General features: G+C 60.2%; 46 protein-coding genes and 1 riboswitch (1 of these 47 running past the window's edge). Of the genes, 13 read left to right on the top strand and 33 right to left on the bottom strand.

Going from position 1 to position 57,671, the window contains the following annotated elements:
• On the top strand, positions 1–50 hold the final stretch of the coding sequence (locus GTU76_RS04750; protein ID WP_175553003.1) for an AhpA/YtjB family protein. The gene continues 1,456 nt to the left of window position 1, outside the view; 50 of the gene's 1,506 nt are visible here — the last part of the coding sequence; its start codon lies beyond the left edge, outside the window; its stop codon occupies positions 48–50.
• A 319-nt stretch (positions 51–369) separates the two neighbouring features.
• Here the strand turns inward: GTU76_RS04750 and GTU76_RS04745 are convergent, their stop codons facing one another.
• The 9 genes from GTU76_RS04745 to GTU76_RS04705 all read right to left on the bottom strand — a co-directional run bounded on the left by GTU76_RS04745 (position 370) and on the right by GTU76_RS04705 (position 9,880).
• Complete coding sequence (locus GTU76_RS04745) at positions 370–1,080, bottom strand: PqiC family protein (protein ID WP_007915780.1); 711 nt, start codon at positions 1,078–1,080, stop codon at positions 370–372.
• A gap of 177 nt (positions 1,081–1,257) precedes the next feature.
• A complete protein-coding gene (parC, locus tag GTU76_RS04740; RefSeq protein ID WP_122842973.1) occupies positions 1,258–3,522 on the bottom strand; it encodes a DNA topoisomerase IV subunit A in 2,265 nt (754 codons plus the stop codon).
• 7 nt (positions 3,523–3,529) lie between these two features.
• Entirely contained in the window at positions 3,530–4,054 is a 525-nt protein-coding gene (locus GTU76_RS04735) for a retropepsin-like aspartic protease family protein (protein ID WP_016985690.1), read from the bottom strand.
• A complete protein-coding gene (locus tag GTU76_RS04730) occupies positions 4,051–5,040 on the bottom strand; it encodes an esterase-like activity of phytase family protein (protein ID WP_175553002.1) in 990 nt (329 codons plus the stop codon). Before GTU76_RS04730 ends, GTU76_RS04735 begins: the two co-directional genes overlap by 4 nt.
• The gene (gene parE / locus GTU76_RS04725; RefSeq protein ID WP_016985688.1) at positions 5,040–6,947 is read right to left on the bottom strand and encodes a DNA topoisomerase IV subunit B; all 1,908 of its coding nucleotides are present in this window, start codon (positions 6,945–6,947) and stop codon (positions 5,040–5,042) included. The genes GTU76_RS04730 and parE overlap by 1 nt, the downstream gene beginning before the upstream one ends.
• Positions 6,948–6,988: 41 nt before the next feature.
• Positions 6,989–7,597, bottom strand: a complete 609-nt coding sequence (locus tag GTU76_RS04720; protein WP_175553001.1) for a YqiA/YcfP family alpha/beta fold hydrolase — start codon at positions 7,595–7,597, stop codon at positions 6,989–6,991.
• Positions 7,598–7,900: 303 nt separating this feature from the next.
• Entirely contained in the window at positions 7,901–8,719 is an 819-nt protein-coding gene (gene cpdA, locus GTU76_RS04715) for a 3',5'-cyclic-AMP phosphodiesterase (protein WP_016985686.1), read from the bottom strand.
• A gap of 100 nt (positions 8,720–8,819) precedes the next feature.
• Positions 8,820–9,272, bottom strand: coding sequence for a DUF1249 domain-containing protein (locus tag GTU76_RS04710; RefSeq protein WP_016985685.1), 453 nt, complete (start codon positions 9,270–9,272; stop codon positions 8,820–8,822).
• Positions 9,263–9,880: an NUDIX domain-containing protein gene (locus tag GTU76_RS04705; RefSeq protein ID WP_016985684.1), complete on the bottom strand. Its 618-nt coding sequence runs from the start codon at positions 9,878–9,880 to the stop codon at positions 9,263–9,265. Before GTU76_RS04705 ends, GTU76_RS04710 begins: the two co-directional genes overlap by 10 nt.
• A 226-nt stretch (positions 9,881–10,106) precedes the next feature.
• Between GTU76_RS04705 and GTU76_RS04700 the strand changes: the two genes are divergently transcribed.
• Positions 10,107–10,853, top strand: a complete 747-nt coding sequence (locus GTU76_RS04700) for an RsiV family protein (protein WP_016985683.1) — start codon at positions 10,107–10,109, stop codon at positions 10,851–10,853.
• Here the strand turns inward: GTU76_RS04700 and cytX are convergent.
• Together cytX and thiC are read right to left on the bottom strand one after the other, a co-directional pair.
• Positions 10,822–12,114, bottom strand: coding sequence for a putative hydroxymethylpyrimidine transporter CytX (cytX, locus tag GTU76_RS04695; protein WP_180698162.1), 1,293 nt, complete (start codon positions 12,112–12,114; stop codon positions 10,822–10,824). The two genes, GTU76_RS04700 and cytX, sit on opposite strands and share 32 nt — an antisense overlap.
• A gap of 159 nt (positions 12,115–12,273) precedes the next feature.
• Complete coding sequence (thiC, locus tag GTU76_RS04690; RefSeq protein ID WP_180698161.1) at positions 12,274–14,163, bottom strand: phosphomethylpyrimidine synthase ThiC; 1,890 nt, start codon at positions 14,161–14,163, stop codon at positions 12,274–12,276.
• A 146-nt stretch (positions 14,164–14,309) separates the two neighbouring features.
• A riboswitch (TPP riboswitch) is annotated at positions 14,310–14,415 on the bottom strand.
• A 206-nt stretch (positions 14,416–14,621) separates the two neighbouring features.
• On the opposite strand from thiC, the gene GTU76_RS04685 reads away from it, so the two are divergent.
• Positions 14,622–16,055 carry a TolC family outer membrane protein gene (locus tag GTU76_RS04685; RefSeq protein ID WP_016985680.1) on the top strand — a complete coding sequence of 478 codons (1,434 nt, stop codon included), beginning with the start codon at positions 14,622–14,624 and terminating at the stop codon, positions 16,053–16,055.
• A 91-nt stretch (positions 16,056–16,146) separates the two neighbouring features.
• On the opposite strand, the gene waaA is transcribed toward GTU76_RS04685, so the two are convergent.
• Both waaA and GTU76_RS04675 read right to left on the bottom strand, forming a co-directional pair.
• Positions 16,147–17,421 (bottom strand): lipid IV(A) 3-deoxy-D-manno-octulosonic acid transferase, encoded by a 1,275-nt coding sequence (gene waaA, locus GTU76_RS04680; protein ID WP_180698160.1) that lies wholly within the window; start codon positions 17,419–17,421, stop codon positions 16,147–16,149.
• A gap of 11 nt (positions 17,422–17,432) precedes the next feature.
• Positions 17,433–18,329, bottom strand: a complete 897-nt coding sequence (locus GTU76_RS04675; RefSeq protein ID WP_016985678.1) for a LysR family transcriptional regulator — start codon at positions 18,327–18,329, stop codon at positions 17,433–17,435.
• 110 nt (positions 18,330–18,439) lie between these two features.
• Here GTU76_RS04675 and GTU76_RS04670 point away from each other — a divergent pair, with 110 nt between their 5' ends.
• The 4 genes from GTU76_RS04670 (at position 18,440) to GTU76_RS04655 (ending at position 21,953) form a co-directional block, all read left to right on the top strand.
• On the top strand, positions 18,440–18,772 hold the full coding sequence (locus GTU76_RS04670; protein ID WP_007915730.1) for a DMT family transporter: 333 nt from the start codon (positions 18,440–18,442) through the stop codon (positions 18,770–18,772).
• A gap of 202 nt (positions 18,773–18,974) precedes the next feature.
• On the top strand, positions 18,975–20,150 hold the full coding sequence (locus GTU76_RS04665; protein WP_180698159.1) for an NAD(P)/FAD-dependent oxidoreductase: 1,176 nt from the start codon (positions 18,975–18,977) through the stop codon (positions 20,148–20,150).
• A complete protein-coding gene (locus GTU76_RS04660; RefSeq protein WP_175552995.1) occupies positions 20,147–20,959 on the top strand; it encodes an aldo/keto reductase in 813 nt (270 codons plus the stop codon). Before GTU76_RS04665 ends, GTU76_RS04660 begins: the two co-directional genes overlap by 4 nt.
• Before the next feature lie 31 nt (positions 20,960–20,990).
• Positions 20,991–21,953 carry a metal ABC transporter ATPase gene (locus GTU76_RS04655; RefSeq protein ID WP_102899467.1) on the top strand — a complete coding sequence of 321 codons (963 nt, stop codon included), beginning with the start codon at positions 20,991–20,993 and terminating at the stop codon, positions 21,951–21,953.
• Between the two features lie 4 nt (positions 21,954–21,957).
• Here the strand turns inward: GTU76_RS04655 and GTU76_RS04650 are convergent, their stop codons facing one another.
• The 7 genes from GTU76_RS04650 to msbA all read right to left on the bottom strand — a co-directional run bounded on the left by GTU76_RS04650 (position 21,958) and on the right by msbA (position 30,210).
• Positions 21,958–22,758: a hypothetical protein gene (locus tag GTU76_RS04650; protein ID WP_180698158.1), complete on the bottom strand. Its 801-nt coding sequence runs from the start codon at positions 22,756–22,758 to the stop codon at positions 21,958–21,960.
• A gap of 58 nt (positions 22,759–22,816) precedes the next feature.
• Positions 22,817–23,503 (bottom strand): hypothetical protein, encoded by a 687-nt coding sequence (locus GTU76_RS04645; RefSeq protein ID WP_180698157.1) that lies wholly within the window; start codon positions 23,501–23,503, stop codon positions 22,817–22,819.
• On the bottom strand, positions 23,504–24,478 hold the full coding sequence (locus GTU76_RS04640; protein WP_180698156.1) for a glycosyltransferase family protein: 975 nt from the start codon (positions 24,476–24,478) through the stop codon (positions 23,504–23,506).
• A 130-nt stretch (positions 24,479–24,608) separates the two neighbouring features.
• The gene (gene hldE / locus GTU76_RS04635; RefSeq protein ID WP_016985671.1) at positions 24,609–26,030 is read right to left on the bottom strand and encodes a bifunctional D-glycero-beta-D-manno-heptose-7-phosphate kinase/D-glycero-beta-D-manno-heptose 1-phosphate adenylyltransferase HldE; all 1,422 of its coding nucleotides are present in this window, start codon (positions 26,028–26,030) and stop codon (positions 24,609–24,611) included.
• Positions 26,031–26,094: 64 nt separating this feature from the next.
• Positions 26,095–27,495, bottom strand: a complete 1,401-nt coding sequence (locus tag GTU76_RS04630; RefSeq protein WP_180698155.1) for a PIG-L deacetylase family protein — start codon at positions 27,493–27,495, stop codon at positions 26,095–26,097.
• Between the two features lie 4 nt (positions 27,496–27,499).
• Positions 27,500–28,396 carry a GNAT family N-acetyltransferase gene (locus GTU76_RS04625; RefSeq protein ID WP_180698154.1) on the bottom strand — a complete coding sequence of 299 codons (897 nt, stop codon included), beginning with the start codon at positions 28,394–28,396 and terminating at the stop codon, positions 27,500–27,502.
• A complete protein-coding gene (gene msbA, locus GTU76_RS04620; protein ID WP_016985668.1) occupies positions 28,390–30,210 on the bottom strand; it encodes a lipid A export permease/ATP-binding protein MsbA in 1,821 nt (606 codons plus the stop codon). The genes GTU76_RS04625 and msbA overlap by 7 nt, the downstream gene beginning before the upstream one ends.
• Before the next feature lie 125 nt (positions 30,211–30,335).
• Here msbA and GTU76_RS04615 point away from each other — a divergent pair, with 125 nt between their 5' ends.
• Positions 30,336–30,989, top strand: coding sequence for a lipopolysaccharide kinase InaA family protein (locus GTU76_RS04615; protein ID WP_016985667.1), 654 nt, complete (start codon positions 30,336–30,338; stop codon positions 30,987–30,989).
• Positions 30,990–30,991: 2 nt separating this feature from the next.
• Here the strand turns inward: GTU76_RS04615 and GTU76_RS04610 are convergent, their stop codons facing one another.
• From GTU76_RS04610 to glnE, 12 genes are all read right to left on the bottom strand, one after another.
• Complete coding sequence (locus GTU76_RS04610) at positions 30,992–32,431, bottom strand: hypothetical protein (protein WP_343057410.1); 1,440 nt, start codon at positions 32,429–32,431, stop codon at positions 30,992–30,994.
• Between the two features lie 76 nt (positions 32,432–32,507).
• The gene (locus tag GTU76_RS04605; protein ID WP_180698152.1) at positions 32,508–33,416 is read right to left on the bottom strand and encodes a glycosyltransferase family 2 protein; all 909 of its coding nucleotides are present in this window, start codon (positions 33,414–33,416) and stop codon (positions 32,508–32,510) included.
• Entirely contained in the window at positions 33,409–35,163 is a 1,755-nt protein-coding gene (locus GTU76_RS04600) for a carbamoyltransferase family protein (RefSeq protein WP_093430132.1), read from the bottom strand. Before GTU76_RS04600 ends, GTU76_RS04605 begins: the two co-directional genes overlap by 8 nt.
• 171 nt (positions 35,164–35,334) lie before the next feature.
• Positions 35,335–35,670, bottom strand: a complete 336-nt coding sequence (locus GTU76_RS04595) for a YceK/YidQ family lipoprotein (protein WP_180698151.1) — start codon at positions 35,668–35,670, stop codon at positions 35,335–35,337.
• A 124-nt stretch (positions 35,671–35,794) separates the two neighbouring features.
• A complete protein-coding gene (locus tag GTU76_RS04590; protein ID WP_180698150.1) occupies positions 35,795–37,246 on the bottom strand; it encodes a lipopolysaccharide kinase InaA family protein in 1,452 nt (483 codons plus the stop codon).
• Positions 37,246–37,998: a lipopolysaccharide kinase InaA family protein gene (locus tag GTU76_RS04585; protein WP_180698149.1), complete on the bottom strand. Its 753-nt coding sequence runs from the start codon at positions 37,996–37,998 to the stop codon at positions 37,246–37,248. Before GTU76_RS04585 ends, GTU76_RS04590 begins: the two co-directional genes overlap by 1 nt.
• A complete protein-coding gene (locus GTU76_RS04580; RefSeq protein ID WP_016985661.1) occupies positions 37,995–38,729 on the bottom strand; it encodes a lipopolysaccharide kinase InaA family protein in 735 nt (244 codons plus the stop codon). Before GTU76_RS04580 ends, GTU76_RS04585 begins: the two co-directional genes overlap by 4 nt.
• Positions 38,729–39,535: a lipopolysaccharide core heptose(I) kinase RfaP gene (rfaP, locus tag GTU76_RS04575; protein WP_180698148.1), complete on the bottom strand. Its 807-nt coding sequence runs from the start codon at positions 39,533–39,535 to the stop codon at positions 38,729–38,731. Before rfaP ends, GTU76_RS04580 begins: the two co-directional genes overlap by 1 nt.
• A complete protein-coding gene (locus GTU76_RS04570; protein ID WP_180698147.1) occupies positions 39,535–40,656 on the bottom strand; it encodes a glycosyltransferase family 4 protein in 1,122 nt (373 codons plus the stop codon). Before GTU76_RS04570 ends, rfaP begins: the two co-directional genes overlap by 1 nt.
• Positions 40,656–41,717, bottom strand: coding sequence for a lipopolysaccharide heptosyltransferase I (waaC, locus tag GTU76_RS04565; protein ID WP_180698146.1), 1,062 nt, complete (start codon positions 41,715–41,717; stop codon positions 40,656–40,658). Before waaC ends, GTU76_RS04570 begins: the two co-directional genes overlap by 1 nt.
• A gap of 1 nt (position 41,718) precedes the next feature.
• Positions 41,719–42,753, bottom strand: a complete 1,035-nt coding sequence (waaF, locus tag GTU76_RS04560) for a lipopolysaccharide heptosyltransferase II (RefSeq protein ID WP_016985657.1) — start codon at positions 42,751–42,753, stop codon at positions 41,719–41,721.
• A gap of 307 nt (positions 42,754–43,060) precedes the next feature.
• Positions 43,061–46,000 carry a bifunctional [glutamate--ammonia ligase]-adenylyl-L-tyrosine phosphorylase/[glutamate--ammonia-ligase] adenylyltransferase gene (glnE, locus tag GTU76_RS04555; protein ID WP_180698145.1) on the bottom strand — a complete coding sequence of 980 codons (2,940 nt, stop codon included), beginning with the start codon at positions 45,998–46,000 and terminating at the stop codon, positions 43,061–43,063.
• A 384-nt stretch (positions 46,001–46,384) separates the two neighbouring features.
• Between glnE and aceE the strand changes: the two genes are divergently transcribed.
• The 5 genes from aceE to msrA all read left to right on the top strand — a co-directional run bounded on the left by aceE (position 46,385) and on the right by msrA (position 56,500).
• Positions 46,385–49,030, top strand: coding sequence for a pyruvate dehydrogenase (acetyl-transferring), homodimeric type (aceE, locus tag GTU76_RS04550; RefSeq protein WP_180698144.1), 2,646 nt, complete (start codon positions 46,385–46,387; stop codon positions 49,028–49,030).
• 11 nt (positions 49,031–49,041) lie between these two features.
• Positions 49,042–51,003: a dihydrolipoyllysine-residue acetyltransferase gene (aceF, locus tag GTU76_RS04545; RefSeq protein ID WP_180698143.1), complete on the top strand. Its 1,962-nt coding sequence runs from the start codon at positions 49,042–49,044 to the stop codon at positions 51,001–51,003.
• 277 nt (positions 51,004–51,280) lie between these two features.
• On the top strand, positions 51,281–52,678 hold the full coding sequence (locus GTU76_RS04540) for an alkaline phosphatase D family protein (RefSeq protein WP_180698142.1): 1,398 nt from the start codon (positions 51,281–51,283) through the stop codon (positions 52,676–52,678).
• A gap of 252 nt (positions 52,679–52,930) precedes the next feature.
• Positions 52,931–55,627 carry a putative bifunctional diguanylate cyclase/phosphodiesterase gene (locus GTU76_RS04535; RefSeq protein WP_175552983.1) on the top strand — a complete coding sequence of 899 codons (2,697 nt, stop codon included), beginning with the start codon at positions 52,931–52,933 and terminating at the stop codon, positions 55,625–55,627.
• 207 nt (positions 55,628–55,834) lie between these two features.
• Positions 55,835–56,500, top strand: coding sequence for a peptide-methionine (S)-S-oxide reductase MsrA (msrA, locus tag GTU76_RS04530; protein ID WP_016985652.1), 666 nt, complete (start codon positions 55,835–55,837; stop codon positions 56,498–56,500).
• Between the two features lie 129 nt (positions 56,501–56,629).
• On the opposite strand, the gene GTU76_RS04525 is transcribed toward msrA, so the two are convergent.
• Entirely contained in the window at positions 56,630–57,469 is an 840-nt protein-coding gene (locus GTU76_RS04525) for a 23S rRNA (adenine(2030)-N(6))-methyltransferase RlmJ (RefSeq protein ID WP_007915674.1), read from the bottom strand.
• Positions 57,470–57,671: the final 202 nt, after the last annotated feature.

Raw genomic sequence — 57,671 nt, 5'->3', positions numbered from 1 at the left:
CGTCGATGCTGGAACGGCAACTGGCGCGGATGCATGAGCGCCGGGCGTAAGCCTAAGGCCTGAACCACGGAAGCCCGCAGACGAGTGATTGTCTGCGGGCTTTTTTGTTGCCTGCACTTTCCCCCTCACCCTAGCCCTCTCCCAAAGGGAGAGGGGACTGACCGAGGTGTCTGACGCTATACATCGACCTGACAAATCGAGTCGATTATGGATTCACAGCTGGACGATCAGGTCGGCGTAACTCTGCAATATCCCCCAATCGGTCCCCTCTCCCTCCGGGAGAGGGTTAGGGTGAGGGGCTTTTGATCCTCTAGCCCCCAGACACAACAAAGCCCGCACAAGGCGGGCTCTGTTCTGACTCGATCCAGCTTAGAAGCGGAACACTTCCATATCCGTCCGAATCGGCGAGGCCATCGGAATCTTCGGCTGCTTCTCGGCTTCCGCCGCCGGCGCGGCCGGTTTTGGTGCCGACTTACGCGGTGCTTCAGCCACCGGAGGCTGATTGGCCAACGGTTTCAGCGCCACTGACAATTGCTCGGCCAGACGCTGCAGCAAAATGCCCTGGGCCTGAACCTGCGAAGCCGTACTGCCGGCGTGCAGCTCTTGCAGATGCACGATGCGGTTATCGCGCACCTGACCACGACGGTCGATCAAGCGCCACTGGGCATCGAGGATCGCCGGTTGTTTCTGACCAGAGTCCAGACGCGTGATGGTCAGTAACACCTGCACATCCGGAGTAAACCCGGTCGTGGCCGGTGCCAGCACCACACGTTGGCTATCCAGATGGCCCGCCACCTGACGCATCAACAACTGATCGATATCCGACGAAAGGCTGCCCGCCCAGCGACCGTCGGTCGCTGCCTGCAGGCTGCCATCGGGTTGACGTTGCAGCAGGGTTTCACGTTGCAGGTAGTCGGCTACGACTACCGGGCCCAATAAAACCGCCATGCCTGCGCTTTGCGCAGGCTGAACCGGACTTCCGCTGTCCAGTTGATACAGCGACACCGGCTGGTGAACGCTGCAACCCGCCAGACCAAGAACGCCGGCGAGCAGGAAAATAAGGGGGCGCAGAGCAGTCATCATCCCGTCCAGGTGGCCGCCACAAGGCTGACCACAGTGAAAATACTCAATAAATATGAAGAACGCTCGGCCACGCCGGCGCTTGGAAAGGCCATATCATCCGTGAATATGCGTTCCGACTCCAGCGCCAAAGCGTCGATCTACGCGTTAAATCGTGGATCGACGCCTCTAGGACGCCTAATTGAGGTTTTCGACGAGCAGCGCATCAACCCGCTGAAAGCCCCTCGGGAGTTTATTCCCGCGACGTCCACGCTCACCTTTGTAGTGTTCGAGGTCGTCGGCCTTCAGCGACAGCGTGCGTTTTCCGGCCTGCAACACCAACGTGGCGCCTTCCGGAAGCACGGCGATGTCCGTGACATATTCTTCGCGACTGGCCACACGCTCACCGGAAATACCGATGATCTTGTTGCCCTTGCCCTTACCTAATTGTGGCAGATCGCTGATTTTGAAGATCAGCAGGCGACCTTCGGTCGTGACCGAGGCCAGCCAGTTGTGCTCACGATCCGCTACCGGCCGCGGCGCGATCACTTTGGCGTTGTTCGGCAGGCTCAACAGGGCTTTACCGGCCTTGTTCTTGGCTTGCAGGTCTTCGCCTTTCACCACGAAACCATATCCGGCGTCGGAAGCAATCACATACAACGCGTCGTCTTCCGGCATCAGCACACATTCGAACGAGGCACCCGGCGGCGGCGTCAGACGACCGGTCAACGGTTCGCCCTGGCCACGTGCCGACGGCAGCGTATGCGCAGCAACCGAATAGCTGCGGCCCGTGGAGTCGATCACCACGGCAGACTGGTTGGAGCGCCCCGCCGCCGAGGTCTTGAAGCCGTCGCCCGCCTTGTACGACAGGCCGGTGGCGTCGATGTCGTGACCTTTGGCGGAACGGATCCAGCCTTTTTCCGACAGCACAACGGTGACTTTCTCGTTCGGCAGCAGATCGTGTTCGGTCAACGCTTTGGCTTCGGTGCGCTCGACGATTGGCGAACGGCGGTCGTCGCCATAGGTTTCGGCGTCTTTGATCAGCTCGGTACGCACCAGCTTCTTCAACTTGGCTTCGCTGCCCAGCAGCGCTTGCAGCTTGGCTTGTTCCTTGAGCAGTTCGTCCTGCTCGTCGCGCAGCTTCATCTCTTCCAGTCGCGCCAATTGACGCAGACGGGTGTCGAGGATGTAGTCGGCCTGAATCTCGCTGAGGGCGAAACGCTCGATCAGCTTGGCTTTCGGGTGTTCCTCGGTACGAATGATGTGGATCACTTCATCCAGATTGAGGTAGGCGATCAACAAACCGTCCAACAGGTGCAGGCGACGCTCGACCTTGTCGAGGCGGAATTGCAGGCGGCGGCGCACGGTCAGTACGCGGAATTCCAGCCATTCGACCAGCAAGGCGCGGAGGTTTTTCAGCTGTGGCTTGCCGTCCAGACCGATGATGTTGACGTTGACCCGGTAGGTCGACTCCAGCTCGGTGCTGGCGAACAGGTGCTGCATCAGCGCTTCGTGATCGACGCGACTGTTGACCGGAATGATCACGATGCGGCACGGGTTTTCGTGGTCGGATTCGTCACGCAGGTCAGCGATCTGCGGGGCTTTCGACGGTTTCGCCTGCATCAGCGCGGCGATCTGCTCCAGTACCTTGGCACCGGACACCTGGTGCGGCAGCGCGGTGACGATGATGTCGCCGTCCTCGACGTGGTACACGGCACGCATGCGCACCGAGCCCTTGCCGGTTTCGTACATTTTCAGCAGGTCTGCGCGCGGCGTGATGATTTCCGCTTCGGTCGGATAGTCCGGGCCTTGAATGTGTTCGCAGAGCTGCTCGACCGTGGCTTTCGGCTCATCGAGCAGGCGCACGCAAGCGGTAGCGACTTCGCGCAGGTTGTGCGGCGGCACATCCGTGGCCATGCCCACGGCGATACCGGTGGTACCGTTGAGCAGAATGTTCGGCAGGCGCGCCGGCAGCACCAGCGGCTCCTGCAGCGTGCCATCGAAGTTCGGGCCCCAGTCGGCAGTGCCCTGGCCCAGTTCGCTGAGCAGCACTTCGGAATAACGCGACAGGCGCGCTTCGGTGTATCGCATGGCGGCGAAGGACTTCGGATCGTCCGGCGCACCCCAGTTACCCTGGCCGTCGACCAGCGTGTAGCGATAGCTGAACGGCTGAGCCATCAACACCATCGCTTCGTAGCACGCCGAGTCACCGTGCGGGTGGAACTTACCGAGCACGTCACCGACGGTACGCGCCGATTTCTTGTGCTTGGAATCGGCGTCCAGGCCCAACTCGCTCATGGCGTAGACGATACGCCGCTGTACCGGTTTCAGGCCGTCGCCGATATGCGGCAGGGCACGGTCCATGATCACGTACATGGAGTAGTTGAGGTAGGCACTTTCGGTGAAGTCGGCCAACGAGCGGCGTTCTACGCCGTCCAGGCTGAGATCAAGGGGGTTGCTCATGCAGGCCTCATCGGTTCGTTGTCTGGCGCAGCAACATGGTGCCACCGCGCTGAGTAAATTCAAGTTTGTTCAGGGCGCTCATGCCGAGCAGCACCTGATCGCCATGCAGCCCTGGCGCCACCAGTGCGCGGACGTCCCGCAGCACGATGTCGCCCAATTGCAGGCGGTTGATTTTGGTCCGATAGCCCTGGCTCAGGCCGTTGGCCGTGCTCAGGGTCACACCGAAACCTTCTTCCAGCTTCAAACGCTTGGCCAGATCCGCCGGGATCGCCACATCGGTCGCACCAGTGTCGAGCATGAACTCGACCGGCTCACCGTTGATCTGACCGCTGGCGACAAAATGCCCTTGGGCATTGCCGGCCAGCTTCACTTCGATAAAACCTTCGCCCTGCTCCGAACTGACCACCACGTTCGGATTCTGCTGGCGCTGTTCCCACTGGCCAAAGAACCGCGTCGCCAGAAACAGCGCCGCACACCACGCCAGAATCATCAACACCCGACCGGCGCGCTTGCCCGGCGGTTGCTGGCTCATGGTTTGGCGCTCCAGCCACCGTCAGGTGCGGCGAAGCGCCAGACGATCGGGCGTTTCTCGCCGTCGGCACGCACGCCATCGTTGTTGTCCAGGCCAATCCATGCACCTTGCGCGTCCACGATAAGCGCTTCCGCCAGGCCATAGGCCTGTGAATAAAGGCGCTGTGGCTGCAAGGCATCTTCGGCGTACGACCAGCATTGTTCGACCTTCGCCGTCACGGCATCACGACGACAAATCTGAAAGGCGTTGCGCTCAAGGGTGAACAACTTGCCGTTGAACAGCGAAAGATCAGCAAAGTCGCGAGTCACGGCGCGCGCCTTGGGAAACTGCGGCGGCTGCATCTCGACCCCGGCTTCACTGAGCAGCACACAGGCACCTTCGCAATCCCAGACCGTTTGCTGACGCTTGATCTTCAGCAAGCCACGGCGCTCACGCTCCGCCGCCAGCCACAGCTGATCGCCCGCCGGATTGATCGCCAAACCTTCGAACAACGCGTTGAAGTGCAGCAACATGCCACTGGCGCGAGCTTCTTTCACCAGCATCGGCGAGATTTTCAGCCATGACGCCGGGCCTTGTGGCGGCACCTGCAACACGGCCGCATGGGCCTCGCTGACAATGTAACGATTGCCAGCGCTGTCGCAGGTGATGCCTTCGAAATCCAGATCACCGCCACGGATGAACGACGCCGCCCACGTGCGCGAACTCAAACCCCACGGCAAACCACTGTCTGGCACCTGTGGCACATCGATGTGCACGGTTTCGGCCTGCCACACCTGGTCGCGGGTGTTGAGACGGTAGATCTGATCGTCATCGCGATCAGACACCGTCCACAGCTCGTTGCCGCACAGTGCCAGCCCCGACAGGTTGCCGCCGCGCATGCCGTCGACCGGATGCTCGGAGAGCAGGCGCAATTCCTGTAACGGCTCGGCCGACACAGTCATTGCACTCAGTAGCAAGGCACCCGCGAAGGCCCAGCCAAACCGCATCAGGCCAGCACCTCGGCGAGGTTGCCTTTGGATTCGAGCCAGGTCTTGCGGTCACCGGCGCGTTTTTTCGCCAGCAGCATGTCCATCATTTCCGAGGTTTCGGCGAAGTCTTCGCCCAGCGTCAGTTGCACCAGACGCCGAGTGTTCGGGTCCATGGTGGTTTCACGCAGTTGCGGCGGGTTCATTTCACCCAGACCTTTGAATCGGGTGACCTGTGGTTTGCCGCGTTTCTTCTCGGCGACCAGACGATCGAGAATGCCGTCACGCTCGGCTTCGTCGAGGGCGTAGTAGATCTCTTTGCCGAGGTCGATACGGTACAGCGGCGGCATGGCAACGTAGACGTGACCGGCATCCACCAGCGGGCGGAAATGCTGGACGAACAAGGCGCAGAGCAGCGTGGCGATATGCAGACCGTCGGAGTCAGCGTCGGCGAGGATGCAGATCTTGCCGTAGCGCAGTTGGCTCATGTCCGCCGCGCCCGGATCGACACCGATGGCCACGGCAATGTTGTGCACTTCCTGACTGGCGAGCACTTCGCTGCCGTCGACTTCCCAGGTGTTGAGGATCTTGCCGCGCAAGGGCAGGATCGCCTGGAATTCCTTGTCCCGCGCTTGTTTGGCGGAGCCACCGGCGGAATCACCCTCGACCAGGAACAGCTCGGAACGCATCGGGTCCTGCCCGGCGCAGTCCGCCAGTTTGCCCGGCAACGCTGGGCCCTGGGTCACGCGTTTACGTTCGACTTTCTTGCTCGCCTTGAGACGACGGCCGGCGTTGTTGATCGCCAGTTCGGCCAGGGCCAGACCGGTTTCCGGGTTGGCGTTGAGCCACAGGCTGAACGCATCCTTGACCACACCGGAGACAAACGCCGCCGCTTCACGGGACGACAGACGTTCTTTGGTCTGGCCGGAGAATTGCGGCTCCTGCATTTTCATCGACAGAACGAAAGCAATGCGCTCCCAGACGTCTTCCGGCGCCAGCTTCACCCCGCGCGGCAGCAGGCTGCGGAATTCGCAGAACTCGCGCATGGCATCGAGCAGGCCCTGACGCAAACCGTTGACGTGGGTACCGCCCTGCGCTGTCGGGATCAGGTTGACGTAGCTTTCCTGCACCGCGTCGCCACCTTCCGGCAGCCACAGCAACGCCCAGTCGACCGCTTCTTTGTTACCGGCGAAAGCGCCGCAGAACGGCTCGTTCGGCAGGCGTTCGAATTCGCTGACGGCATCGACCAGATAGGAGCGCAGGCCGTCTTCGTAATGCCACTCGACTTTCTCGCCGGTGCCTTTGTCTTCGAAGCTGACCAGCAGGCCCGGGCACAACACAGCCTTGGCCTTGAGCACGTGCTTGAGGCGGCTGATGGAGAATTTCGGTGAATCGAAGTATTTCGGATCCGGCGCGAAGTACACGCTGGTGCCGGTGTTGCGCTTGCCGACGGTGCTGATGATTTCCAGCTCGGTGGCCTTGTAGCCATCAGCGAAAGTCATCTGGTATTCGTTGCCGTCACGCTTGACGCGGACGCGCACTTCGGTCGACAAGGCGTTGACCACGGAAATACCCACACCGTGCAAACCGCCGGAGAACTGATAGTTCTTGTTGGAAAACTTGCCGCCCGCGTGGAGTTTGGTGAGGATCAGTTCGACGCCCGACACGCCCTCTTCCGGGTGGATGTCGACCGGCATGCCACGGCCGTCATCGCTGACTTCCAGCGAGTGATCGGCGTGCAGGATGACCTGCACCGATTTGGCGTGGCCAGCCAAGGCTTCGTCGACACTGTTGTCGATGACTTCCTGGGCGAGGTGGTTCGGCCGACTGGTGTCGGTGTACATGCCGGGGCGTTTGCGCACCGGGTCGAGGCCCGAGAGGACTTCGATGGCGTCGGCGTTATAAGAGCTAGCGCTGGGAGTGGCCATAGGGTCTCGTCGTCAGTCATTCATGAAATAGGGGCAAGACTTCACAGTGCGGTGAAATCGATTGCCTGATACACATCGGCGCCAATGCCGGCAAAACTCAGCAACGCCGGCAATTGCCCGGCAAAACCCTGGAAACTGTGGTCGCCGCCGGCCTGAATGCGCAAGGCACAGGCGCGGTAATACTGTTGGGCGAGGCGATAATCCAGTGTTTCATCGCCGGTCTGCAACCATACCTGATAGCGCTGGGCATCCTGAGGCGCCGGCACTTCCAGCTCGGCCAGAGCGGTGACGTGGTCGTGGGTCAATTCCCAGGTTTCATCGGTATACAGGTTTTTCTGCGTGCCCAGATAGCCGTCAAACATCCGGTGCGGGCTGACCGCCGGGTTGACCAGCAGGGCTTTCAGGCCATGGCGCTCGGCCAGGTGAGTCGCATAGTAGCCGCCGAGTGAGCTTCCCACCAGCAGCGGGCTGTCCAGCTCGGCGATTGCCTGCTCCAACTGACCGATGGCTTCACGCGGGTGATGGTGCAGGGCCGGAACACGCAGTTTGTCGCTCAAACCCAGCTGCTCCATCACCGTTACCAACTGACAGGCCTTTTTCGAGGCCGGGGCGCTGTTGAAACCGTGGATATAGAGGATCGAACCGGACATTTGAGCTCCCTGGGTGTCGGTTTGGGTTTGCGGAGTTTACAGGGAGAGAAGAGCGGATTGGGGGTGGTTTCGAGAAATTGGTCATTCAGCAGGGGCGGCCCTCACCCTGGCCCTCCCCCGGAGGGAGAGGGGACTGATTGGGGGATATTTCAGAAGTACGCCGACCTGAAAGTTCTTCACCGAATCCATAATCGACACACTCTTTCAGGTCGATGGATGACGCCAGACACCTCGGTCGGCCCCCTCTCCCTCCGGGAGAGGGCTGGGCGGGCGGCGTTCCGATGAGGGGCTCTTGATCGAAAATCAGTAACCTTCGGAACCGTAATCAACGGTAAAAGCAAAATCGGTGACGCGCTCCACGCCGGTTTCCAACCGCCCATCCGGCAACAACCGCAACCACCGATACCCAGGCGCCTGCTCCCCCACCTTGAAATCTTCACTACCCGGCTCAAACTGAATGCACGTCGAAGGCGAAGCCATCAACCGCACGCCATTGCGCTCACGATCAATCTCCTGATGCACATGCCCCCACAACACCGCACGAGCCTGTGGAAAACGATCCAGCACCTCGAAAAACGCTTCAGGATTGCGCAAGCCAATCGGTTCCATCCACGCGCAACCGATCGACACCGGGTGATGGTGGAAGCACACCAGATGATGACGCTCCGGCGCTTCGCTCAGCGAACGGGCCAGCAATTGCAGCTGATCGTCCTGCAAATACCCCGGCACCGAGCCCGGCACCGCCGAATCGAGCAACGTCACGCGCCAATTGCCGATATCGACCACCGACTCCAGCAACGCGCTTTGCACCGCCGCCTGGGCCATGATCATCGGTTCGTCGTGATTGCCAGGAATCCAGCGCGCCGGCGCATCGATCTGCGCGCTCATCTGGCGAAACTGTTGATAGGACTCCAGCGTGCCGTCCTGGGAAATATCCCCCGTGGCCAGAATCAGATCGATCTGCTGCGGCTGTTGCCCCAGCACTAACTCGATGACCTTTTGCAGGCTCTCGCGAGTGTTCATGCCCAGCAGCGTGCCCTCCGCCTCGGCGAACAGATGGCTGTCGGACAACTGCACCAGCAGCGCCGCATCGGCGGTGGTCAACGTGGATACGCTCGGCAAGGCGCTCTCCCAAGGCAAAAAGCACGGAATCGATCAAGTGCCGCAATTATGCTGGGGGATCAGTGAAAGAGGAAACCGGCGAACCGGACACAGTTCACAACTAACGAACGACTTCGTACTCATGCCCCAACGCCAGGCAATGACTCAGCCATTCCCCCAGGAACAGATTGAGCTGAGCCTTTTCATCCGGCTGATGCATCGCCGCATTCGGGTAAGGATAGATGCCGCGAAAGCGTCGTGCATGTTCGGCGCTGACCACTTCGGCCATGCGCGCGTCGTGATAGACCTGCACTTCCAGTTGCGGCACCGGCAGCCATGGCAGGCTGTGCTCCTGACGCACCTGCAAAGTGGTGGTGTACGGGCAGGTTTGCAGCACTTCAAGGGCCAGCACGCCGAGCATCTGCTCGCCTTGGGTCACGGCGATGCGCCGCGCCTCAGGCTCGTTACGCATGTCCGGCAGCAGTCGCATCAGGCGCGCGTAGTTGGCCTCGCAGGCGGCTTGCAGCCCCACGAGGTCGACTCGATAACGATCGCGCAGCTTGTTTACGACCATAACCCCCTCACTTCGGCGCGGTTCAGCGCCAGCCACTGCAAAGCGATGATGCTCGCCGCATTGGCAATGCGTCCGTCACGGACGGCCTGCAAGGCATCTTCAAAGGCCCAGACCGTGACGCGGATATCTTCTGCCTCTTCTTCCAGGCCGTGCAGGCCGCCAACGCCGTCAGTGCTGCAACGCCCCAGATATAAATGCACGAACTCGTTGCTGCCGCCCGGCGACGGGAAATACTTGGTCATCGGCCACAGGGCCTTGATGTCCAGCCCAGCTTCCTCCTGCGCCTCGCGGTGAGCAACTTCTTCCGGTTGTTCATCCTTATCGATCAGACCAGCGACCAGTTCGACCAGCCACGGGTTGTCGGTCTTGCCCATGGCACCGACGCGAAACTGCTCGATCAGTACAACTTCATCGCGCTGCGGATCGTAGGGCAGCACGCAAACGGCATCGTGACGCACAAAGACTTCACGGTTGATCTCGCGACTCATGCCACCGGCGAACAATTCATGGCGCAGATGCACACGGTCAAGCTTGTAAAAGCCTTCGTAGCATTTTTCGCGCCGCACGATATCGACGATGGTCGGAATGGCGTTGGCAAAATCAGTCATGAGCATCCTCTTTACTGCAGATCCATTACGAGTTGCCGCTTGTTACTGGCAACCTCGACTTCGCGCCATCCTAACGCGCCCGCACCGTTTGATGCAGCCCCTTTACCGTCAGCGGGATGGACGGTGGAGGCGAAACCCACTCTAATTAGCTTAGTGGCGAACTGACTGCTTCGTTGAGAGTCGAAGCGGTAACTTTTTGCCTTCCCCTGCTTTCGAAAGGACGCCCATGTCGCTTTTCAAAATTGCCTCCGTGGCCGCCATCGCCCTGACTCTGGGCGCGTGCGCCAGCCTGTTCCAGCCCAACTACCGTACGCCGCTGGAAACCACCCGCGATGCATCGGAACAACTGAAACCGGGCTGTTCCAACCCGGATTGCCCGCTGGTGAACATCGACACTCTGCGCTTCCCGGCCGAACCTGCGCTGGACGGCATCATCGAAAAACGCCTGCTGCAAATGACCCGCACCGAGAAAAACGCCCCGGTGGCGCCGACCCTGGCGGCCTATCGTGAGCAGTTCCTGGCCAGTGCCGGCCCACGCAACAGCAGCTACCTGCAAGCGAAAGTACGCGAGCAGCATGACGGCTTGGTGATCATTGAAGTGTCGAGCTACCTCGACACTGGCGGCGCCCATGGCACTCCGGGTCGCGGTTTCATCAACTATTCGCGCCAGCAGCACAAAGTGCTGAACCTGTCCGACATGCTGATGCCGGGTCAGGAAGAGGCGTTCTGGAAAGCGGCGCAGGTCGCGCACAACAGCTGGTTGATCAGCACCAAGCTCGATCAGGAAGCGGACTTTGTGAAGAGCTGGCCGTTCGTGAAAACCCCGAACGTGGCGCTGACCTATGGCGGCGTGATCCTCAAGTACGACGTGAGCACCATTGCGCCTTACGCGCTGGGCCACGTCGAACTGAAGATTCCTTACCCGCGTCTGAACGGCATTCTCAAGCCCGAGCTGTTTCCCGGCCGTAACTGAAAGCCCGACCGAGCACTAGCTGCAACAGCCCTGCCAGCACCAGCGCCGGCAGGGTTGCGCCGACATCCGGATACAGATTTGCCAGCAAGTGGTAGGTGCTCACGCCACCCAGCCACGCCAACAACGCCGGCCAGCGCAATGCGGCCGACGCGACCTGAGCACTGCGCTTGCGCAGGATGAAGTGATCGACCAGCACCACACCAAACAGCGGTGCAAACACCGAGCCGATCAACAGCAGAAAATTCTGGTACTGCGCCAATGGCGCCAGCAGTGCGATCAGCGTGCAGATCACGCCGATGGCCAAGGCCAGATGCTCGACCTTCAGACGCAACAGAATCCCGCTGGACACCGCCGCCGAGTGAATATCGGCGAAGGCGTTTTCCGACTCATCCAGCAGAATCAGCAACAGTGGAATACCCAGACCGGCGCCGGCCAGTGCGAGCAACAGCGCATTGACTTCACCGCTCGGCGCGAAGGCCAGTGTGTAGGCGACGCCGAGGCTCATCAGCCAGAAGTTGCCGATGAAGAAACCGACCGCAGTACCGCCGAAAACATTCTTCGCCCGCTTGCCGAAACGCGAGTAGTCGGCGATCAGCGGCAGCCACGACAGCGGCATCGCAATCGCAATGTCGAAGCCCACGGCAAACGGCATCGAACCGTCACCGGCGCGCGACCAAAGATCGGCCAGATCGGCTTTGGCAAACAGGTTCCAGGTCAGCCAGAGGCACGCCGCCAGCAACAGCCAGATGCCCCACTTGCGCAGGATCTGCCGGACGAAAGTCAGCGGTCCGCTAACGGCGAGCAACGTCGCCAACGCACCGAAAAACAGCGTCCACAACATCGGGTTCGACCACAGCGAAGCTTCACTGAACGCACGGGTGCCGAGCAGGCTGGCGGCATCGCGCATGACGATGATTTCGAACGAACCCCAACCGATCAGTTGCAGCAGATTAAGCAGCGCCGGCAGGCTCGCGCCTTTGCTGCCGAGGCTGAGTTTCAGCGCGGCCATCGACGACAGGCCGGTGTCACTGCCGATCACGCCGACAGCGGCCAGCAGCAGCACGCCCACCAGCGTGCCGAGGAAAATCGCCAGCAGCGAACCGGACAGGCCCAGGCCAGGCGCGAGCAATGCACCGGTCTGCAGGACCATCAGGCCGATGCCGAGGGAGAACCACAGGGAAAACAGATCACGACCGCCGAATACACGCTTGTCGGCGGGCACGGCGAGATCGGGAGAATAGGTGCTGGGTTGAATGCTCAAGGGTGTTATCTCGGAGGAGTATTTTTTTCATTGAAATCTCAGGTGTCTGTTCTGACGCCTTCGCGAGCAAGCTCGCTCCCACAGTTGAAATGCATTCCAATGTGGGAGCGAGCTTGCTCGCGAAGGGTCCATCACAGGCACCATCAATGTCAGGTCAGATCAAACCTTTTTGTACAGCTGACTGCCTTCCTTCTTGAACCGCTCGGCCTGTTCCGCCAGGCCTTTGGCGACGTCCACGTCGACCGCGTCGATCCGCTGGTTGGCCGCGTATTCGCGGACTTCCTGAGTGATCTTCATCGAGCAGAATTTCGGCCCGCACATCGAACAGAAGTGCGCGACCTTCGCCGAGTCCTTCGGCAAGGTTTCATCGTGGTACGAACGGGCGGTGTCCGGATCCAGACCGAGGTTGAACTGGTCTTCCCAACGGAATTCGAAACGCGCCTTGCTCAAGGCGTTGTCGCGAATCTGTGCGCCCGGATGCCCTTTGGCCAAGTCCGCAGCGTGGGCGGCGATCTTGTAAGTGATGATCCCGGTCTTCACGTCATCCTTGTTCGGCAGACCCAAGTGTTCCTTCGGCGTCACGTAGCAAAGCATCGCGCAACCGAACCAGCCGATCATCGCCGCACCGATACCCGAGGTGATGTGGTCATAGCCCGGCGCGATGTCGGTGGTCAGTGGGCCGAGGGTGTAGAACGGCGCCTCGTCGCAGCACTCCAGCTGCTTGTCCATGTTTTCTTTGATCAACTGCATCGGCACGTGGCCCGGACCTTCGATCATGGTTTGCACATCGTGCTTCCAGGCGATCTTGGTCAGTTCGCCGAGGGTTTCCAGTTCGCCGAACTGAGCAGCATCGTTGGCGTCGGCAATCGAACCCGGACGCAAGCCATCGCCCAGCGAGAAACTGACGTCATAGGCTTTCATGATTTCGCAGATTTCTTCGAAATGCGTGTAGGCGAAGTTTTCCTTGTGATGCGCCAGGCACCACTTGGCCATGATCGAACCGCCACGGGACACGATACCGGTCACGCGTTTGGCGGTCAGCGGCACGTAGCGCAGCAACACGCCGGCGTGAATGGTGAAGTAGTCGACGCCCTGCTCGGCCTGCTCGATCAGCGTGTCGCGGAACAGCTCCCAGGTCAGGTCTTCGGCCGCGCCGCCGACTTTTTCCAGCGCCTGATAGATCGGCACTGTGCCGATCGGCACCGGCGAGTTACGGATGATCCACTCGCGGGTTTCGTGAATGTGCTTGCCGGTGGACAAGTCCATGATGTTGTCCGCGCCCCAGCGAATACCCCAGGTCAGCTTCGCCACTTCTTCTTCGATGGACGAACCCAACGCGCTGTTGCCGATATTGCCGTTGATCTTCACCAGGAAGTTCCGGCCGATGATCATCGGTTCCAGTTCGGCGTGGTTGATGTTGGCCGGAATGATTGCGCGGCCACGGGCTATCTCTTCACGGACGAATTCAGGGGTGATGATTTTCGGCACGCTGGCGCCGAAGCTGTGGCCCGGGTGTTGCTGATCGAGCAGGCCGGCGGCGCGGGCCACTTCAAGCTTCATGTTTTCGCGGATGGCGACGAATTCCATCTCGGGCGTGATGATGCCCTGACGCGCGTAGTGCATTTGCGTGACGTTGGCGCCGGCCTTGGCGCGGCGCGGGTTGTTGACGTGGGCAAAGCGCAGTTTGGTCAGCTCCGGATCGGCGAGGCGTTCGCGGCCGAAGTTGGAACTCAGGCCAGCCAGACGCTCGGTGTCGCCACGGTCGTCGATCCACGCCGAACGCACATCGGCCAGGCCTTTGCGTACGTCGATGACCACGTTCGGATCGGTGTACGGACCCGAGGTGTCGTAGACGGTCACCGGCGCGTTGATTTCGCCGCCGAAATCGGTCGGCGTCACATCGAGGGTGATTTCGCGCATCGGCACGAGGATGTCCGGGCGTGAGCCCTGAACGTAGACTTTTTGCGAACGGGTGAACGGCTTGACCGATTGCTCGTCGACCTTGGCCGAGTCACTCAGGTTGATCGCGTTTTTTGATTTTGTAGTCATCACGGGCTCTCCAGACAGCATCCAGGCAGTGGATTGTCGGAGCAGAACCTGAAAGGCACGGACGCACCAGGACCGGTGCTGTGCATCGTCGTCGAGCGTTCGATTGTCGAACAATTTCCCGGACGAAGCACAAGAGGACTCGCCGGGTGACGAGAAATCTTGTTCCCTACGCAGGCGCTAACCTGATCAGGTTCAACGGGATCCGAAATTATTCGATCTCAGCCTCATAGCAAGGCACCCCGACAAGAACCCGGCCAGTCTAGACACAACTGGCAAAGAACGCCAACACCGTGGCAATCGCCATGATGAATGGCGAAAATACAGGAGCTTGGCCGATTGTTGTGATGCGCTTGCGCAACTACACTCGCTGTGCCCTGCCAAGTCTTGACGCTGCGGGGCCTGCGCCTTACCTTTGGCGTCCGGATTACTTCCATAATATTAATGCTAGGGATCGCCTCATGCTGCGCAAACTCTCACTGGCTCTGGCCGTGTCTTGTGCGTCCAACGCAATGGCCTGGGCAGCAGAAGCGCCCTTGTCGACCAAAACCGATCTGGTCAGCGTCTATCAGGAAGCGGTCGACAACAACGCCGATCTGGCCGCCGCCCGCGCCCAGTACGGTGCGCAGAAAGAAGTGGTGCCGCAGGCCCGCGCCGGGTTGCTGCCGAACCTGTCCGGCGGCGCCGAAACCGCCAACGTGCGTACCTCGATCGATCAGCCTTCGGCCATTGCCAATCGCAGCGCTCACTCGTATCAGGCGACCCTCGCCCAACCGTTGTTCCGCGCCGATCGCTGGTTCCAGTACCAGGCGGCCAAGGACGTCAACGAACAGGCTGCGCTGCAACTGTCGGCGACCGAGCAAAACCTGATCCTGCAATCGGCCGAAAGCTATTTCAACGTGCTGCGCAGTCAGGACAACCTGGCCTCGACCAAGGCTGAAGAAGCCGCGTTCAAGCGCCAGCTCGATCAGTCCAACGAGCGTTTCGACGTGGGCCTCTCGGACAAGACCGATGTGCTGCAATCGCAAGCCAGTTATGACACCGCGCGGGCCAACCGGATTGTCGCCCAGCGTCAGGTTGATGATGCATTTGAAGCGCTGATCACCCTGACCAACCGCCAGTACAACTCGATTCAGGGCATCGTCCATACGCTGCCGATCCTGCCGCCAGCGCCGAACGATGCGAAATCCTGGGTCGACACGGCGGCGCGGCAGAACCTCAATCTGCTCGCCAGCAACTACGCGGTCAGCTCTGCCGAGCAAACGCTCAAGCAACGCAAGGCCGGCCACTTGCCGACCCTCGACGCGGTAGCGAAATACGAGAAAGGCGACAACGACGCCCTCGGTTTCGCCAACCCGAACTCGTTCGGTGCGCCCTACGGTGGCAACGTCGAACAAAGCACAGTCGGTCTGCAACTGAACATTCCGATCTACAGTGGCGGGCTGACCAGTTCGCAAGTGCGTCAGTCGTATGCGCAACTGGATCAAAGTGAACAACAGCGCGAATCCCTGCGTCGGCAAATCGTCGAAAACACTCGCAACCTGCATCGCGCGGTGAACACCGACGTCGAGCAGGTGCAGGCGCGTCGTCAGTCGATCATTTCCAACCAGAGTGCGGTGGAAGCCACGGAAATCGGTTATCAGGTCGGTACGCGCAACATCGTTGACGTGCTCGATGCGCAGCGTCAGCTGTACACCTCGGTGCGCAACTACAACAACACGCGCTACGACTACATCCTCGACAACCTGCGTCTGAAGCAGGCGGCGGGGACGTTGAATCCGGGGGATCTGGAGGATCTGCGGCGGTATCTGAAAGCCGACTACAACCCGGACAAGGACTTCCTGCCGCCGGATCTGGCCAAGGCTGCCGAGGCGCAGCTCAAGGCTCGGCCTTAAGCCTTAAAAACAAAAGATCGCAGCGTTCCGCAGCTCCTACATTGGAATACGTTTCCCTGTAGGAGCTGCGGCACGCTGCGATCTTTTTGCTTTACTTGATCAGTCTGCCCAAACCATCCAGCAAGCGCTGCAACGCACCCTGATTGCGCCGCATCACCGCCAGCCCAGCGTCGGCCATGCGCTGCGCATCACGCGGCAATTCGAACAAGCGCTGAACTTCCACGGCCAGCCCTTCGGCATCATCCACCTCCGCCAACGCCCCGGCTCCACGCAATTGCGCGGCGATGTCGTGGAAGTTGAACAGGTGCGGGCCGCTGATCACCGGTTTGGCCAAGGCTGCCGGCTCCAGCAGATTGTGCCCGCCGTTCGCCACCAGGCTGCCGCCAACGAACGCGCTGTCCGCCAGTGAGTAGAGAAACAACAACTCGCCCATGGTGTCGCCGAGCAGCACGCTAGTCTGCGCATCGACATTGGCGGCGGTCGAACGCCTCACCGTGGCAAAGCCTTCGCGCTGGCACAGTTCGAACACTGAATTGAAGCGTTCCGGGTGACGTGGCACCAGAATCAGCAACGCATCCGGGTGACTGGCCAACAGGCGACGATGGGCATTGAGCACCACTTCGTCCTCGCCTTCGTGAGTGCTCGCGGCGATCCACACCGGACGCTCCAGCGCCTGCCATTGGCCGCGCAGTTCGGCTGCGCGCTGCAGCAACTGCGGGTCGATGGTCAGGTCGAATTTGATCGAACCCGTGACCTCGACCGTTTCCGGGCGCGCACCCAGATCGCGGAAACGCTGGGCTTCGGCTTCGGTCTGGATTGCGAAGAAACTCATCTCGGCGAGCATCGGCGCGGTCAGCTTGCTGAAGCGGCCATAGCCGCGTGCCGAGCGCTCGGACAAGCGCCCATTGGCCAGCGCCACCGGGATTCCACGCTTGGCACACTGATGAATGTGGTTAGGCCACAGTTCGGTCTCCATGATCACCGCAAGCTTTGGCTGTACGCGATCAAGAAACCGCGCCGCCGCACACGGCAAGTCATACGGCAGATAGCAATGCTGGATGCGCGGCTCATTGGCGAACAGCGCCTGAATCCGTTCCGAACCGGTCGGCGTCATGCAGGTGACGGTGATCGGCAGCTGTGGATAACGCTGCAGCAAGGCGCGAATCATCGGCGCGGCGGCAATGCTTTCGCCCACCGACACTGCGTGCACCCAGATGCCGCCGGGTTGCAGCGTCGGCATGCTGTAGGAGAAACGTTCGCCAATCCGTTTGGCATACGCCGGCGCCTTGCGCGCACGCAGCCATAGCCGAATCGCCACCAATGGCAGCCCCAGGTAAAACAGCGCGGTGTAGAGAGTTCTATTCATGGCGGCGGAGTTTATCGACTTTTGTCGCCGATCGCCCGCAAGTGCACGGCAAAACGTTCCGCCAGCCAGCGCGCGGCCGGGCCGAGCGGTTCGTCGCGGCGCCAGACCAGTTCGACCACCAGCGCCGGTGGCGTCCATTCGCTGTCCAGTTCAACCATCAAACCTTGATACGCCGAGTACTGCACCACATGACGCGGCAACCAGGCCCAGCCGAGATCGCGCACCAGCCATTCGGACATCACGTAGAAACTGTCCGCGCGCCACACCTGCGGGCTGGCCGGTTCGTTGCCGGGATAGACACTGGTTTGCGTCGACATCAGCAACTGCCGGTGCTGCGCCAGTTGCTGGCAGGTCACGTAAGACTGCTTCGCCAACGGATGATTTATCCCGCAGACCGTGACCATTTCCACGCTGCCGAGCACGCGGCGCTCCAGCGCTTCGGGGATTTCATCGTGATAAAACAGCAGGCCAAGGTCGGCGCGGCGCTCGACCAGTTTGCGCGCAACCTCACCTTGAGCGGCGCTGGTCAGTTGCACTTCAAGGCTGGGAAACTGCTCGGCCAGTTCACCAAAACTCTCCACCAGTGCCTGATACGGCATCGCCTCATCCTGGGCTACGCGCAATTGGGCTTCCTGACCGCGCATCATCGCCATCGCCCGGCCATTCAGACGCTCGCATTGGCGCAGGACTTCACGTGCCTCTTCCAACAGCGCTTCGCCCGCCTCGGTGAGCGTTGGCTGACGGCCGCTGCTACGCTCGAACAGGCTGACGCCCAAATCATCTTCGAGCATGGCAATCGCGGTACTGATCGCCGACTGCGCTTTGCGCTGCTGGCGTGCCACGGCGGAAAACGAGCGGTGTTCGGCCACATCGACAAACACCCGAAGTTGATCGAGATTCCATTGCATGTTGATTCACCAGCCTATCTCTGTAGCAGATAGGTAATGACTTTACCCCATCTGGCGAATCACTAGAATGCCGCCTCAGCAAGCAACGTTTCACATTGAGGATTTGAATCATGAACGCCTACGCCTACCTGGCCATTGCCATCTGCGCCGAAGTGATCGCCACCGTATCGATGAAGGCCGTCAAGGGCATCAGCACACCCCTGCCGCTAGTGCTGGTCATCGTCGGCTACGCGATTGCGTTCTGGATGCTGACGCTGGTGGTGCGTACCGTACCGGTCGGCGTTGCCTATGCGGTCTGGGCGGGAATGGGCATTGTGATGGTCAGCGTCGCGGCGCTGTTTATCTACGGTCAGAAACTGGATATTCCGGCGATGCTGGGGATGGCGTTGATCGTGCTGGGCGTGGTGGTGATTCAACTGTTCTCGAAAACCGCCGGCCACTAAAATCCAACCACAATCACTGTGGGAGCGAGCTTGCTCGCGAAGAGGTCGTGTCAGTCGACATCAGTGTTGTCTGACACACCGCTTTCGCGAGCAAGCTCGCTCCCACATTCGGTTTCGTATTTGGCCCTGTTGATCATCGACAAATCCGCCCCTTTCCCGAGTCTGTATACTGCGCCCTCGTCTTGAACACTGAGGTCGCTGCATGCCATCCGTTATTTCCACCGACGTTCTGATTGTCGGCGCTGGTGTCGCCGGCCTCTGGCTGAATGCGCGTCTGCGCCGTCAGGGGTTTTCGACCGTGCTGGTGGAAAGCGCCAGCCTCGGCGGCGGGCAGACGGTGAAGTCCCAAGGCATCATCCACGGCGGCGCCAAATACGCGCTGCACGGTGCCCTGACCGGCGCTTCGGAAGCCATCGCCGACATGCCGCGCCGCTGGCGTGAAGCGCTGGCCGGCAGTGGCGAGCTGGATCTGTCCGGCGTGCGCCTGCTGTCCGAAGCGCATTACCTGTGGTCACCGGGCACCCTCGCCGGCAATCTCACCAGTTTCTTCGCCAGTAAAGCCGTGCGTGGCCGGGTCGATCAGGTCAAGGGCGAGCAACTGCCGCCGGCCCTGCAAGACAAGCGCTTCAAGGGCAAGGTCTACCGCCTCGCCGAACTGGTCGTTGATGTGCCGAGCCTGGTCCAGCGTCTCGCCGATCTGGCCGGCGATGGCCTGCTCGCCGGGCAAGCCATCGAGCCACTGCTGGAAGCGGGCGTGCTGGTCGGTTTGAAAGTCGACGGCCGCGAGATCCGCGCGCAGCGCATTGTCCTCAGTGCGGGTGCTGGTACGGCTCAATTGCTTGAAGACCTCGGCTTGAGCCAGCCGGCCATGCAACGCCGCCCGCTGCATATGATCATTGCCAAAGGCCCGGGCCTGAAACCGCTGTACGCGCACTGCCTGGGTGGCGGCACCAAACCGCGCATCACCGTGACCACGCATCCGGCCGCTGACGGTCAGTGGGTCTGGTACATGGGCGGCGACATCGCCGAAAGCGAAGGCGTGCACCGCGAGCCGGCCGAGCAGATCGCCACCGCGCAGAAAGAAATCGCCCAGTTGTTGCCGTGGATCGACCTCAGCACCGCGCAATGGGCGACCCTGCGGGTTGACCGTGCCGAGCCGCTGCAAACCGGGCTGACGCGCCCGGACAACGCCTTCCTTGCCGAACAGGGCCGCTTGCTGGTCGGCTGGCCGACCAAACTGGCGCTGGCGCCGGACTTCGCTGATCGCGTGATCGCGTCTCTTGAGCGCGACGGCATCCAGCCGCAAACCACCGAATCGCTGCCGGCCCTGCCGAAACCACCGATGGGCGTTCCCGCCTGGGAGCAATTGCTGCCATGAGCCTTGCGACTCTGCACGACTTCCACCGCCCACTGGGCAGCACCGGCCTGACGGTTTCGCCACTGGGCCTGGGCACTGTCAAACTTGGCCGCGATCAAGGGGTGAAATACCCCAACGGTTTCCAGATTCCCGGTGATGACGAAGCGCGGATGCTGCTGCGTCAGGCGCGGGAATTGGGCATCAACCTGATCGACACCGCCCCGGCCTACGGTTGCAGCGAAGAACGCCTCGGCCCGCTGCTACGCGGCCAGCGTCAAGACTGGGTAATCGTCAGCAAAGTCGGCGAAGAGTTTACCGATGGCCTTTCGCGCCACGACTTCAGCGCGGCGCACACGCGGATGTCGGTGGAACGCAGCCTGCAACGTCTTGAAACCGATTTTATCGACCTGGTGCTGGTGCATTCCGACGGCAACGACATGGCGATCCTCGAGCACCAGGAGGTTTACGCGACACTCGCCGCACTCAAGGCCGAAGGCAAGATTCGCGGCTTCGGCTTCTCCGGCAAAACCGTCGAAGGTGGCCTCAAAGCACTGGAGCAAGGCGACTGCGCGATGGTCACCTACAATCTGAACGAACAAAGCGAGAAGGCGGTCATTGACTATGCTGCTGCCCACGGCAAAGCCATTCTGGTAAAAAAAGCCTTGGCCAGCGGTCATGTTTGCCTGAGTCCGGGCGTGGATCCGGTGCGCGCCAGCTTCGAACTGCTATTCGCGCAACCTGGAGTGGCCAGTGCTATTGTCGGGACGATCAATCCGCTGCACCTCGCCCACAACGTAGCGACCGTTGCCCAAGTCCTTCGTGGTCACTGACGCCGCTTCGCGGCCTTAAGCAGGAGCCGATATGCCGCGCACGCTCATCCGAAAGAACCCGAGCAACTTCAAGACCCTGCCGCTGTTTGTCGAAGCAACCCCCGAAGGCCTGACCTATCAGAGCGTCGGCATGCCGCTGAACTTCACGCAGACCTTGCAGCGGCGCAAACCGGTGAGCGTGGCCGATGCCGAGCGCTTCTCGCTGGAACTGGCCAACCTCGGCGTTTCGGTACGCCTGACCCTGCATTGGCAGAATCGCGACTATTGGGTGCTGGTGCGCCAGCGCCGACAGGATCGCGGCGACGTGGTGCTCAAGTTGATTTCCGGCTACGTGCCGGCGCATGAACTGAATATTCCGCTGCACACGGCCATTCAGGAAATTGCCGAAGAGTGTTTGCTGGAAACACCGGAAGGCTGGCTCGGCGGACGCTTCAACGACACCTGGCTGCCGGCACCCTACTCGGCGGCGCTGCATTATCGCGAGGCCCTGCCTTTTCGCCTGACCCCGTTGTCGGGCTCGGCGCGACCGATCCGTTGCGCCAATCTGCAATTGCTCGAACGCCCGCGGGCCTACGTGCATCTGCCGACCGCATCACTGCAATTGATCTACGATTTGCGCCTGGATGTGCCCAAGGAAGCCAAGTCGCTGAGCCTGTTCCACGTCGACGAGCGTCTGGAGGGTGATCAACTGGTGGCCCGACTCGACCGCAAGCGCCCCGACCTGTACTTGATGCCACTCAAGGACGGCGCGCCACTGGCCGAGTTGTACACCCTCAAGCGCGACAAACTCGTTCCTGCCAGTACTCGTGGTCTTTATCTGGCCGAGAGTTTTGCCACACAAACTGGCTGGGTCGTGCGCGAGGAGCGGATTCGCTGGAAGGACTGGCTGGTGCAACAGGGCCTGCAACCGGCGAAAGCCCCGCGTCAGGGGCTCAAGCAGTTGAGTATCAAGGCGCTGCGATTGGTCGGGCTAGGCAAAAAAACCGCCAAATAGCGGTTTAACGGCGGCGATCCCACCACGTGCGCATCACGGCGAAGAAATGGAAGTAGCGATTTTCGCGCTTGCCCATGCCACGCTTGGGCGAGAACGACTCTTCGGCAAAGGCACCGGTAATGCGCACCCGCGATGCCTGAGTCGGCAGCGTGCAGATTTTCGCATCGACCTGCTGCAGCGCATATTTGAGCAAGCGCTCGGAATGCAGCTTTCGGCCCGTTGCCTTGCAGAAATCGAAAATGCGCTCGACCCGTTTGCCGTACGCGACATAGGTATCGCGCCCGCACACCGCAAAGCGGTCGTTCAAGCCACCCCACCACTGCCAGTCCGGAATATAAGCATTGTGCTTGCGAGCCTCAGGGTGAGCGAAGACATAGGCAGGCAATGCGCTGTGAAAGAAATTGTCCGGGCGCACGAACACGACGAAATCCGGATTGAACGGCTCGATCATGCTGGTCACGGTGTGCAATGAGTTGAGCTGAAGGATCAGATTGCGCAATGACGCAAAGTCATCGGCCCAGGTATCGCCCTGTGCTTTGACCTGCTCGAAATCCCAGCGCTCCAGCACGCCCTCGGTCGAGGTGAGTGCGCCGATCATCGATTCGAATGGCTGATAGTTGTCCGCCTTCAGTTCACCTTTCTCGCCGGATCGCGTGTTCTGCACCTCATCGATCTTGTACAGATGATAGAAGCACTTAACTTCGCTGCCCGCAGGCAACTGCGCCAGAACGTTCTGTTCGATAGAGGGGAAACAGATCGGCGAATTTCTCGGGATCCCGAAAAAAGCCACGGCGATTTTCAACACTCAACAGCACCTTTTGAAAGTAGTTAGGGCCTGCTGGCAACCGGACAGACGATGTCGCTTACTTCTGTCGAAACAGTTTTTGCCACCAGCGACGGGGTTGCAGCGGCACCACGACGATGTCCGACTTCTGCAGCCAGTCACGCTCATAGTCCCAGGCATGGCCGCCCCACAGCTTTCCTGCTTCGTTGGAAAAACCCAGGGTCATGAGCTGATAGGTATAACCGGCATGAGCGCGCAACCAGTCGAACAACACCAGCGTGTTGAAACCTGTGGAAGGCCCGACGTAGCGCTTGCCCCCCGGCCGGTTGACCGGGTAGTTCCACAGCGGCGGCAATGGAATGCGATCCCAATACATGGCCACACGTGGCAACGGACACATCGGTGCGGCGCAGCCTACCAGCATGCTGAAACAACGTTCGCTCGCCTGTTCGAACATCTGCTGTACTGGCTGCGCGTAAGGCAGACCAAAAAAATACGCGTCCGGCGCGTTGTAGCCATGCACAAAGACATTGACGCTCTGCTTGTTGAGCAGCGCCGCTTTGATACAGGTATTGAAGCTGACGACGACGTCATCGACGCCAATGTTCAACGCCTGAAAGTCCGCCAACGTGATGGCCGGGTTGTTGGCAATCAGCACGACCCGAGGCGCACGGCTCAGACAGTCGAGAAACTCTGGGGGTAAAGCCCCCAGTACGGACTGATCACCACCGGGCAGCGCATCCAGCGCCATGTGTTCGTCCTTCATTCAGACCGGCACCTTCATCCCGTAACGCAACTTCACCCAGAATCGCGTGAACGCCGAGGGCGGCTGCCATGGGCGCATCTCACGCTGGATTTCCGTGGCCAGTGCCTGACCGACACGGGCAAAGGAATAGCAGCTTTGCGCGAACTCCTGGCCGTTGCGGGCAATGCGCTCTGCCAGTTCCGGATCGCTTTGCAGCAGCTTGATCTTTTCCACCGCCTCGTCTGCGCTGCGATAGAACACGGTGTTGTGCATGTCTTCAAAGCCGAGCAAGCGGTCTTCTTCGCCCTGACTCCAGGCCAGCAGCACACAGCCGCAGGCCATGGCCTCGTAGTTCTTGATCATGAACTCGTTCATGCCGATGTCGGCGCTGACGAAAATCCGGATGCGATTGAGCGTCTGCAGATATTCCTCACCCGACTGGGTACGGGTCACCAGCATACCGGTACGCTTGGAGAGCGATTCGAGCATGGCTTTGCGGTCGGCATACTCGGTGCTTTTCAGACTGCCAAGAAAACCGATGGGAATATCCCGTTCAACGCCGGTGTTATGCAGCATCTGCTCGTCATAACCTTTGGAGACAAACACTGTGTCGATGCCTTCCGCGAGCATCTTGCGCGCTACCACGGCACCCGATACCAGTGCCCGACAGCTCGGCAGGCGGCTGTACAGACGCGAGTACACGCCACGGTATTTACTGGCAGGCATGTAGTTCTGGTAAGCATCGTGTTCAAGAAAGACCAGCCCGGGAATGCACTTGAGCACCTGCAATTGCGGGGCCAGGCGCTTGACCCGGGAGAAGATCACCACGCGATCGAAGGTTTGATAATCGACCGAGGCCAAAAACGGCCCCAGGTTCATCTGTTGCTGCTTGCTCAGCCGATAGATGAAACATTCATCACAGTTCTGCTGCACGATGTCGTAGAGCCGGTCGAGAATGACCCGCTGCTCGTCCATCACCAGGAGCATGACTTTCATAGGCTAATTGACCACGCGACGTAGGCAGGCAAGCGCATCGGATTCAAAGCTGCCTACATCAACGGAAACGGTAAAATCCCCAAGGCAAAATCCGTTCACACGCAGTACACAACGGTAAAAGTTCATCTGATCAACGACTGCGGATCTTCTCGACAATCGCAGTTGTCGAGCTGTTTTCCACAAGCCCCAAGACCTTCACGGTGCCGCCATAAGCCGTGACGATATCTGCGCCGACCACCTGATCGATGCCGTAATCGCCGCCCTTGACCAGCACGTCCGGCTTGACCTCGCGCAGCAGGTTTTCCGGGGTGCCCTCAGGGAAACTGATCACCCAGTCCACCGCGCCGAGGCCGGCGAGAACGGCCATGCGCCGGTCGACGCTGTTGATCGGACGGCCCGGGCCTTTAAGACGGCTTACCGAAGCATCATCGTTGACTGCGACAATCAGGCGGTCGCCCTGTGCCCGCGCCTGTTCCAGGTAGGTCACATGCCCGGCATGCAGAATGTCGAAGCAGCCGTTGGTGAATACAATCTTCTCGTTGTGCGCGCGAGCATCGGCCACGGCGAGCAACAATTGCTCCAGCCCCAGAACACCACGCTCGGAACCTTCTTCACGCTGGATGGCGCGACGCAGTTCCGGGGCACTGATGGCGGCTGTACCGAGTTTGCCAACCACGATGCCTGCTGCCAGGTTGGCCAGCGCAACGGCGTGGGGCAGGTCTTCACCGGCGGCAATCGCTGCGGCCAGGGTAGAGATCACGGTGTCACCGGCACCGGTGACGTCGAACACTTCACGGGCACGGGCCGGCAGGTGCAGCGCCGGTTGGTCCGGGCGCAGCAGGGTCATGCCGTGCTCGCCACGCGTTACCAGCAGCGCGCCGAGTTCGAGGTCGTGCATCAACGTCGCACCCTTGCTGACGAGTTCGTGCTCATCGACGCAACCGCCGACGATGGCTTCGAATTCGCTGAGGTTCGGCGTGATCAGGCTGGCGCCACGATAGATCGAAAAATCCTTGCCTTTAGGGTCAGCCAGCACCGGAATGTTCTTCGCGCGGGCAGCCTGGATCAACGCCTGATGGTTTTTCAGGGCGCCTTTGCCGTAATCGGATAGCACCAGCACCTTGATGCCTTCGAGCAGGTCGTCGACCTGCGAACCGAGGGCCAGGGCGTCCGTGGCGAACGGCTCTTCAAAGTCGATACGCAGCAGTTGCTGGTGCCGGCTCATGACCCGCAGCTTGACGATGGTTGGCTGGTGCGCGATGCGCTGGAACAGAGCGCGCACGCCCGCGCCTTTGAGACTGTTGCTCAGGCTGTCGGCGGCTTCGTCGTCGCCGGTCACACCGACCAGCGACGCCGGCGCACCCAGCGCGGCAATGTTCAAGGCAACGTTCGCGGCACCGCCCGGACGATCTTCGATCTGCTCGACCTTAACGACCGGCACCGGCGCCTCAGGGGAAATCCGTGAGGTTCCGCCATGCCAGTAACGGTCGAGCATGACATCGCCGACTACCAAGACCGGGGCTTGATCGAAACGCGGCATGGACAACTTCATGGAGCAACCCACATACAAAATGAACAGGGGCGCGATATTAACACAGGGTAAAGCGCCGTCCGCCTCAATCTGAAAGGTCGCGCACCCAGAACAATTCATGACGCCGGACCGCTTTGCGGAAAAACTCGTTACTGCCTGTTTCAGGCCAGCGACGGCCAGCCAGCCCCTGCTGGATCCAGCGGCGCAATTGCCGCTTGAACACCTGCCCGCCCTGCAAATCATGCTCCATGGCCAGCGCCATGGCTTTGTCCAGCTGCACGTCCACTGACAACAGCGGGCTCCACAACCGGTCGGCCGGCAATGGCTCGATAGCAGGCGGCAGCGCGATACCGGCACCGGCAGGGCCCATCGGCCAGCGATCGTTGTCGTGCAGGTGATTGGCGTACATCAGCAGGGTTGCAGGCTTCCAGTTGCTCAGCTCGATAGCCTCAAGCAGCGCTTGAGTGGAGGCCACGTGATCGCTGTGGGGATCAAGTTCAGGATGCGGTGTGACGACCACTTCCGGACGAAAGTGCTCAAGCAGTGCCGTCAGGTCGCCCAGCAGATTTTGCCAGCTCGGTTGCCCATCGACATCGGCAGGAAGGGCCAATGGATTGTGCTGGCGTACACTGCGCACGTCGCTGTCCTGCGACTCACGGGAACCGAATGCCCGGGCAGGCTCTGCGGCCATCGAGGGCAGTTGCAGGCAGTAATAACCCAATTGCACGCAGCGCTCGGCAGGCACACCTCCCCACAGCGGGATCACCAGACTGTCCCAACTGCGCAAACGCCCCTTCAAGCGTGCGGCTGCGGCTTGATCAAGGCCCAGACGCTGCAAGTCTTCAGCCTCGATCTCGCCTTGGGTCAAGGTGACGATGCTGACCTCTTCGCACCGGCTGTACAGGCCAAAGGCAGCGAGTTCGGCATCATCTGCATGGGGAGCGATGACCATCACCCGCTGGCGGCTGTAGTCAGGGTTGGCCATGACCCACAGCACCCCCGTCGCCGCTGGCGTGCAATATCGACCACGCAGTGCCAGAGCACCTTGCGTCAACGCATTGCCCTGCCCGGACAGATTAATGAAACGCCGGCCCCTGACGCCACGCTCGAGGTCCTGGCGATCATCGCCCACCTCAACGTGGGGATCGAACCAACGACCCAGCCAGGTGGACCTCACTTCAAGCTCGAGCACCAGCGTCTCGCCCTGCGCCAGCGGCTCGCTCAGGCGTACTATGCCGCCCTCAAGGCTCACGGTCTGCCGCACGGTTTGCGCCGGGAAGTTGTATTGATAGTCGTCGCCAGGCCGGTAGAACAAATGATCGGCGAACCAGGCCTCGTGAGCGACCCAGGCCAGCACCAGCAACAGCGGCACCAGCCACCAGGCAATCAGCACGCCAATCAGCAACAGCGCCAGCACAAAGGCGATCAGGAACAGACGCTTGTTGCGTCGATGGGCTTTGAGCAGCTGTTGCTTGCGAGCACTCATGAATTCAGACCTTGTAGACCGGCACCGTGTGGCACCAGCGATCCTTGTACTCACGGTCGGCACGACCGAATGAATAGCGCAGAGGCTTGCCCAGCGCTTGCGCATGCGCCCAGGCCTCTTGGGTGTTGACGAAACTCAGCACACTGCCGGGACTGAACTCGCGGCTCTGCGGGTCGACGCCACCGTTGATGTACTCCAGCGAAACCCATTGCGGGGCCTCGACGCGGTACAGCACCTGAATGGCCACCGGTGTCGAATCGAGCATCGCCACGGAACCGGTCATAAACTCGCGCAGCAAGGTAAAGACCTCAACCAGCCCGGCCTTGCCCGGCACCTCGAAGCCCCAACGGCGCTGAAACAGATCGCCGTATGCGGCGGCCTGTTCCTGTGGCGAGAGGTCGGACATCGGCACCAGCGATCCGCCCGCCTCTTCCAGCAGACGCTGCTCGCGACGCTGGTTGTAGCGGAACTTCTTCGAATATTCTTCCGGCAGTCGGGCCAGAGCCAGGCCTTCGGGCTGTGGCGACAAGGTGCTGATCTGCTCGGCATTGAGCTGCGATACATACGCCACGCGCTGACGCACCGGCACGCAGACATCGGGTGCAATCGGCAGGATGATTTCCGCATTGCCCATGTCCAGCAAGCCACGCTTGCCCTCACGCTTGAGCACTTCCTTGGACAAGGCGACATGACGCCCCCAGCAAGGAATGGCCGCCACGACATCACCGTCAACGATCCAGCCCAGATAACGCAGTTCGATACCTACGAACGTCGACAGTCGTTCGACCACGTCAGGATGCGTTGCGAAGCTGCCACCGAAACGCTGCCAGGCCCGAGCATAGGCAACCTGGTCGATTTCGGTCCAGCCACGTTCACGAAAGCTGCGAAACACCGTCAGCATACGTTGGTCGCGTGGGCCGGCAGAGGCTCGTCCCCCTCTTCAAACTCTTTAGCGTGCAGACGGGAGTAATAGCCGTTCTGCTCCAGCAGCTGCGAGTGGGTGCCGCGCTCGACAATCCGGCCTTCATCCATGACCAGAATCAGGTCGGCTTTCTCGATAGTGCTCAAGCGGTGGGCGATCACCAGGGTCGTGCGGTTCTGCACCACATGATCCAGTGCCGCCTGAATGTGCCGCTCCGATTCGGTATCGAGGGCGGAGGTGGCCTCGTCGAGAATCAGCAGCGGAGCATCCTTGAGCAGGGCCCGGGCGATAGCAATGCGCTGGCGTTGACCGCCGGAGAGCAATACGCCGTTTTCGCCGACCAGGGTTTCGTAGCCTTGTGGCATCTTGGCGATGAACTCGTCGGCATAGGCCTCGCTGGCGGCTCGCTTGACCTCATCGAACGGCGCGCCGGCCAGATCGCCGTAAGCGATGTTGTTGGTCACCGTATCGTTGAACAGCGTGACCTGCTGGGTCACCAGAGCGATCTGGCGACGCAGGCTGTGCAAGGTAAAGTCCTGCACACGGACGCCATCGAGCAGAATCTCGCCCTGCTCATGCTGATAGAAGCGCGGAATAAGACCGGCAAGCGTCGACTTGCCGCTGCCCGAACGGCCGACCAATGCAACCATTTGTCCGGGTTCGACCACAAAACTGATGTCGTCGAGCACCTGTTTGTCGGTGTCCGGGTACTGAAAGCTGAGGTTACGCACTTCCAGGCGGCCCTCAAGGCGATCATGCTCGACCGTGCCCTGATCCACTTCAGCCGGCTCATCCAGTTGCTCGAAAATACTTTCGGCACCGGCCACACCCTTCTGGATGGTCGAGCTGACCTCCGAGAGCTGACGAATAGGTTTTGGCAACAAACCGGCCATGGTGATGTAGGCAACCAGATCACCCGGAGACGCATCGCCGCGAAGGTAGAGCACCAGGAACATGACCACGGCCATGGCACTGTAGGTCACCAGTTGCAGCATCGGCGTGTAGACCGCACCGGTCTTGGTCATCGTCAGTTGCTTGTCAGTGTTGCTCTGGCTGGCCTCGCGAAAACGCGTCTTTTCATAGTGCTCGCCACCGAAGCTGCGTACGACGCGGTAACCATGAATGGTCTCGGAGGCGACGTGCGTGACGTTGCCCATCGACACCTGGATCTTTTTGCTTTGCTTGCGGAATTTGCGGCTGGTGCTGTTCACCATGATGCCGATCACCGGGAGGATGGCCACCATCACCAGTGTGAGTTTCCAGTTCATCCACAACAGGGTGCAGAACAGGAAAATCACGGTCATGCCTTCACGAATGACTACCTTGATCGCGTCTGTCGCCGCGCCGGTGACCATCGTCACGTTGAAGGTGATCCGCGAAATCAGGTGGCCCGAGTTGTTTTTGTCAAAGAACCGGTTGGGCAACTCCAGTAACTTGTTGAACAGCACGACCCGCAGATCGTGCACCAGCCCCAGGGAAACCCGGGCCAGGAAGAAGTTGCCAAGGTACGAACCCACGCCCTGTAACAGCGCAATGAGGACAATCATCAGCGGCACGGTTTCGAGCAGCTGCAATTTGCCCAGATAAGGGTTGCCCGGGAACAGGCTGGCCTCAGGATTGGCCAGACCGTCGACAAAGTACTTGAGGATGTAAGCGAGCATCGGTTGAGTCGATGCGAAGATCAGAAACCCGACGATGCTGAGAAGGAAGAGACCGGCATAAGGCCGCACGTAAGCCAAAAGGCGGAAATAGATCGCCAGCGTTGACTGGGCTTTCGGTTCAGGACTGCTCATGGTGATCCGCACAATTCAGTGAGGCGGGGATGATATCACACGCGTTTTTTCCCCGATAAACATGACTTCAAGCCAGCCCTTGACCAAGTCGGTTAAGATACCCCGCTAATGATGGGGAGCCCGATATGCAATCGATTGATCACAGCACTTACGAGGCACTGCGCGCCGGTGCACACGTACTGGAAGCCGACGGCTCCGGCGACAAGGTGCTCAGATTGGCCGATGGACGCATGCTCAAGCTGTTCCGGCGCAAACGCTTGCTCAGTTCGGCACTGTTCTACCCGTATGCGCAACGCTTTGCCGACAACACCCGGGCCCTCGAACAACGCGGCATCCTCTGCCCCGAAGTGATTGCGGTGTACCGTATCCCGAGCATTGAGCGCGACGGCGTGTATTACAGCCCACTGGCGGGCAATACCGTGCGCCAGTTACAAGGCACCAGCGAAGAGAGCGATTCCCTGAGATTTCAACTGGGTGCATATTTCGCGCAGTTGCACGAAAAAGGGGTGTACTTCCGGTCACTGCACTTTGGCAACGTCGTGCTGACGCCCGACAACCACCTGGGCCTGATCGATATCGCCGACCTGCGCTGCCAGAAGCGCGCACTCAGCGACAGTAAACGCCTGCGCAATTTCGCCCACTTGCTGCGCTACAAGGAAGACCGGCAATGGTTGCTTGGCCAGGACGCCGGCGATACGTTTATTGAAGGTTACCGGCAAGCGCTGCCGAGCAACCGGCAGGCACCCCTGATCTCGCGCCTGCGCCCGTTGCTGGGCTGACCCTAGCGGCCGATGACTACCACCGTGGCGCCTTTACGGTTGGCGAAGTGCTCGATGATGCGCAACTGGTGCGCAACCAGCCACTCATTCAGCCACGGTTCCTCCCCTTTCGCCTCGATGACGAAATAGCGGTAGTCGCCGGCATGAGCCGCCGACATGGCCTCTTCCTGGGTCAGGACTGGCATCGCGTAGCCGCGACCGGCGTAATAGCTGATCCGCCCGTCCTCGAAATAAGTCGGCGCGCCCGGTTCGACATGGGTGGACACCCAACGACCCGCCTCGACGTAGTGGGTTTTGCCGGCACCGGAGGAAATGACGTTAGACAGCATCACCAGCAAGCCGACGATCACCAGCCACTTGCCCAAACGCGGAAACTCGCGAACAAACGCCGCCAGCCCCATCGCCAGCACTGGTACGAACAACAGATTCAAAAAGCTCAGGTAGCGCGTATTCATGAACTGTTGCTTGATGAAAAACAGCACCAGCACCACCAGATACAGCAACGCCGCCCAGGCGAAGGGGCGATAGTCACGCCAGTAAATGCCCAACACGCCCCAGTTGCGACGCAGAACGAACGGAACGGCGAAAGGCCCCATCAACTTCACGAAACTGATGGTCATGGTCGCCAGAATGCCGAAGAAAATGATCCGCCCGGCCTCGTCCTGGGAATACTTGTTGATGAGCGAATTGGCAAACTGGTCGCACAACATCTGAAACGAAGACAGCACACCATGAGGTGCGATCATGTCCAGATAAAGCATTACGCGGGCGGACAGGAGCACACCTGACACCGAGACGGCCAGTAGCCCCAGAACCGGCAACAGTGAGTACTGAAAGAATTGCACGCGCCTGGCCGACGACCACAGATTGGGCAGTTGCCACAATGCCAACGCAGGTACCAGCAACAAGGCCTCGAGCCGGAACAAGGCCGCCGCGACAATTGCCAGATGAATCAAGGCCGCACGCAGCCAGCCGCCCCGAGCCTGCCAGCGCAGCGCTAGCCACAGCGTCAGCGTGCAGAAAAACCAGAAACCGCATTCACGAATGATGTCGTTGCGAAAGGCATTGACCGCCGGCATTGCCAGCACCACCAGGCAAGCCCAACGGGTGACGTGGGGAGAACGCTGGCGGACGCAGTCCACCATCAGCGCGCTGGTGCCAGCAAAGAACAGCCCACACCAGAGATAGGCACTCAGCTCCAGAGGTAACCGCAGCACGGTATGCGTACCAGCCAGCAGAAAGGAGAACCATGGCCAATCGAAAGCTGCCCAGGCCACATTGGGCCCTTGCTCGGTAACTTGCTGCGCGATATCAATGTACAGCGCCGCATCTCGCCCGACTGTCGCAGTCCCCAGAACCGCAATCAGCGAGAGCAGGACACTGCCAGAAAATGCCAGCCAGACCGGGTATTCATCGATGATTCTGGAGACTCGAGTTGCCACTTTACTGCCCGTACCTTTCACCCAGTCACCTCATCGACACGCGTTACAAATTACGCGCCTGTTCATCACGAACCATCTACCGAAACAGCAGCCGCAAAGCTTTGCGAGTGTACGACCAACGCGAAAACGTGCGCCAGTCTGCACGCAATGCCTGAAAATAAAAGCCCTTGGCCAGAGCGTATTCGCCGTGGGAGTAACAGTCGCGAAAAAGGGACAGGCAGCGCTGCGCGAGAAATGCCTGACGCAGGTCGTGCATCTCTTGAGGCATGCGTTGACTGGAAAACACCTCACTCACGACCTGCTCCGTACCCGCAGCGAGGCTCTGGCGCAAATCATGACGCATGCTGTCGGCGTGCTTGTAGATCAGCGCCAGAGGCTTGTCCAAAACGCTGCAAGGGAAGCGCGCCAGCACTTGGGCAAACACCGGCAGATCCTCGACATTGCGCAAGTGCTCAGGATAATTACCGGGCTGGAACACGTCTCGATGCATCGCGCAGGCGCCGTTGGATATCGATACGGTCTTGTCCAGCAGGTAGCCCTGCAAACATTGCCGGGCCGTCAACGGCAAGGGCTTGACGGACTGCAAGCTGCGCCTGCCGTCGGCAAACACCGACCAGTGGGCGCCAATGACCATCCGGCTTTGCGGGTTGCTGACAATATGCTGTGAAAGCGCAGCCAGCGCGCCGGGCGCCATTTCGTCATCGGAATCGAGGAAAACCAGAAACCGCCCGGTCGTCTCCTCCAGCCCCCGATTGCGCACGGTAGACAAACCGCCATTGCTTTTACGTAACGCACGAAAACGCCCGCCATGCTTGAGCAGAAGCGTCTCCACCACCTCAGGCGTCTCGTCCGTCGACCCATCGTCGATGACCAGCAGATCGGCCGTCGCCTCATCCAACTGCGCCAACACCGACTCCACTGCACGGGGCAGGGTTCGCGCATAGTTGTAAACAGGAATGACGACGCTGATCAGTGTTTCAGTCAAGTTCGTATCCTTTTACACCCTCTTTTACGACCAGAATATCTTCCATGATCAGGTATTCCAGATCCGAGCCGAAAAACATGTTCAGCGCGTCGGTCGGCGAGCAGATCATCGGTTCGCCACGACGGTTGAGCGAGGTGTTCAGCGACACACCATTACCGGTCAGATTTTCCAGCGCTTTCATCATGTCGTAGTAGCGCGGGTTGTATTCGCGCTTGAGCACCTGGGCGCGAGAGGTGCCATCTTCGTGGACAACTTCCGGCACGCGGGTCTTCCACTCATCAGCCACTTCGAAGGTGAAGGTCATGAACGGTGCCGGGTGATCGATCTTGATCATTTGCGGCGCGACGGTGTCGAGCATCGACGGGCAGAAAGGCCTCCAGCGCTCGCGGAACTTGATCTGGTGGTTGATCCGGTCAGCCACGCCGGCCACGCTCGGGCAACCGATGATCGAACGACCGCCGAGTGCGCGCGGACCGAACTCCATGCGCCCCTGGAACCAGGCCACGGGGTTGCCATCGACCATGATCTTGGCGATCTGCTCCGGCATGTTGTCGAGCTTGCGCCAGGCCGGCTTGTTCTCGTGACGGGCGCAGGCGGCGATCACGTCTTCGTTGCTGTACGACGGGCCGAGGTAGACGTGCTCCATCTTCTCGACCGGCACGCCACGAGCGTGCGACACGTAGGCAGCGGCGCCGACCGCAGTGCCGGCATCGCCGGATGCCGGTTGCACGAACAGCTCTTTGATGTCGTCGCGGGCGATGATTTTCTGGTTCAGTTTGACGTTCAACGCACAGCCACCGGCGAATGCCAGCTTGCCGGTTTCCTTGAGCACATCGCCCAGGTAGTGGTCGATCATCTGCAACGCCAGTTTCTCGAACAGCGCTTGCATGCTCGCGGCGTAGTGGATGTACGGCTCGTCAGCGATATCGCCTTCGCGTTTCGGGCCCAGCCATTCGATCAGCTTCGGCGAGAAGTAGAAGCCTTTGCCCTTCTCTTTGTAGCGACGCAGGCCGATGACGTTGGCGTAGTCGGTGTTGATCACCAGCTCACCGTTCTCGAACGAGGCCAGACGCGAGAAGTCGTACTTGCTGGCGTCACCGTACGGCGCCATGCCCATGACCTTGAACTCACCGTCGAGCATCTCGAAACCGAGGAATTCGGTGATCGCACCGTACAGGCCGCCGAGAGAGTCCGGATCGAAGAATTCCTTGATCTTGTGGATCTTGCCGTTTTCGCCGTAGCCGAAAAAGGTCGTGGCGTACTCGCCCTTGCCGTCGATGCCGAGGATCGCGGTTTTCTCTTTGAAACCGGAGCAGTGGTAGGCGCTGGAGGCGTGAGCCAAGTGGTGCTCGACCGGCTCGATCTTGATCTTTTTCGGATCGAAACCCAATTGCTCCAGGCACCAGACGATCTTGTTGCGATAGCGCTTGTAGCGACGGTTACCCATCAGGATCGCATCAAGGGCTCGATCCGGCGCGTACCAGTAACGCTTGGCGTAGTGCCAGCGCGCCTTGCCGAACAGACTGATCGGAGCAAATGGAATCGCAACCACGTCAACATCGGACGGCTTGATGCCGGCCTGTTCAAGACAGAACTTCGCCGATTCGTAGGGCATGCGGTTCTTTGCATGCTTATCACGTACGAAACGCTCTTCTTCAGCCGCCGCCACCAGCTTGCCGTCGATGTACAAGGCTGCTGAAGGGTCATGGCTAAGGGCGCCGGACAGGCCAAGAATCGTCAATGCCACAGGGGTCTAGCCTCTTTAGTCTGCGTGCAGGCGCGATGCGCCTTGAATATTGATGTGCCCTCGCACACGGCGAGTGACAGCTAAAGGGCGGGATTATAGCGTAAACGAGTGGGGAATTACCCTGCGCGATTGCCCCAGGGTGAATGGTTCGGAGAAACCTTGCCCTGTGCCTCAATAACCGCCCTTGCGCCAGTAAATACCAAGGTTACCGTGGGTGACCTGACGATAAACCGTATAGGGCAGCGCTACTGTATCGAATACAGCGGACAATGGCAGGTCCAGCAGCACGAATGGCACAAGAAATCCGCTGGGATCAGGAGGCGCGTTCAATACGCAGAAGTCGAAGGCCAGACCACTGTAAATATGAGGGATGGATTGGCAGTAGGTTTTCTGCTTGCGCATGTCCCGAGCGACATCGGCATCGTCCTGCAGTACGGTCAGAACACTGCCGCAGCCAACTAAAAGCCAGGAAATTGCAGCCAACATTGCAGCTTTTTTAATGATCAATATCTGCCCTCCAAGGTCGTTGGGCAAATTAGCATCGGGGCTGAACGGGGCACAGTTCATGACTTCTGGAGAAGCTGTAGGACAAGTCGCTGAATCTTGTCCTCTACTGCTGTAGTGGTTTGACTCAGACCGCGCTGGAGATCTCTTTGGGCAAACGCTGATCTATGACCTTGTACAGTGCGCTGCTTTCCGGCCAGTTGCGCATGAATCGCGCACGGTCACGGGCATAGGCCGGCGCGAAACTGCCGACCGATCCATGCTGACACATCGAGTCAAGATCGATCAGCGCCCAGCGATCCTGCTGCCAGAACAGATTATGCCCCTTGAAGTCGCCGTGGCTGATGCGCTCGTCAATCAATCTGGCGAACAACTGATCCAGCGCCTGCAGCTCCGCTTCCGGTGCCTGGCCATTTTCAACATACGGCGCAAAGCGCTCGATGATATCCGGCCCCGAAAGGAACTCAGTCACCAGATACGCACGACTGCGCAGCCACAAGAAGCGCTTTTCCAGTACCGCCAGCGGCTTGGGCGTGGCGATCCCGAGGAACGCCAGGCGATTGCCTTCGCGCCACGAATGCCACGCCCGACTCGGCCGCCAGAAACGCTTGAGCCAATGCGCAAAACCCTTGATGTTGTAGCGCTTGATGACCAGCGTGCGCGCACCGGCCTGAACCTTGCCGACGCTCGCCGCACCACCGGTCTTGTACAGATGGCCCTGATCGAGCAACGCATCGGCTTGCTCCAGTACCGGCAGCATGGCTGATTCTTCTTCGCGACGGATCGCGCGCAGAGCGAACGCTCCACGCTGCACACTGAATAGCGTGCACTCGCGACCGACCTTGATCAGGAAGTCTTTCAAACGCCAGCGACGCACTTTGTCGATCTGTTTCTGCAAGGCTTCCAGCGGCAACGCGTGTTCGCTGTTGCTCAACAGGTAATACACCAGCAGCTCTTCAGTGAACGGCTCCAGCGCCTTGGGTAACTGGGCGAAAAACACCCCGAGGTTTTCCAGGACTTTTTGTCGCGATAGCGGCTGGCCGGCGGTCTCGGCACAAATACCGGCACCGTCAATCAAGTACAACTGGCCGCCGTGACGCAGCAGATTGTCCAGATGCAGGTCTTCCTGCCAAAGCCCCTTGCCGTGCAACTGTGCAATGGCGCCCAGCGCCTCGGCCAACACCGCCGATTGCTCGTCGGCCAATACCGGTAGCGACTCGACTTTCCCCCAGGCATCGCCGAGGCTTTCGGCACCCTCAAGGAAATCGAACAGCAGCCAGCCACCTTCGCCATTTTTCAAACCATCGGCCAGCAGTAACGGTGTCGTCATGCCTTGCGCGGCCAGCAAGCGCACGCCTTCCAGCTCGCGCTGGAAATGTCGGGCAGCCTTAGCGCCCACCAGCAATTTGGCCAGCACCGGACGCCCGCGCCAGACACCGGCGCCAACGTAACGCTGCCCCGGCAGGACTCGCAGCAGACTCAGCAATTGCAGATCCGCACTGCCAGCGGCATCAGCCAGAGTCACCGTCAGCGGCAGTTGCGGGGCTCGCCCGACAGCGGCCAGCTCGGACAATTGCATCAGCGGGTCTCCTTGTGACTACGGCGCGCGGTCAGCCGGCCGAGCCAGCTGTCGAGCAACGTGCTATCGGTCGACTGATCGAGATAAGCCGCCAGCAACTCACGCAGTTGCGCTTCGTTCCATTCCGGCGCGCGGCGTTGCAGCGGCTCCAGATCCTTGATCCGGTCGCGCATGCCGAACAACAGAGGCCGGGTTTTTTCCAGGTCGATCAATTGCGCCTGATACCCGTCACCGGTAGCCCGCAGAAAAATATGTTTGGGATAGAAGCAGCCGTGCACCTGACGCACACCGTGCAGATGTCGCGCCAGCAATCCGCAGGCCTTGAGGATCGCCGAATGCTCTGCGGCACTGAGCTGCGCCCAACGCTGCAAGAGCGACTCCAGATCGCTCCAGCCGTCCAGCGCGCGGGTTAGCAGGATCGCGCGAACTTCGCCGTCGACCTTGCGCTCACCGAAAAACGCCGCCTGCAGTGCTGGAATACCGAGCTTGCGATAACGACTGATATTGCGAAACTCGCGGGCAAAACTGGGCTCGCCGAAAGGCGCGTGCAAGGTGCGCGTCAGGTAGTTGCTCTGGCGCTTGAGGTAATAACCCTGCCCCTCCAGGTCCAGACGGAAGACACTGCTCCAACCGCCACGGGCGGTATTGGGTTCGTCCACAGCCTCAAGTTGTTTCGACCATAGCGCATCAAAAGTGCCCAGCCCGTGACGCTCAAGCAGCGCGCGGTCTTCAGCAGCGAGAAAATCAGTCATTCGCGTCCCTCGAAAAATCTCACCACGTGCCGAATCCGTTTCTTGTCGGCGCTATCAAGCCGATCGCACTGGCGGTATTGCTTATAGAAGCGCAGGCGTTGGGTATTGGACAGGTGGTATTTGGCGAGTTTATCGAGACAGGCCAGATCCTTGGTGATCCGATACTTGAGCCAGAAGCCGCGCCAGAACTCGCCGTTAGGGCAATCGATCAGAAATATCCGCGCCTGCTCATCGATCAACAGGTTGCGCCATTTCAGATCGTTATGGGTAAATCGGTGATCATGCATCGTCCGGGTATAACCGGCCAGTTGCCGGCTGACAGCGTCGACCCAGGCGCCATCCTTGAGCTTCGGATCCTTGCGCTCGGCAAGCGCCGAAAGGTCTTCGGTGTTGGGCAATTCGCGGGTGATCATGGCGCCGCGATCATACGCCGCGCCACGTCGTTCCAGGCCCCAGGCGACCACTTCAGCGGTGGGAATGCCCCACTTGGCGAAGCGCTTGAGGTTCTGCCATTCCATCTTCACCCGTGGCTTGCCGAGGTAACGACGCAAGCCTTTACCGGCACCGACATAGCGTTTGACGTAATAGTTGACGCCATTGCGCTGCACGCGGATGACTTCCGACAGCGGGTCACGGGTCAGGCGTTCACCTTGCAACGCAAACACGGCTTCGAGGCTGCCAAAGTCTTCGGCGAGCTCGCTGTATTGCGGCTCAAGCGTCCAACCCGCCATCAGAGCGCATCCCCGTAGCGCTGTTTACGCGCATAGAGTTTGTTCGCTTTGCCTTCCAGCCAGCTCAACAGCGGCGCTTCTTCAGCCAGAATCTGGCGCAGCGGTTGCTGGAAATAGCCTTTGAGGAAACGCAGTTTGTCGCGGCGGGTCAGGCCGATGTCCAGCGCGGAGAAATACAGCGCCGCCAGATCCTTGTTGCGCCAGCGCTGAGTGATCTTCGCTCGGGTCTGGGCGCGGTGCAGGTCGATCACCGAGAGTTTGAAATCTTCCGGCGTCACCGGTTTATCGGTGTGCAACAGGAAGTGGCAGATGTAGCAGTCGCGGTGATTGACGCCGGCGCGGTGCATCATACCGGTCATGCGCGCGACTTCAGCGATCAGCGCGCGCTTGAGTTTTGGCTCCGGCGGCTGCTTGATCCAGTCGATACTAAAGTCTTCAAGGCTGATGGTCGGCGCCAGTTCTTCGGTGACGATAAACGAGTGCTGATCCGCCGGGTTGCTGCCCTTCTCGCCGTAGGCAACAGCGGTCATGGTAGGCACGCCGACTTCCCGCAGACGCTGGATGGCTTGCCACTCCTGGCCTGCGCCGAGTACCGGCAGCTTGGCAGTCAGCAGGTTTTTGAAGATTTCGCCCCAGCCGATGCCGCGGTGGATCTTGACGAAAAAGCCGTTGCCGTCGACTTCCGTGCGCAGTGTCCGACGCGCTTCCAGCTCGCGGTATACCTCGCCCTGCAAGCCTTCGACTTCGGCGAACGGATCGCGCCCGGCCCAAAGGCTTTTGAACGGTTCAGCCAGCATCAACTTCATTAAGCGTGCTCCGCCAGAATCACATCGGCCGCGTGCTGCGGCATGCTGTAAAGGTCGGCCGTCTCGGCGAAGGCCAGACCATTGCGGCTCCAGGCCGCGCGTGCAGCGTCGTCATGCAACATTTCAGTCAGGTATTGCGTCAGTTGCGCCTGATCGAACGGCTCGTCCAGCACTCGCCCGGCGTCGGCCTCGGCGATGTAATGGGCGTAACCGCAGACCGCGCTGACCAGCACCGGCAAACCGGCAACCAGCGCTTCAAGCAGCACGGTACCGGTGTTTTCGTTGTACGCCGGGTGGATCAACAGATCGGCACCGAGCAGGAAACGCGGAATATCGCTGCGGCCCTTGAGGAACGTCACATTGTCGCCCAGACCTAAAGTTGCACTCTGCATCTGGAACAATTTGGGGTCATCCTGGCCGATTACAAACAGCCGGGTGCGTTTCTTCAGTTCGGCGGGCAATGCGGCCAGCGCTTTCAGGCTGCGATCAACACCCTTGGTCTTGAACCCGGAGCCGATCTGCACCAGCAGCAGTTCATCGTCCTTCAGGTTGAATTCGGCGCGGAAACCGGCGCGAATTTCGTCAGCATCTGCCGGACGGCGGCGATCCTGAGCGATGCCCGGTGGCAGCAGATGGAAACGCTCAAGCGGCGTGTCGTAATGCTTGATGAACAGCGGCTGCTGCACTTCGGAAATCATCAGCACTTCGGTCTTCGCGTCTTTGGCGAACACTGCGCGCTCATACTCGGCAAAGTGGCGATAACGACCCCAGCGGCGGTACAGCGAATTACGCAGGTTCTGCGCCTTGTCTTCGAAGCAGCCGTCGGCGGCGTAATAAACGTCCAGACCGGGCATCTTGTTGAAGCCGATCAGGCGGTCGACCGGACGCTTGGCCAGATCCGCTTCCATCCACGCACTGAGTTTTTCGTTGCGGCGGTGATTGAAGAACGCCTTGACCGGCGCTACCAGCACCTCGAAACCGGGCGGCACGTCGCCTTCCCAGATCAGTGTGTAGACGCGAATCTGGTGCCCGCGTTTCTGGCATTCGAGGGCGATGCGCATGAAGTCGCGCTGCAAGCCACCGAACGGGAAATATTTGTACAGGACGAATGCCAATTGCATCAGCGCAGCTCCTCAGCCATTAACAACGTGCTCAGTCGGCTGGCGACACGCTCGGGGTTCAGACGCGTGAAACACAAAGGCTGCTCACGCTTCAGGTCAAACTGACGGGCATCCTGCGCGGTCGGTTGATAGGTACATCTCTTCTGCAGGCACGGCGCACACGGGAAGTCGCTGGCCAGGTGAATCTGCAATTTGCCGTAAGCGCCGGTCAGACCCGGGTTGGTCGGGCCGAACAGCGAAATGGTCGGCACATCCAGCGCGGCGGCCAAGTGGCCGAGACCGGTGTCCACCGCGACGCACGCTTGCGCGCCGGCGAGAACTTTGCCGACGCCGGCCAGATTGAGTTTTGGCAGCACTTCGGCGTGCTTGAAACCGGCAGCGATGCGTTCGGCACGAGCCTTTTCCTGCGGGTTGCCCCACGGCAGTTTGACGCCGACGCCGAGGTAGCCGACGCGTTCGGTCAGTTCACGCCAGTAACTTTCCGGCCAGTGTTTGGTGTCCCACGTGGTGCCGTGCAGGAACACCACAAAGGCGTTTTTGCGCGGCAGCTCGACCAAGCGCTCGACGTTGAGGCCGTAGTCGCCCAAACCTTTGGGCAAGTCGTAACCGAGGGCGATGGCGAACAACTGCCGCACACGCTCGACAGCGTGCTGACCACGGGCCACGGCCAACTTGCGATCGTAGAACCGCGACGCCATCGGTTCGCGGGCCGAACCTTTATCAAGGCCCGCCACCGGCGCTTTGACGTAACGGGTCAGCCAGGCGCTTTTCAGCAGGCCTTGGGCGTCGATCACCAAATCGTATTTGTTCGCGCGCACGCTTTGCTTGAAGCGTTTCCACTCGCCACTGGTGATGGTTTTCCAGATGTTCTTGCGCCAGCGGCGGATCGCCACCGGAATCACTTTGCCAACGGCCGGGTGCCAGGTCGGAATCTCGGCAAAGCCTTCTTCCACGACCCAGTCGAACTTGATCCCGGGAATGGCCCGGGCGGCATCGGTCAGCGCCGGCAACGCATGAATCACGTCGCCCAGCGATGAAGTCTTGATCAGCAGTACCCGCAACTTAATGAACCTCGACCACGGAGCCCTGCAATTTCTGCAAGGCATCGTTGACCGCGTCCGGCATCAGCTGGCGCAGGCAGTTGTAATGGCCGAAACGGCAGGTACGGTCGAAGCACGGACTGCAATCGAGACCCAGACGGACGACTTCAACGTGCTCGGCCAACGGCGGAGTGAAACCCGGCGAAGTCGAGCCGTAGACGGCGACCAATGGACGGTTCAGCGCGGCGGCAACGTGCATCAGGCCGGAGTCGTTGGACACCACCGAGTCGGCGCAGGACATCAGGTCGATGGCCTCGGCCAACGAGGTACCGCCGCTGAGGTTGACCGACTCTTCACGCAGGCCCGGGATCAAACGTGCGCGGATATCTTCGCCGACGGCGTGATCGTTTTTCGAGCCGAACAGCCACACCTGCCAGCCTTCGCGGATGCGCGCCTCGGCGACTTTGGCGTAGTGCTCGGACGGCCAGCGCTTGGACTCGCCGAACTCGGCGCCGGGGCACAGGGCCAACACCGGGCGATCGAGGCTCAGACCGAACTTGGCCAGCGCCGCTTCGCGGGTCACCGGGTCGATTTGCAGGCTCGGACGTGGATACGGTTTCGGCAGCTCGGCGTTCGCTTCATAGGCCAACGCCATGAAACGCTCGATCATCAGCGGATAGCGTTCTTTGTCGAGGATGCGCACGTCGTTGAGCAAGCCGTAGCGGAATTCGCCGCGCCAGCCGGTGCGTTTCGGGATGCCGGCGAAAAACGGCACCAGCGCCGATTTCAGCGAGTTCGGCAGCAGGATCGCCTGGTCGTACTGACCACGCAGGGACTTACCGATGCGCCGACGCGTCGCCAACTCCAGCGCGCCGTGGCCGAGCGGGAAGCTCAAGGCCTGGCGCACTTCGGGCATGCGCTCAAGGATCGGCCGGCTCCACTCGGGGGCCAGCACGTCGATTTCGCACTGCGGGTGGCGCTGTTTGAGACACTGAAACAGTGTCTGCGCCATCACCATGTCACCGACCCAACTGGGCCCAACGATCAGAATATTCATGTGGTTTCCATAAACGAACCGGGGAGGCATTTACGCCTCCCCGCCTCGATAATCACTGAGGGAACGGCACTGCTGGCGATGGGTCATTACCTTCAACATGACTGTCGACTGTCACTCCGCTATCGCGAGCAGGCTCGCTCCCACATTGTTTGTTCGTCCTGCTTCAGATCTACAGACACTGTAGATCCCCTGTGGGAGCGAGCTTGCTCGCGAAGGGGCCGTCACATCCGACATCGGTGTCGTCTGACACTCCGTCTTCGCGAGCAAGCTCGCTCCCACAGGGTATTGGGTGCTGCACAAACCGCTTTCAGCTTAGCCCCATCTCTTTCCAGATCCGCAAAACCTGCCGGCGTTCGTCGGCAAACTGGTCACCTGGTATCACCCCGGCGTCCTTCTGCAAGGCCTGCCGGTGGGCGGCGGAGCGGTAGGCTTTGTAGGCCTCGCGCAACAGGCTGGCATCTTCGGCCGGCATCAGCCCTTCGTGTTCCAACTCTTCCAGAATGCGGATGTTATCGGTCCAGCGCAGCAGTGGCGGGTGGCTTTGCGACCACGCCAGAGCCGCGTATTGCACCATAAATTCAATATCGACGATACCACCGGCGTCCTGCTTGAGGTCGAACGGCGCCGTGGCGTCGAAGGCATTTGCCGCTGTACCGGCTGCGGTGCTCTTGGTGCCGAGGTTATCGCGCATCTTCGCGCGCATCTCGCTGACTTCCTGTTGCAACTTCGCCAGATCACGCGCCTTGCCCAAAACCTGCGCGCGAACCTTATCGAATGCCTGACCGACATCCTGACTGCCGACCAGCACCCGCGCCCGCACCAAAGCCTGATGCTCCCACGTCCAGGCTTCATTTTCCTGATAGCGGGCAAACGCCCCCAGCGAGCTGACCAGCAACCCCGAAGCACCCGATGGCCGCAGACGCATGTCCACTTCATAGAGCTGGCCGGAGTTGGTCTGCGCCGTCAGCAGGTGAATGATCCGTTGCCCCAGTCGGGTGAAGAACTGCGCGCCATCGATCGACTTCGGCCCATCGGTTTCCGCCTGCGGATCGCCGTCGTGGATAAACACCAGATCCAGGTCCGAACCATGTCCCAGTTCGAGACCGCCGACTTTGCCATAACCAACAATGATGAAGCCGGGATCGCACAAGGTGCCGTCGGTGCGCAGCGGCGTGCCGTACTTGGCCACCGTCTGGCGCCAGGCCAGGGCCAGCACTTGCTCGAGAATCGCCTCGGCCAGCCAGGTCAGGTAATCGCTGACTTTCATCAGCGGCAGGCTGCCGGCGATTTCCGACGCCGCCACGCGCAAGCGGTGCGCCAATTTGAAATGGCGCAAGGCTTCCATTTGTTGTTCGAGGTCGTCTTCGGGAATCCGCGTCAGGCGCTCGCGCAGTTCAGCCGCCAGTTCCGGCGCCAGCGGCGGCTTGAACAGGCGACCTTCGTTAAGCAATTCGTCGAGCAGCAGCGGGAAGCGTGTGATCTGCTCAGCGATCCACGGGCTCGCCGCACACAGCGTCAGCAAGCGTCGCAGGGCGCCGGGATTTTCCGTCAGCAAGACCAGATACGCCGAACGCCGGGCGACCGCTTCAACCAGCGGCAGTACCCGCTCGAGCACCAGATCGGGATTGTTGTGCTCCACCGCCTGGGCGAGCAGACGCGGAATAAAGGCATCGAGACGCTCACGCCCCAGACGCTGCATCGCGCGCAATTGCGGGCTGCCGCGCAACCCGGCCAGTGCTTTCAGGGCTTTGCTCGCATCGGCAAAACCGCCCTCCTCCAACTGACGGCACGCCGCCTCTTCGTCCTGCGCCTCTTCCCACAACGGCAGCCATTCACCGCCGACCACCACTTCATTTTCGGCGCCTTCATCTTCGTCGGGATCAGCAATTACCTGCGCGAAGTGCCAGGCCACGCGCCCGCGCCAGAACATCAGCTTTTCGTGGAAGGCGTCCCAGTCGGCGAAACCGAGCATGAAGGCAATACGCGCCTGATCCTGCGCACCGTCCGGCAACATTTGGGTCTGGCGGTCGGCGATCGCCTGAATCGCGTGTTCGGTGTAACGCAGAAATTCGTAGCCCTCGCGCAACTCGCTGATCACCGCCGGCGGTAGATAACCCTGCCCCTCCAGCGTGCTCAACACCTTTAATAGAGGACGCTGCTGCAAGCTCAAGTCGCGGCCACCGTGGATCAACTGAAAGGCCTGAGCAATAAACTCGACCTCACGGATGCCACCGGAGCCCAGCTTGATATTCTCGGCCATGCCCTTGCGCCGCACTTCCTGCTGGATCAACTGCTTCATGGTGCGCAGCGCTTCGATCGCCGAGAAGTCCAGATAACGCCGATAAACGAACGGCCGCAGCATATCGAGCAACTGCGCACCCGCAACCTGATCGCCGGCCACCACCCGCGCCTTGATCATCGCGTAGCGTTCCCAGTCGCGACCCTGATCCTGGTAATACTGCTCCAGCGCGTTGAAGCTCAGCACCAGCGCGCCGGAAGAACCGTACGGGCGCAGGCGCATGTCGACACGGAATACAAAGCCGTCGACGGTCATCGGGTCCAGCGCCTTGATCAGGCGCTGGCCGAGACGAATGAAAAACTCCTGATTATCCAGCGCGCGTTTCACACCGACGGTCTCGCCGCCCTCGGGGTAGGCGAAGATCAGATCGATATCTGAAGACAGGTTCAACTCGACCGCGCCGAGCTTGCCCATGCCGAGGATGACCATTTGCTGCGGCTCACCGCTGCGGCGGCCGGTCGGCGTACCGAATTGTTCGCAATGGCGGCTGTACAACCATTGATAAGCCTGGTCGATGGTGGCGTCGGCCATGTCCGAGAGATCGCGGCAGGTCTGCACCAGATCGGCCTGACGGGTGAGATCGCGCCAGATGATCCGCACTTGATGGCGAGCGCGCTGGCGGCGCAAGGCGCGGCCGAGTTCATCTTCGGTTTGCGCGGCGTTCACTGCCGCAGCAATCTGCGCACACAATTCACCCGGCGCGAAGGCCCGGTCGAGTTCGCCGGACTGCACCAGCGTGAGCAACATCAAAGGGTCACGAACGCTCTGTTCAATGACGAATTCGCTGGCAGCGGTGACGCGGGCGAACTGCGCCCAGCGCTCTGGCGTCCAGTCCGCGAAGCCGTGATCGTCTTCCAGCGCAGCGACGGCCGTACGGAACGACTGCTCGGATCGAGTGACCAACGGCAGGAGAATGGCGGGCAGTTCGGCAAGCACGGGCAGGGTCATGGTCTATCCTTGATCGGCGTGTAAATGGCCGCTTGTAGTGATTGGTGAAAACCCGCTACCCGGAGGACTGTCGAACAAAAGTTAGAAATAGCTGAAATTTCTTTCTCTTTGGCAGCGAACATCAAAGTTTCACCTTTTTCGGATGGTAAAAGACCAACCTTAACGATTATTCTCACAACGCAGCCGGAGGCCACAAGCCATTCTTCTGTAGTTTTACTACTCGTCTATACATTCGAAAGGCTGAAATGCCGGAAGATTTGTAGTAAAACTACACGCCGCCGGAACAACCTATCGGCAATCCAAGAATTTTAAATCGTCTGCCCACAAGGCCAGTCGCAAACTCAGGCAACCGATTCTGGAAGCCTTTCCGCCCTGGAGCAAGCCATGCAAGACCTCGATCCCGTCGAAACCCAGGAATGGCTGGACGCCCTGGAATCGGTTCTCGACAAAGAAGGCGAAGACCGTGCTCACTATCTGATGACCCGTATGGGCGAACTCGCGACCCGCAGCGGCTCGCAGCTCCCTTACGCCATCACCACGCCTTACCGCAACACCATCCCGGTAACCCACGAAGCACGCATGCCTGGCGACCTGTTCATGGAACGCCGCATTCGCTCGCTGGTACGCTGGAACGCGATGGCCATGGTAATGCGTACGAACCTGAAAGATTCTGACCTGGGTGGTCACATCTCCAGCTTCGCTTCCAGTGCGACCCTGTATGACATCGGCTTCAACTACTTCTTCCAGGCCCCGACCGACGAACACGGCGGCGACCTGATCTACTTCCAGGGCCACACTTCGCCAGGCGTTTACGCCCGTGCGTTCATGGAAGGTCGCATCACCGAAGACCAGATGAACAACTTCCGCCAGGAAGTCGACGGTCAGGGCCTGTCGTCCTACCCGCACCCTTGGCTGATGCCTGACTTCTGGCAGTTCCCGACCGTATCCATGGGTCTGGGTCCGATCCAGGCGATCTACCAGGCACGCTTCATGAAGTATCTGGAACACCGCGGCTTCATCCAGCCGGGCAAACAGAAAGTCTGGTGCTTCCTGGGCGACGGCGAGTGCGACGAGCCGGAATCTCTGGGCGCCATCTCCCTGGCCGGCCGCGAGAAGCTGGACAACCTGATCTTCGTCATCAACTGCAACCTGCAGCGCCTCGACGGCCCGGTTCGCGGCAACGGCAAGATCATCCAGGAACTCGAAGGCGTGTTCCGCGGTGCTCAGTGGAACGTGACCAAAGTCATCTGGGGCCGTTTCTGGGATCCACTGCTGGCCAAAGACGTCGACGGCATCCTGCAACGTCGCATGGACGAAGTCATCGACGGCGAGTACCAGAACTACAAGGCCAAAGACGGCGCGTTCGTCCGTGAACACTTCTTCAACACGCCAGAACTCAAGGCGATGGTTGCTGATCTGTCCGACGACGAGATCTGGAAACTCAACCGTGGCGGCCACGACCCGTACAAGGTCTATGCGGCGTACCACGAAGCGGTCAACCACAAAGAACAACCAACCGTCATCCTGGCCAAGACCATCAAGGGTTATGGCACCGGTGCCGGCGAAGCGAAAAACACTGCGCACAACACCAAGAAAGTCGACGTCGACAGCCTGAAGTTGTTCCGCGATCGTTTCGACATCCCGGTCAAGGACGAAGAGCTGGAGAACCTGCCGTTCTTCAAGCCAGAGCCAAACAGCGCCGAAGCCCGCTACCTCAGCGAGCGTCGCACTGCACTGGGCGGTTTCGTACCTCAGCGCCGCGTACAGAGCTTCAGCGTGCCGACGCCGGACCTGGACACCCTCAAGGCGATCCTTGACGGCTCCGGCGACCGTGAAATTTCCACCACCATGGCGTTCGTGCGGATCCTCGCGCAACTGGTCAAGGACAAGGAAATCGGCCCGCGCATCGTTCCGATCATCCCGGACGAAGCCCGTACCTTCGGTATGGAAGGCATGTTCCGTCAGCTCGGCATCTACTCGTCCGTCGGCCAGCTCTACGAGCCAGTCGATAAAGACCAGGTGATGTTCTACAAGGAAGACCAGAAAGGTCAGATCCTTGAAGAAGGCATCAACGAAGCAGGCGCCATGAGCTCCTTCATTGCCGCCGGTACTTCGTACTCCAGCCACAACCAGCCGATGCTGCCGTTCTACATCTTCTACTCGATGTTCGGCTTCCAGCGGATTGGCGACCTGGCCTGGGCCGCTGGCGACAGCCGTACCCGTGGCTTCCTGATCGGCGGCACCGCCGGTCGTACCACCCTGAACGGTGAAGGTCTGCAACACGAAGACGGTCACAGCCACCTGCTGGCCGCGACCATCCCGAACTGCCGCACCTACGATCCAACCTACGGCTACGAGCTGGCGGTGATCATTCAGGACGGCATGAAGAAGATGACCGAAGAGCAACAGGACATCTTCTACTACATCACCGTGATGAACGAGTCGTACCAGCAGCCAGCCATGCCGGCCGGTGCCGAAGAAGGCATCAAGAAAGGCATGTACCTGCTCGAAGAAGACACCCGCGATGCGGCGCACCACGTACAGCTGATGGGCTCCGGCACCATCCTGCGTGAAGTCCGTGAAGCGGCGAAGATCCTGCGTGAAGAGTTCAACGTCGGCGCTGACGTCTGGAGCGTTACCAGCTTCAACGAACTGCGTCGCGACGGCCTCGCTGTCGAGCGCAGCAACCGTCTGAAGCCGGGCCAGAAGCCTAAGCTGAGCTACGTCGAAGAGTGCCTGAACGGCCGTAAAGGTCCGGTCATAGCCTCTACCGACTACATGAAGCTGTTCGCCGAGCAGATCCGTCAGTGGGTACCGTCCAAGGAATTCAAAGTCCTCGGCACCGACGGTTTCGGCCGCAGCGACAGCCGCAAGAAACTGCGTCATTTCTTCGAAGTTGACCGTCATTTCGTGGTGTTGGCAGCCCTGGAAGCACTGGCTGACCGTGGTGATATCGAACCTAAGGTGGTGGCTGAAGCCATCGTCAAGTTCGGCATCGACCCGGAAAAACGCAACCCACTGGACTGCTGAGGAGACATTTTGTGAGCGAACTCATTCGCGTACCTGACATCGGCAGCGGTGAAGGTGAAGTAATTGAACTGTTTGTGAAGGTCGGCGACCGTATCGAAGCCGACCAGAGCATCCTGACCCTGGAATCGGACAAGGCCAGCATGGAAGTGCCGGCCCCGAAAGCCGGCGTCATCAAAAGCCTGAAAGTAAAGCTGGGTGACCGTCTGAAAGAAGGCGACGAACTGCTTGAGCTGGAAGTCGAGGGCGCCGCTGAAGCGGCCCCTGCTCCAGCCGCTGCGCCGGCTGCAAAAGCTGAAGCCAAACCGGCTGCCGCTCCTGCTGCCGCTGCACCGGCCGCTGCCCCTGCTGCCGCTTCGGTTCAGCAAGTGCACGTGCCGGACATCGGCTCGTCGGGCAAAGCGCAGATCATCGAGATTCAGGTCAAGGTCGGCGACACCGTCGAAGCTGATCAATCTTTGATCACTCTGGAATCCGACAAGGCGAGCATGGAAATCCCGTCGCCTGCCGCTGGCGTGGTCAAGGCCATCAGCGTCAAGCTCAACGACGAAGTCGGCACCGGCGACCTGATTCTGGATCTGGAAGTGGCGGGTGCTGCGGCCCCTGCTGCTGCCGCTCCGGCTCAGGCTGCTGCTCCGGCCGCTGCCGCTGCGCCTGCTCCAGCAGCCGCGCCAGCAGCACCGGTGGCTGACAGCGTTCAGGACATCCACGTTCCGGACATCGGCTCGGCTGGCAAAGCCAAGATCATCGAAGTGCTGGTCAAGGCTGGCGACAGCGTTGAAGCCGACCAGTCGCTGATCACTCTGGAATCCGACAAGGCGAGCATGGAAATTCCATCGCCTGCTGCTGGCGTGGTGGAAAGCGTTTCCATCAAGCTGGATGACGAAGTCGGTACCGGCGACCTGATTCTGAAGCTGAAAGTCAAAGGCGCGGCCCCTGCTGCTGCCCCGGCTCCAGCTGCCGCTGCTGCACCAAGTGCTCCAGCACCTGCTGCTCCGGCTGCCGCTGCACCTGCACCTGCTGCCGCTCCAGCCGCCGCACCGGCCAAGCCGGGCGCGAAAGTTCACGCCGGCCCAGCGGTGCGTCAACTGGCCCGTGAGTTCGGCGTCGAGCTGAACGCTGTCGGCGCCAGCGGCCCGCACGGTCGTATCTTGAAAGAAGACGTGCAGGTTTACGTCAAAGCGATGATGCAGAAGGCCAAGGAAGCACCGGCCGCTGCTGCTGGCGCAACCGGTGGCGCGGGCATCCCGCCGATTCCGGTCGTCGATTTCAGCCGTTTCGGTGAAATCGAAGAAGTGCCGATGACTCGCCTGATGCAGATCGGCGCGTCGAGCCTGCACCGCAGCTGGCTGAACATCCCGCACGTGACTCAGTTCGATTCGGCTGATATCACCGAGCTGGAAGCCTTCCGCGTTGCACAGAAAGCCGTTGCAGAGAAGGCTGGCGTCAAGCTGACCATCCTGCCGCTGCTGCTCAAGTCGTGCGCGCACATGCTCAAGGAGCTGCCGGACTTCAACAGTTCGCTGGCACCAAGCGGCAAAGCGATCATCCGCAAGAAATACGTGAACATCGGCTTCGCCGTCGACACCCCGGATGGCCTGCTGGTACCGGTCATCAAGAACGTCGACCAGAAGAGTCTGCTGCAACTGGCAGCCGAAGCCGCTGCGCTGGCCGCCAAAGCCCGCGACAAGAAGCTCACCGCTGACGACATGCAAGGCGCGTGCTTCACCATTTCCAGCCTCGGCCACATTGGCGGCACCGGCTTCACGCCGATCGTCAACGCGCCGGAAGTGGCGATCCTCGGTGTTTCCAAGGCAACCATCCAGCCAGTCTGGGACGGCAAAGCCTTCCAGCCGAAACTGATGCTGCCGCTGTCGCTGTCCTACGATCACCGTGTGATCAACGGCGCCGCTGCCGCACGCTTCACCCAGCGTCTGGGCAGCCTGCTGGCGGACATTCGCACGATCCTGCTGTAACTCGATCGGCCCTCCGGCGACGGAGGGCCGATTGCTGCACCCTTTCGAGCGCCACACGCTCGTACCTCAACCCCGTCAGTTTGGCGGGGCTTTTTTTTGCCTGAAGAAAATACCCTTCTCTTCTTTTTCCCACACGTTGCGCTGATATCGGCCACAACTCTGGTCGGCTTGGCACTGATCTTTTTTATTCGATACGCAACTAACCTAGGCGCAGCCAATTCAACTAATAAAATTTAGTAGAACCCTGTCAACTCAAGTTAATTCGAATGGATTCGACATGTTAAAACCAACTATCGGCCCGATTGTCGGCCACGTTACAACTCATCATGCACGCATCTTCATGCGTGGCGACCGGCAGAACAGTTCAAGGGTATTTGCCGGAGTGCGTTATCGCGCTTACGGTACACAACAATGGTCCAACGGTAACTTCGCGCATCTGAGCGAATTACGTGACATGTCACATGTGTTCGCCCTCAACAACTTGAGTGCCGACACAGAATATGAATTTCAGGCCGGCTGGTTCAGCCCGATGAACCCGGTGCATACCCCGGACAGCGTTGCCGAGTTGCCGTTGCAATGGCCGCGGGAGATCTATCGCCTGCGCACCCGATCCAGCAAAGCCCTGCAACCCAGAGCCTATATCGTCGGCTCCTGCCGCTACCTGCGCATGACTGCCGGCATCGCCTCCCTGCCGCAACTGGGCGACCGGATTTTTGCGTCCATCAATCATCTGATCGAAGGCATACAACCACCGATCAGCGCGGTATTGATGACCGGCGATCAAATTTACGTCGACGATTTGAATCTGCTAGCACCGGATCGCGAATATAAAGATATCCTAAGCAAGTATCGCGCGGCTTTTTCCCAGCCGAATATTAAACGACTGATGTCCGGCACTTCGACTTACATGATTCTCGACGATCACGAAATCGAAGATAACTGGCCCGCCAATGCCAGCAAGTCCGACGGCGCTTTATATCGCAACGCCATGGCCGCTTATGAGTTGTATCAAGCCAGTCATAGCCCGGTACATCCGCTGACCACTAACGGTGAAATAGATCACTCGACACTTGAGCATTACTGGTATCAATTCAGCGACGGCGATATCGAATGGTTTGTCACTGACAGTCGCACCCGGCGCAACTTGTCAGCCGATGATCGACGGATCCTCGACGAGGCACAGGAACAAGCCTTGCTCAAATGGCTGAGCAACAGCACTGCACGGGTCAAGTTCGTAGTCACCAGCGTGATGTTCTATCCGGATCGCAAACTCCACGGCGATGATGCCTGGAAAGCCTTCCCCGAGCAGCGTCTGCGTCTACTGGAAACCATCCGCACCCGACAGATCAGGAATGTCGTGTTCATCTCCGGGGACGTGCATGGCTCGCTGACTGCTCGTTTGACCCACAGCGAAGACCCCGACTTTGAAGTCCATACGGTGGTGTCCTCACCGCTGTGCAACAGCAAACTGCTGCCGTATGCCAAAGCGTCCACGTTCATTCTCGATCATCCGCTGGTGCGCACGGCGGCGGGTGACTACAAGCATGAGCTGACCAGCACGGTGGTCAGTGAAGACAATTTCGCCCACCTGGTGGTCGAGGCTGGGCAGATTCAGGTCAATTACCATGACCGCGATGGCAAACAGCTGCAGTCGATCGCCATAAAACTGCGCTAAGCCTTAAAGATCGCAGCCTTCGGCAGCCCCTGCAGAGGGCGCCTTCCCCTGTAGACACTGGCGAAGGCTGCAATCTTTTACTCATTTCAACGACGCGCTGGAGAAATGTTCAGTGCAGCCGACATATTCTTATAGCACTTGGCCTTCATGTCTCTTGTCAGTCGGTGCCGCAATGATGCAACCTTGCCGCAGGCAACAGTAAAGAGGGCGCGAGCCCAGCGCGTTCAGCATATTTCCAAGCGAGTTCCCTTCATGAAGAGCCAACCCGATGCCGCCAGCCGTATGGCGGCCGAGGTAGTGACGCAGTTGCCTGTGCCCTCGCGGCTCGGCATGCTGCGTTTCGAGCGCTTGAATGAAGCCAGCTGGGCCATGCTGTTTCTTGATCCCAACTGCGAACGCCAGTTCGGCCAGCCGGCCGTCGAACTCTGTGCGCTGGTCGGCTCACCCTACGCCAGCCTGATGGAACCCGAAGCGCGCTATCAACTGCACGACGCGATCCAGCAACAACTGACCGTCAGCCCGCATTATCTGGTGCGCTATACCCTGCACACCGCGGCCGGTGCGCTGAACATCCTGGAGCTGGGCGAAGCCTACAAACAACACAACCGTCATCTGCTGCGCGGCTATCTGCTGGCGGTCGATCACGTCTTCGATGAAGTGCCGCTGCCGCCCTCCGTCGACCTCGAAACGCAGAATTCGCGCCTGCAAATCGCCCTTGAACTCAATCAACGCGCCCAGCAGGAACAACTGCTGCACCTGGAACGCGTGCGCGCCCAGCAGGACCTGATTCTGCTGCTCGCACGTCAGCGTTACAGCACGCACAACTCGCTGCAGGAAGCCGCTGAACTGATCACTCGTTGCGCCTGCGATATCTATGAAATCGACTGCGCCAGCCTGTGGAACCTCGAAGGTCAGCAACTGGTACCGATCTCCGCGTACCACCGCGCGCCCCAGGAATACATCCTCCCGGACGTGATCGACATCAGCAGCTTCCCCGACTACATGGAAGCGCTGCACAGTAGCCGCGCCATCGATGCACACAACGCGATGCGCGACCCGCGCACCCGCGAGATGGCCGAAGCCCTGCGCCCGCGCGACGTCAACGCCATGCTCGACGCCAGCATTCGTGTCGATGGCCAGGTGGTCGGCGTGTTGTGCCTGGAGCAGACCGGTGTCACCCGCGCCTGGCAATCCGATGAAATCGCCTTTGCCGGCGAGCTCGCCGACCAGTTCGCGCAAGTCATCAACAACCACAACCGCCGCACCGCCACCAGCGCCTTGCACCTGTTCCAGCGTGCGGTCGAGCAAAGCGCCAACGCGTTTTTGCTGGTCAATTGCGACGGCGTGGTCGAGTACGTCAACCCGAGCTTCACCGCGATCACCCAGTACACCACCGAAGAAGTCCACGGCCAGCGCCTGTCCGAGCTGCCGGCGCTGGAAAACCTCAGCGAGCTGCTGTTCGACGCGCCCTCGGCGCTGGCCAAGAGCAACAGCTGGCAGGGCGAATTCAAGAGCCGGCGCAAGAACCTCGAACCGTACTGGGGCCAGCTGTCGATCTCCAAGGTGTACGGTGACAACCGCGAACTGACGCACTACATCGGCATCTACGAAGACATCACCCAGACCAAACTGGCGCAGCAGCGCATCGAACGTCTGGCCTACACCGACAACCTGACCAACCTCGGCAATCGCCCGGCGTTTATCCGCAATCTGGACGAACGCTTCGCCCGCGATAGCGATACGCCGATCAGCCTGTTGCTGGTGGACATCGACAACTTCAAGCGGATCAACGACAGCCTCGGTCACCAGACTGGCGACAAACTGCTGATCAGCCTTGCTCGGCGTCTGCGTAATAGCCTGAGCCCAAGCGGCAGCCTCGCGCGGTTCGCCAGTAACGAATTTGCGGTATTGCTCGACGACACCGACCTTGCCGCCGGCCAGCAGATCGCCAACCAGTTGCTGGCGACCCTCGACAAACCGATGTTCGTCGACAACCAGTTGATCAGCGTCACCGGCTCCGTGGGCCTGGCCTGCGCGCCGTTGCATGGCCGCGACCCGCAAACGCTGATGCGTAACGCCGGTCTGGCGCTGCACAAGGCCAAGGCCAACGGCAAACATCAGGTGCAAGTCTTCACCGAGGCGCTGAACGCCGAGGCCAGTTACAAACTGTTCGTCGAGAACAACCTGCGCCGCGCGCTGACCCAGAACGAACTGGACGTGTTCTACCAGCCCAAGCTGTGCCTGCGCAGCGGTCGCCTGCTGGGCATGGAAGCGCTGCTGCGCTGGAATCACCCGGAACGCGGGATGATCCGCCCGGACCAGTTCATCAGCGTCGCCGAAGAAACCGGCCTGATCATTCCGATCGGCAAGTGGATCGCGCGCCAGGCCTGCCGCATGAGCAAAGCGCTGACCGCTGCCGGGATGGGCAATCTGCAAGTGGCGATCAACCTGTCGCCGAAACAGTTCTCCGACCCGGATCTGGTCGCCTCCATCGCCAACATCCTCAAGGAAGAAGCGCTGCCGGCCAATCTGCTCGAGCTGGAGCTGACCGAAGGCCTGCTGCTGGAAGCCACTGAAGACACGCACTTGCAGCTCGACCAACTCAAGCGCCTCGGGCTGACGCTGGCCATGGACGACTTCGGCACCGGTTATTCGTCGCTGAGCTATTTGAAGAAATTCCCGATCGACATCATCAAGATCGATCGCAGCTTCATCCATGAAATCCCCGACAACCAGGACGACATGGAAATCACCTCAGCGGTGATCGCCATGGCGCACAACCTGAAACTCAAGGTCGTGGCGGAAGGCATCGAGACCGCCGAACAACTGGCGTTCCTGCGTCGCCACCGTTGTGACGTCGGCCAAGGCTACCTGTTCGACCGGCCGATCCCGGGCGCAGAACTCATCCAAGCGCTGAAACGCTACCCTCGCGGCCCGCTCTGCCTCTAAAAACACCGCAAACTCCCCCTATGGATGAATTCCCCCTGTGGGAGCGAGCTTGCTCGCGAAAGCGGTGGGTCAGTCACTGCAAATGTTGAATGCTACAGCGCTTTCGCGAGCAAGCTCGCTCCCACATTTGGATAGTGCGAATTCGGGCATCATTGGGCACACTGGCGGTCTGACTTTTTACATCCAACCTGACTGAGAGGAACGATCATGGTTCTGCGCTCGGAAATTCTGGTGAACAAAAACGTGCTCCCGACTAAAGAACAAGCTCTGCCCGGCCGCGAAACCGCGATGACCCTGCCTGAAAAGCACTTCGTCTTCGAAGAAACCCCGCTGCTTGGCCCGTTTTTCCAGGACGTCGACTTTGCGATTTTCGGTCTGGGCTGCTTCTGGGGCGCCGAGCGCCGCTTCTGGCAGCGTGAAGGCGTGGTCAGCACGGTGGTGGGTTATGCCGGCGGTTTCACGCCGAACCCGACCTACGAAGAAGTCTGCTCGGGCCTGACCGGCCACGCGGAAGTGGTGCTGGTGGTGTATGACAAGGCCAAAGTCAGCTACGAAGAGCTGCTGGCGATGTTCTGGGAGCTGCACAACCCGACGCAGGGCATGCGCCAGGGCAACGACATCGGCACGCAGTACCGCTCGGTGATCTACGCGACCTCGCCTGAGCATCTGGATGCTGCGCTGAAAAGCAAAGCGACCTATCAGGCCGAGCTGTCGAAAGCGGGTCTGGGGGAAATCAGCACCGAGATCGAACAGGCGCCGACCGTGTACTTCGCCGAGACGTATCACCAGCAATATCTGGCGAAGAACCCTGAGGGTTATTGCGGGATTGGCGGCACCGGCGTGTGCATGCCAGCGAGCCTGGCGGGTAATTAAATCCTGAAAGCAAAAGATCGCAGCCTGCGGCAGCTCCTACAGGAGATCAGTGATCGTCCGCACATTGGTGTACGACGCCGAACCGTGTAGGAGCTGCCGCAGGCTGCGATCTTTTGATCTTGCCGTTGATCAGCTCTCGGCAATCAACCAATCCATCTGCCACCCACCCTGGGTCTGCCCCAGCTTCTTCGACAACCACGGCAGCAACTCACGCAATTCTTCCTCCAGCCCCCACGGCGGATTGGCAATCGCCATCCCCGAGCCGTTCAGGCTGTTCGGTGTGTCCAGCGGATGCACCAGCAGCTCCACACGCAGCAATTTCGGCGCACCGGTGCCAGCCAGATCCTGATAGAAACGACGCAACGCGCGCTGATCCTTCACCGGATACCAGATCGCCGCCACGGTTTGGCGCATGCGGCCAATCGCCTCTTTCAACGACGCCGCGCAACGCTGCATCTCATCGAGCTGCTCGAACGGCGGATCAATCAACATCACCGCGCGCTTCTCCTGCACCGGCAACATCGCCCGCGCGACGTGCCAGCCTTCGCCGAGATGAACCTTGACCCGACGATCGCCAGCCATGTTGTCCTTGAGCAGCACGCCGTCTTCCGGGTGCTTCTCGTTGAGCATCACCCGATCCTGCGGGCGGGTCAGGCGCCGCGCCAGCTCCGGCGAACCCGGGTAGTAGCGCAGCTGGCCATCCGGGTTCATCTCGTGCAACACCTTCATGTAGTCGGCGGTCAGCGCCGGCAGATCCGGCTGATCCCACAAGCGCGCAATGCCTTCCAGGTACTCACCGGTACGGTTGGCCTGATCGCCCTGCAAGTCATACAGACCGATGCCGGCGTGCGTGTCGAGATAGGCAAACGGCTGCTCCTTGCGCGACATCAGGGCGATGAGGCGGGTCAAGGTCAGGTGTTTGAACACATCGGCGTGATTGCCGGCATGGAAGGCGTGACGATAATTCATGGCTGCTCCTGCGAAGGGCGCAAAGTTTACCTTTTACCGGGCGGCAAGTCAGGGGTTCACAGCCGAGCGGACGAAAGCCTGCCCTCACCCTAGCCCTCTCCCTGTATGTACCGGACACATGGTGGACAGGTGTTCGGAGACATGGTGGACACATTTTAATAGACACATTGCTCATCGCGAAGGAGATGGCCTGTGTCTTGGG

This window comes from Pseudomonas crudilactis (genome assembly GCF_013433315.1).
Classification (GTDB): domain Bacteria; phylum Pseudomonadota; class Gammaproteobacteria; order Pseudomonadales; family Pseudomonadaceae; genus Aquipseudomonas; species Aquipseudomonas crudilactis.
Note: the sequence above shows the minus strand (reverse complement) of the source record. Positions and strands in the feature narration are given on the sequence as shown.

What these genes read in the sequence shown, in the direction of transcription:
- GTU76_RS04745 (WP_007915780.1), bottom strand. Translation starts at nt 1,080, where the DNA reads ATGACTGCTCTGCGCCCCCTTATTTTCCTGCTCGCCGGCGTTCTTGGT.
- parC (WP_122842973.1), bottom strand. Translation starts at nt 3,522, where the DNA reads ATGAGCAACCCCCTTGATCTCAGCCTGGACGGCGTAGAACGCCGCTCG.
- GTU76_RS04735 (WP_016985690.1), bottom strand. Translation starts at nt 4,054, where the DNA reads ATGAGCCAGCAACCGCCGGGCAAGCGCGCCGGTCGGGTGTTGATGATT.
- GTU76_RS04730 (WP_175553002.1), bottom strand. Translation starts at nt 5,040, where the DNA reads ATGCGGTTTGGCTGGGCCTTCGCGGGTGCCTTGCTACTGAGTGCAATG.
- parE (WP_016985688.1), bottom strand. Translation starts at nt 6,947, where the DNA reads ATGGCCACTCCCAGCGCTAGCTCTTATAACGCCGACGCCATCGAAGTC.
- GTU76_RS04720 (WP_175553001.1), bottom strand. Translation starts at nt 7,597, where the DNA reads ATGTCCGGTTCGATCCTCTATATCCACGGTTTCAACAGCGCCCCGGCC.
- GTU76_RS04710 (WP_016985685.1), bottom strand. Translation starts at nt 9,272, where the DNA reads ATGGTCGTAAACAAGCTGCGCGATCGTTATCGAGTCGACCTCGTGGGG.
- GTU76_RS04705 (WP_016985684.1), bottom strand. Translation starts at nt 9,880, where the DNA reads ATGACTGATTTTGCCAACGCCATTCCGACCATCGTCGATATCGTGCGG.
- GTU76_RS04700 (WP_016985683.1), top strand. Translation starts at nt 10,107, where the DNA reads ATGTCGCTTTTCAAAATTGCCTCCGTGGCCGCCATCGCCCTGACTCTG.
- thiC (WP_180698161.1), bottom strand. Translation starts at nt 14,163, where the DNA reads ATGACTACAAAATCAAAAAACGCGATCAACCTGAGTGACTCGGCCAAG.
- GTU76_RS04685 (WP_016985680.1), top strand. Translation starts at nt 14,622, where the DNA reads ATGCTGCGCAAACTCTCACTGGCTCTGGCCGTGTCTTGTGCGTCCAAC.
- waaA (WP_180698160.1), bottom strand. Translation starts at nt 17,421, where the DNA reads ATGAATAGAACTCTCTACACCGCGCTGTTTTACCTGGGGCTGCCATTG.
- GTU76_RS04675 (WP_016985678.1), bottom strand. Translation starts at nt 18,329, where the DNA reads ATGCAATGGAATCTCGATCAACTTCGGGTGTTTGTCGATGTGGCCGAA.
- GTU76_RS04670 (WP_007915730.1), top strand. Translation starts at nt 18,440, where the DNA reads ATGAACGCCTACGCCTACCTGGCCATTGCCATCTGCGCCGAAGTGATC.
- GTU76_RS04665 (WP_180698159.1), top strand. Translation starts at nt 18,975, where the DNA reads ATGCCATCCGTTATTTCCACCGACGTTCTGATTGTCGGCGCTGGTGTC.
- GTU76_RS04660 (WP_175552995.1), top strand. Translation starts at nt 20,147, where the DNA reads ATGAGCCTTGCGACTCTGCACGACTTCCACCGCCCACTGGGCAGCACC.
- GTU76_RS04655 (WP_102899467.1), top strand. Translation starts at nt 20,991, where the DNA reads ATGCCGCGCACGCTCATCCGAAAGAACCCGAGCAACTTCAAGACCCTG.
- GTU76_RS04645 (WP_180698157.1), bottom strand. Translation starts at nt 23,503, where the DNA reads ATGAAGGACGAACACATGGCGCTGGATGCGCTGCCCGGTGGTGATCAG.
- GTU76_RS04640 (WP_180698156.1), bottom strand. Translation starts at nt 24,478, where the DNA reads ATGAAAGTCATGCTCCTGGTGATGGACGAGCAGCGGGTCATTCTCGAC.
- hldE (WP_016985671.1), bottom strand. Translation starts at nt 26,030, where the DNA reads ATGAAGTTGTCCATGCCGCGTTTCGATCAAGCCCCGGTCTTGGTAGTC.
- GTU76_RS04630 (WP_180698155.1), bottom strand. Translation starts at nt 27,495, where the DNA reads ATGAGTGCTCGCAAGCAACAGCTGCTCAAAGCCCATCGACGCAACAAG.
- GTU76_RS04625 (WP_180698154.1), bottom strand. Translation starts at nt 28,396, where the DNA reads ATGCTGACGGTGTTTCGCAGCTTTCGTGAACGTGGCTGGACCGAAATC.
- msbA (WP_016985668.1), bottom strand. Translation starts at nt 30,210, where the DNA reads ATGAGCAGTCCTGAACCGAAAGCCCAGTCAACGCTGGCGATCTATTTC.
- GTU76_RS04615 (WP_016985667.1), top strand. Translation starts at nt 30,336, where the DNA reads ATGCAATCGATTGATCACAGCACTTACGAGGCACTGCGCGCCGGTGCA.
- GTU76_RS04590 (WP_180698150.1), bottom strand. Translation starts at nt 37,246, where the DNA reads ATGCAATTGTCCGAGCTGGCCGCTGTCGGGCGAGCCCCGCAACTGCCG.
- GTU76_RS04585 (WP_180698149.1), bottom strand. Translation starts at nt 37,998, where the DNA reads ATGACTGATTTTCTCGCTGCTGAAGACCGCGCGCTGCTTGAGCGTCAC.
- GTU76_RS04580 (WP_016985661.1), bottom strand. Translation starts at nt 38,729, where the DNA reads ATGGCGGGTTGGACGCTTGAGCCGCAATACAGCGAGCTCGCCGAAGAC.
- rfaP (WP_180698148.1), bottom strand. Translation starts at nt 39,535, where the DNA reads ATGAAGTTGATGCTGGCTGAACCGTTCAAAAGCCTTTGGGCCGGGCGC.
- GTU76_RS04570 (WP_180698147.1), bottom strand. Translation starts at nt 40,656, where the DNA reads ATGCAATTGGCATTCGTCCTGTACAAATATTTCCCGTTCGGTGGCTTG.
- waaF (WP_016985657.1), bottom strand. Translation starts at nt 42,753, where the DNA reads ATGAATATTCTGATCGTTGGGCCCAGTTGGGTCGGTGACATGGTGATG.
- glnE (WP_180698145.1), bottom strand. Translation starts at nt 46,000, where the DNA reads ATGACCCTGCCCGTGCTTGCCGAACTGCCCGCCATTCTCCTGCCGTTG.
- aceE (WP_180698144.1), top strand. Translation starts at nt 46,385, where the DNA reads ATGCAAGACCTCGATCCCGTCGAAACCCAGGAATGGCTGGACGCCCTG.
- GTU76_RS04540 (WP_180698142.1), top strand. Translation starts at nt 51,281, where the DNA reads ATGTTAAAACCAACTATCGGCCCGATTGTCGGCCACGTTACAACTCAT.
- GTU76_RS04535 (WP_175552983.1), top strand. Translation starts at nt 52,931, where the DNA reads ATGAAGAGCCAACCCGATGCCGCCAGCCGTATGGCGGCCGAGGTAGTG.
- msrA (WP_016985652.1), top strand. Translation starts at nt 55,835, where the DNA reads ATGGTTCTGCGCTCGGAAATTCTGGTGAACAAAAACGTGCTCCCGACT.
- GTU76_RS04525 (WP_007915674.1), bottom strand. Translation starts at nt 57,469, where the DNA reads ATGAATTATCGTCACGCCTTCCATGCCGGCAATCACGCCGATGTGTTC.